Here is a 57,034-nt window from a genome sequence, read left to right as displayed (position 1 = left end):
CCACGGCCTGCACCAGGTGCCGGTGATTGCGGTGGAGACCGTCGGTGCCGACAGCTTCAGCCAAAGCCTGCAGGCCGGCCAGGCTGTCACCCTGCCGGCCATCACCTCGGTGGCCACCTCGCTGGGTGCGCGCCGTGTGGCCGATGAGGCCTTGCGCCTGGCCCAGGTTCACCCAACGATCAGCCTGACCGTCAGCGACGCCCAGGCCACCGCCGCCTGCGCCCGCTTTGCCGATGCCATGCGTGTGTTGGTCGAGCCCGCTTGCGGTGCCGCCCTGGCCGCGCTGAGCGCCCATCCCGAGGTGTTTGCGCGCTTCCAGCGGCCGCTGGTGGAGGTTTGTGGCGGTGTTGCGGTTTCGGTTGCGCAGCTGACGGCCTGGGGAGCTTGCGCATGAGTCTTGAGCAAGGTCTCGAGACGCCGCCCATCCCCTGCTTGCAAGGGACTCGCGTGCGCCTGCGCGGGCTGCAGCCCGACGATGCACCGGCCCTGCGCGAGCAGGCCGACAACCTGGCCGTCTGGCGCAATCTGCTGGAAGGCTTCCCTCATCCCTACACCCTGGCCGACGCAGAGGCCTGGTGCTCCGGTGCTTGGCGCCAGGGCGGCTGGGTCTGGGGCATTGAACATGAAGGCGCCGTCATCGGCTGCATCGGTTTGCGGCCTGAGAGCGGTTGGCTGCGCTGCAATGCCGAAGTCGGTTACTGGATCGGCCAGCCTTTTTGGCGGCGCGGCATCACGACCGAGGCCTTGCGCCTGGTCACCGCCTGGGCCTGGGCCGAGCGCGCTGAGCTGAGCCGGATCTACGCCCCCGTCTTTGCCTGGAACGAGGGTTCGCAGGCGGCGGCTCGCAGCGCCGGCTACGCACTCGAGGCCCGCTGGCCACAGAGCGCCTTCAAAGCGGGGCAGTTGATCGACCGTGTGGTCTGGGCGAGCTATCGCTCGCCTGCAAGCCCGACGTCATTCGATCCCCTGACAATCACGCCATGAGCACTGAACTTCAAGAACTGCTGGACAGCAACAAGCAATGGGCGGCTGACACGGAAACCCGTGAGCCGGGATTCTTCTCGCGGCTGCTGAAGCAGCAAACACCGCAATACCTGTGGATCGGCTGTGCCGACAGCCGGGTCCCGGCCAATGAGCTGGTCAATCTGCTGCCGGGCGAGCTGTTCGTGCACCGCAATGTCGCCAACGTCGTCGTGCACTCGGACCTGAACTGCCTCTCGGTCATGCAGTTCGCGGTGGATGCACTCAAGGTCAAGCACATCATCGTGGTTGGCCATTCCAACTGCGGCGGCGTGAAGGCCGCGCTGCTGGATGCGCGCACCGGCCTGGTCGACAACTGGCTGCGCCATGTGCAGGATGTGCGCAACCACCACAGCGAGTGGCTGGAGAGCATTGCCGTCGAGCAGCGCGTCAACGCTCTGTGCGAGCTCAATGTGCTGGAGCAGGCCCGCAATGCTTGCCAGACCACGGTGGTGCAAGACGCCTGGGCGCGCGGCCAGGAGATCGTCGTGCACGGCTGGGTCTACGGCCTGCACAACGGCTTGCTGGAGGATCTGCGCATCACGGCCGCCTCGGCCGATCAGGTGGCGCCCGCCTTCCAGCGCGCGCTGGCGGCCGTCAAGCAACGCTACGAGGCCGCGCGCCTCCAGCCGGCGGCCTGAGTCGCCGCGGCGGCTTGCTGCATCGCCTCGGTCTTTTTGATTCTCTCGTCCCAGCCCGGCGCGCCCGTCCATGTTTCCGCAGAAGCTGACCGACGCCCGGGCCTTCGAGATCGCGCAGACCTTGCTGGGCGGTTTTGACCGCCACTACCAACTTTTCGGCGCCACCAGCGCCGCCGCCAAGCAGCGCTTCGAGCGGGCCGACTGGCAGGGCCAGCAGCGCGCGCAGGCCCTGCGCATCGAGTTCTACGAGCAGCGGGTTGACGAAACCGTGGCTCTGCTGGAGGCGCGCTTCCAAGCCAGCCAGCTGGCCATGGACGTCTGGCAGCAGGTCAAGCTGCACTTCATCGGCCTGCTGATCGACCACCTGCAGCCCGAGCTGGCCGAGACCTTTTTCAATTCCGTCTGCACCCGCATCCTGCACCGCGGCTACTTCCACAACTCATTCCTCTTCGTGCGCCCGGCTGTGTCCACCGAGTACATCGAGAACGAGGAGCCGGCCGCCCGCGCGACCTACCGCGCCTACTACCCGACGCCGCAGAACCTGCACGACACCTGGTGCCGGGTGCTGACCAATTTCCAGCTCGAGGTCGAGTTCGAAGATCTGGGCCGCGATGTCGACCTGGTGCTGCAGGCGGTGCAGCGCCAGCTCGGTGATTTCCGCTGGCGGGCGAACTTCCAGATCCAGGTGCTCTCCAGCCTGTTCTACCGCAACAAGGGCGCCTACCTAGTGGGCAAGATCATCAACGGCTTCACCGAGACGCCGTTTGCCTTGCCCATCCTGCACGCCGAGCGATCGGGCCTGCTGCGCATCGACGCCGCCCTGTTCGGCGAAGACGATCTCCTGATGCTGTTCAGTTTCGCCCGCGCTTATTTCATGGTGGACATGGCCGTGCCCAGCGCCTGCGTGCAGTTCCTGCGTTCGCTGATGCCGCGCAAGCCGCGCGCCGAGCTCTACAGCGCCATCGGCCTGCAAAAGCATGGCAAGAACCTGTTCTACCGCGACCTGCTCGCCCATCTGCGCCATTCCAGCGACAAGTTCCGCATCGCCCCCGGCATCAAGGGCATGGTCATGCTGGTGTTCGATCTGCCCAGCTACCCCTTTGTCTTCAAGCTGATCAAGGATTTCTATCCGCCGCAGAAGGAAAACACCACCCGGGAGCTGATCCAGAGCAAGTACCTGCTGGTCAAGCAGCACGACCGTGTCGGCCGCATGGCCGACACGCTGGAGTTCTCTAACGTCGCATTGCCACGCCATCGCTTTGAAGAGGAGCTGCTGGCCGAGCTGCGCCATTTCTGTCCCAGCCTGCTGGAAGAAGAAGGGGACAAGCAAGGCGGCGAGCATCTGGTGCTGCGCCATGTCTACATCGAGCGCCGCATGGTGCCGCTCAACATCTACCTGCAAGAGGCCACACCCGCGCAGCTGGAGCATGCGGTGATCGAGTACGGCAATGCCATCAAGGACCTGCTGGCCGCCAACATCTTCCCCGGCGACATGCTGTGGAAGAACTTCGGCGTCACCCGCCACGGCAAGGTGGTGTTCTACGACTACGACGAGATCGAGTACATGACGGACTGCAAGTTCCGCCACGTGCCCGCGCCGCGCAACGAGGAAGAGGAGCTGTCCGGCGAGGTCTGGTACGCCGTCGGCCCGCGCGATGTCTTCCCCGAGACCTTCGGCCCCTTCCTGCTCGGCCACCCCGGCGTGCGTGAGGTCTTCATGCGCCACCACGCCGATCTGCTCGACCCCGCGTTCTGGCAGCGCCACCAGCAGCGCACGCTGGACGGCCATGTGCACGACGTCTTTCCCTACGACCCGCAGCGGCGTTTTCTGCAGCAGCCCCCGCCCACCCCGGCGGCGCTGCACTGAAGCGCTCGCGCCCGTTTTCTCTCGCTGTCCCCGTTCTTTTTTGTTTGTTGTTGTTGAACTCCCCAAGGAGCCTCTCATGTCCACTGAATCCATCGTTATCGTTTCCGCCGCCCGCACGCCCATCGGCGGCCTGCTCGGTGATTTCGCCGGCCTGCAAGCCTGGGAGCTTGCGGCCGTGGCCATCAAGGCCGCCGTCGAGCGCGCCGGTGTGCCGGGTGATGCCATCCAGGAAGCCTTCATCGGCAACTGCCTGATGGCCGGCCAAGGCCAAGCCCCCGCCCGCCAGGCCGTGCTCAAGGCCGGCCTGCCGCAATCGGTCGGCGCGGTCACGCTGAGCAAGATGTGCGGCGCCGGCATGCGCGCCACCATGTTTGCCCATGACACGCTGAAGGCCGAAAGCGCCGACATCCTGATCGCCGGCGGCATGGAATCCATGACCAACGCCCCGCACCTGATGTTCGCGCGCAAGGGCGTGAAGTACGGCGCCACCGCCATGTACGACCACATGGCCCTGGACGGCCTGGAAGACGCCTACCAGCGCGGCAAGGCCATGGGCGTGTTCGCCGAAACCTGCGTCAGCAAGTACGGCTTCACCCGCGAGGCGCAAGACGCCTTCGCCGTCGCCTCAACCGAGCGCGCCAAGCGCGCCAATGAAGACGGCAGCTTTGCTTGGGAAATGGCGCCGGTCACCATCTCCGGCCGTGCCGGCGACACCGTCATCAGCCGCGACGAGCAGCCCTTCAAGGCCAAGCTGGACAAGATCGCCGGCCTCAAGCCCGCGTTCGTGAAAGACGGCACCATCACCGCCGCCACCTCCAGCTCCATCTCCGATGGCGCCGCCGCCCTGGTGCTGATGCGTGAAAGCACGGCCGCCAAGCTGGGCCTGGCCCCCATCGCCCGCATCGTCGGCACTGCCGTGCATGCCAACGCCCCCGAGTGGTTCACCACCGCCCCGGTCGGCGCCATCCAGAAGCTGCTGGACAAGAACGGCTGGGATGCCAAGAGCGTCGACCTCTGGGAAGTCAACGAAGCCTTTGCCGCCGTCACCATGGCGGCCATGGCCGAGTTCAAGCTGCCGCACGAGATCGTCAACGTCAACGGCGGCGCTGTCGCCCTGGGCCACCCGATCGGCGCCTCGGGCGCCCGCATCCTGGTCACCCTGATCGGCGCGCTCAAGCACCGTGGTCTGAAGCGCGGCGTGGCCGCGCTGTGCATCGGTGGTGGCGAGGCAACAGCCGTCGGGGTCGAGATCCTGTGAATCTCGACCTAGGCCGTTGAGCTGTGGGCGTGGAACTGCCGTGAACCTCGGGACGGGCGGCTGAGCCTGCCTTCTTGAGCTGATCTGCGGTAACCCAGAAAATCAGCGGTAAACAAAAGCCAGTGGCCGGGAGGCCGCTGGCTTTTTTCTTTGCTGTGCGCGCTGGTGTGCGCGGCCCCTCCATCGCATCGATTGGAGCGCCTCAGCTCGCGCGTAGCCCTTTGCCTCGCAGCCTGACGCGCAAGCTCATCGGCAAATACCACAGGGCTTTCGCCGCTGACATCTGGGGTTAACCAGATATGAATATTGCGCGCATATCGCCAATATATCTATTCCAGCGGGTGCACAAGCGCGGTGCTTTGAACCGTTGGTAGGCCTTGCGGAGCCGGCGCCGCAGCGCTGCGGGCCCAAGCGAGAAGCCAGTTGCGGCACCAGCGTGACACGGCCTCTCGGCCCTTGGGCATATCCCCACAACAACGGAGACAACCAGCAATGAAAACCCACCATCTGGCCGGCGTCAGCCTGGCCTTGGCGAGTTGCCTGAGCCTCTCGGCCCCGGCCCAGGCCGCCCCGCAAGGAGCGGCGCTGCCCGCGTCCCATCTGGCCCCCCAGCCCAGCCTGGATGCGGAGCGAACCCCCGCCCGCAAGCCGCTCAGCGCCAAGGACCGCGCGCCCACGCCCAGCTCCCTCGACCATCTGCGTGACCACCACAGCCGCGATGCGCTGCGCAAACCCGCCGCCAAGACCGGCGCGGCCACGCTGGCAGCCTGCGACACCAGCATCTTCACCCGCAACTCCGGCTGGGCCCTGGTCGATGCGATCCGCGGCAGCACGATGGAGTGCGTCAACGAGACCTTCGGCTTCACCGGCAGCAATGCCCGCAGCGCCTTCAGCGAGGCGCAGATGCGCAGCGTGGCCGATGGCCTGCGCAGCTATGCCGCCAGCTACCCGGGTAACAACAGCCAGGGCGCGGCCAATCTGGTGCTCTACCTGCGCGCGGGCTACTACGTCCAGTACTACAACGCCGGTGATGTGGGCAGCTACGGCCCGGGCCTGAAGACCTCGCTGCAAGGCGCGCTGGACACCTTGTTCAACAACGCCAACATCTTTCAGAACAGCGATGCCAACGGCGAGACCCTGTCTGAGGCGGTCATCCTGATCGACTCCTCGGTGCAGAACGCCCGCTACCTCTGGGTGGTGCGCCGTTTGCTGAACGACTACAGCGCCAGCTGGAACAGCTCCTGGAATATGCGCAACGCCGCCAACAACTCCTTCACGGTGCTGTTCCGCGGCCATCAGGAGACCGACTTCCAGCAAGCCGTGCAGAGCGACAGCTCCACCGTCTACGCGCTCAGCGATTTCGCCAGCCGCAACTGGAATCTGCTCGGCACCGGCAACGCCTTCCTGACCAAGAACGCCTCGCGTGAGCTCTCGCGCTTTCTGCAGTACGCCAGCCTCAAGCCCACGGTGCGGCCGCTGGTGCAGGGTCTGACCACACGCAGCAGCCTGAACACGCCCTCGGGCGGCATCTGGGTTGGTTTGGCCGACATGACCGACTACTACGATGCCGGCAACTGCAACTACTACGGCAACTGCAACTGGAAGGCCCGCACCGAAGCGGCCATCCTGCCCCTGCGCAAGACCTGCAGCCCCAGCCTGACCCTGCGCGCCCAGTCCATGACGGCGGCCGAGCAGACCAGCACCTGCAGCTCGGTGGTGAACCAGGAAAGCTACTTCCACGACAAGCTGCAAACCAATCGCCAGCCCGTGGCCAATGACTTCAACAGCAGCCTGGAGCTGGTGGTCTTCGACAGCCCCAGCGACTACGAGGACTACGGTGGCGCCCTGTTCGGCATGGACACCAACAACGGCGGCATGTACCTCGAGGGCGACCCGGCCGCGGCCGGCAACCAGGCCCGCTTCGTGGCCTACGAGGCCGACTGGCTGCGCCCCAGCTTCCAGGTCTGGAATCTGAACCACGAGTACACCCACTACCTCGATGGCCGCTTCGACATGTACGGCGACTTCAGCGCCAATATGACGACGCCGACCGTCTGGTGGAGCGAGGGTCTGGCCGAGCATGTGGCGTACTGCTACCTCAACCAGCGTTACGACGCGGCGCTGAGCATGGCCGGCAGCTACACCTACACGCTGAACCAGCTCTTCGACACCGACTACGGCAACCAGGACCGCGTCTACCGCTGGGGCTATCTGGCCGTGAGCTTCATGATGGAGCGCCACCGCGCCGACGTGAGCACCTTGCTGAGCTTCTACCGCAAGGGCGACTGGACGGGCGCGCGCAGCTTCCTCAAGAGCACCATCGGCAGCCGCTATGACGCCGAGTTCCGCAGCTGGCTGGGCACGGTCAACACCAACGGGGTGAACTGCGCCAACGGCACGCCGCCCGCTAATGTGGCGCCGACTGCCGGCTTCACCTTCAGCACCTCGGGCCTGACGGCCAACTTCACCGACACCTCGACCGACCCCGATGGCAGCGTCGCCAGCTGGGCCTGGAGCTTTGGTGACGGCAGCAGCTCCACCGTCAAGAACCCGAGCAAGACCTACGCCCAAGCCGGCACCTACACGGTCACGCTCACGGTCAAGGACAACAAGGGTGCCGCCAGCAACCCGCCCAAGACCCAGCAGGTCACGGTGAGGGTCGCCAGCAACCAGGCGCCAGTCGCCAACTTCAGCTGCACCGCCACGGGCCTGACCCTGAACTGCACCGACAGCTCCAGCGATGCCGACGGCAGCGTGGTGAGCTGGGCCTGGACCTTTGGCGACGGCAGCAGCTCCACGGCGCGCAACCCGAGCAAGACCTTTGCCGCTGCCGGCACCTACACCGTCACCCTGACGGTCAAGGACAACGCCGGTGCCAGCAGCAACCCGCCCAAGAGCCAGAGCTTCACCGTGTCCACCAGCACGCCGAATCTCTGCCCCGGCCGCAGCGATCAGATGAGCAATGGCTGCGTGCGCGCGGGCCTGGCCGGTGCCGCGGGGGATCTGCGTTACTACTACATCTACGTGGACAAACCCAATGTGCAGCTGAGCATCCAGACCAGCGGCGGCAGCGGCAACGCCGACCTCTACGTCAACACCCAGGGTTGGGCCAGCCCGAGCTCGCATAACTACCGCTCCACCAACAGCGGCAACGCTGAAACCGTGGTGGTACCGGTCTACACGCCGGGCTATATCTACCTGACAGTGAGCGGCAAGACCGCCTTCAGCGGGTTGAGCTTGAGCACCCGCTACTGAGCCTCAGCTCCTGCGCGGCGCCTCGACGGCACCGCGTGAGAGGGCAGTTATGAAAAGCCAGCGTGCCGAAAAGGCCGCTGGCTTTTCTCTGTGATCAGGGGCTGCCCTGCCTTGGCTCAGGCCGAGCGCGGTGCGGGCCGGGTCGGCGCGTGCATCAGGCGCCACTGCGGTTTGCCCACCAGATCGGCCAGGTTGACGGCGTCCAGTTCGGCGAAGAAGGCCTTGAGGGCGCTTTTCAGCGCGCCCTTGAGCCGGCAGTTGGCGCCCAGCACGCATTGGTTGTCTTCGCCAAAGCATTCCACCAGCACGGGCTCGCCTTCCATCTGTCGCACCACATCGCCCACGCCGATCTCGGCCGGGGCGCGGGCCAGGCGCAGGCCGCCGCCTTTGCCACGCAGGCCTTCGACAAAGCCGCTGCGGATCAGGCCGTTCACCACCTTGGTCAGGTGGTTGCGCGAGATGTCGAATCGCTCGGCGATTTCCTGCACGGTGGCCAATCGTTCCTCGTTGCTGGCGAGGTAGATCAGCACCCGCAGGGCGTAGTCCGTGTGCTGGGTGATTTGCATGCGCCCATGGTAGACCAGGGCCGAATGGCCTATCTCGGGGCGATCAGCAATAGCCCTGTTGGATTCAGGCTTCAAAGATGCATGCAAAATGCATCTTATAAATTCAAACCCAAGCCAAGAAAGACCACCATGTCATCGCTCGCACTCTCGTATGCCCCCAGCTCTGCCCTGATCTCGGTCGCACCGGCCCGCCGCCTTTCACGCGTGTCCGCGCTCGTGGCTGCCGCTCCAGCCCCCGCTGCGGCCGCTGCGCCCGCTGCGGTCGCTGGGCCCAAGGCCGCCAACGCGCCGGCCTGGGAGGCCCGCCGTGTGCTCGCCTGGTCGCGCCAGGCCATGGGCTATTCGGCCCTGGTGGTGGCGGCGGCCGTGGTGCTGGCCTACCCCCTGGCGCACAAGCTCTCGCTGCCGGCGCAAATCGTGGCCCACCTGGCCATTCCGGTGGCGGCCGGCGTGTTCAAGCTCGGCTATGTCGCCCGCCTCGCTGCGCAAGAAGCCCTGGCGCGCGTGGCCTGAGCCCGGCGCCGCCTGCAGCACCTTCAAGCCTCCGTTTCCTCTCACAAGCTCGACACTCTCATGCTCTCCACCACCGCACGCCCCTGGATCGAAGCCACCTTGCCCGTGGTCCTGGAACATGGCGAAGCCATCACCCGGCACTTCTACCAACGCATGCTCGGCCAGCACCCCGAGCTGAAGAATCTGTTCAATCTCAGCAACCAGTCACAGGGCGAGCAGGCGCAAGCCCTGGCCCGTGCGGTCTACGCCTACGCCGCGCACATGGACCAACCGCAGCTGATCGCCCCCGTGCTGGAGCGCATCGCCCACAAGCATGTCAGCCTGGGCATCACGCCGGCGCAGTACACCATCGTCGGCCGTCACCTGCTGGCCAGCATCGGCGAGGTGCTGGGCGCGGCCATCACGGTCGACATCGCCAGCGCCTGGGACGAGGTCTACTGGTTGATGGCCTCCGAGCTGATCGCCCGCGAAGCGCGGCTCTACCAGGAACGCCACTGGGCCGTCGGCGGCGCCTGGCCCGAGCTGGAGGTCTGCGATCTGCACGCCAGCAGCGAAGACACGCTCAGCCTGACCCTGCGCGCGCCAGACGGCAGGCCGCTGCCCGATTTCATCCCCGGCCAGTACCTCAGCGTGGCGCTGCCCCTGCCCGAACTGGGCCTGAGCCAGATCCGCCAGTACAGCCTGTCCAACCGGCCTGGCGAGGGCGTCTGGCGCATCACCGTCAAGCGCGTGAGAGGCGAGGCGTCGAAGGAGGGCGAGCCGGCGGGCCGCCCCGACGGCCTGGTCTCTACCCGCTTGCATGAGCAGATCCGCGTGGGCGACTGCTTGCGCGTGGGCCTCACGGCGGGTGACTTCCAGCTCCGCCCGGGCTTGCAGCCCGTGGTGATGATCAGCGCCGGCGTGGGCATCACGCCCATGGTGTCCATGCTGCAGCACATCGCCCACAGCCAGCCCGAGCGGCCACTGTGTTTTGCCTATGCCGCCACCAGCCCCGCTCACTATCCGCTGCGCGAAGAGGTGGAGTCCACCCTGGCCCGCCTGCCCCACATGCGCTACCAACTCTGGCTGGAGCAGGGCAGCCAGCGCTGCCCCGGCGCCGTGCCCGGGCGCATGGCTCTGGACGGCCCGCACGACCTGGGCCCCTGGCCCGCCGATGCCGACTTCTACCTCTGCGGCCCCCTGGCCTTCATGCAGGCGCAGCGCCGCACCCTGCTGTCCCAGGGCATCGAGCGCAGCCGCATTCACTACGAGGTCTTCGGGCCTGATCTCTTCGGCGATCTGCCTTGAGCTCAGGCGGTCTCATGCAAGCGCCATGACCCCGATGGGCCGCGCGCCCCGCGGGGCATCGGCAGGGATCAGCCGACGCTCGTGCGTCGCCCCGCCCGCAGCAGCATGAGGCCCACACCGGTGAACCAGACAATCTGGGTGATGCCGAAAACGGCGCCAAGATCGCGAAGCGGCGGCAGCAGGGTCAAGACACCGCAGCTGCCGCACAGCAGGCCCAGCCAGGCCAGTGCGGATGCGCGTGATTCCCGCAGCCCGGCGATCGCCAGCAGCAAGACCCAGGCCCCGCCCACCACTTCAACCCCGCCCCCCAAGCCGCGCTGGAAGATGGTCAGCATCTGCCAGACAGTCATGGCTAAGGCGGGATCCTTGGCGTGCAGGGTGGCCACGGCTGTCAGGCCCACGCTGGAGAGCATGCCGCTGGCGATCACCAGGCCTGCCCAGATGTAGCCAAACGGCGAGGCCACACGCATCAGCGCTTCATTGCCCGATGCGCGAAAGCGTTCGTGCAGCGCGGAGCTGAGCAGCACCAGCGCCAGGCCGAAGGCGACATACACCAGCAGGTTCACGGCCTGAAATGCAGCCTGCCGCTCCAGCACAAAAGCCAGCCTGCGAGCCGCATCCCAGCCCTCGGCCTGCTCGGGTTTGAGCCAGGTCGTGATGGCCGCAAAGCCAACGATATAGCTCAGCGCCTCGAACAAGGCCGCCCCGCCGCCCCAGATCCACAGCCGCTTGTGCCTTGCGTGTGCCTCGGTGTTCATGTGCGCCCCTCTCGCGCCCGACTTGGATCCCGGGCTGCGTCCTGTCCTGATGGTTGAAGGAACCGATGGGCGCGCACGATCACATGGCGCCCCAGTTCAGCGGCCGCATCTTGGCCGCCGGCCAGGCGCCGCGCGACGGTGCCGCGACGAACCGTCGAATCGCTGGGATGGGTTGCATCCGCCACGCTGCGCCGCACGGTGCGCACGTTATGAAGAGAAAGCCGACATCCGCTTTGGTACTCGTGGCTGCTGGCTCCGTAACTAATCACGCCGAGGCCGGCTCCCGAGATCGGGGCTGCGTGGCTCAATACATGGCCGGCAGCAATGCAAGAAAACGCATGTGCAACGCTCGGCATCCCCAGGTGGCGTTCGAGCCGCTACAGGCTTGACCCCGTCGCCTCCTTCCCCGCATCAACAACAGATGGAGAAGCAGATGATGAAAGCGTTCAAATCCTTGCTGTGGTCGGCTGCCTGCAGCCTTTTGCTGGCTGGCCCGGCCCATGCCGCGCCCAACACCCCGTTCGCTGACAACAACGGCACCGTGGTGCCGCCGAATCAGTACAGCGGTCCCTTCTTCAAACTGAGTCATGACTACCCGGCCACGGCCCCGGTGCCCGCCATGCCCTGGCGCAAGGCCATCAACAACGGCCGCATCAGCACCCGCAATGCCAGCGCTTACGCCGAGGCCCTGAAGCAGGCCGTGGGGCCGGATATGCGAGTCTTGATTGAAGACTACGCCAACTGGAATGCGGCCCAACGCGGTTGGTACAACGAGCCCTGGATCGGCAATCTGCGCGAACCCATCCACGGCATGTATGTCGGCAGCCAGGAGCTGGACGCGTCCTTGTTCGCCAAGAGCGGGTTGACCAAGCCCATCACCACCTACGTCCTGACCTATTACGACCGCACGGCAGCCCCCACGCTCTACAACATCTGGGGCAAGACCGCCATGCAGCCCAATATCAACGCCCGCAGCACGCAGTTTGCAGAAGGTTCGGTGGTGGTCAAAGCGTCGTTCATCACGGCCGAAGGCAAGGTCTGGCCGGCCATGGAGGGGGCCCTGAGCTGGCCGCTCTACATCAGCGTCGATGCCAGCACCAATCCACCGCCGGACTACACCGCCAGCCCGCCGGTGCTGATCAAAGCCTCGTTCATGCAGTTCGACATCATCGTCAAGGACAGCGTCTCTGCGCCTGCGACGGGCTGGGTGTTCACCACCCTGGTCTACGACAAGCGGCTGAAGCGCGGCCCCAACGGCATCTGGGATCAGATGGTCGTGCTCGGTGCGCAATGGGGCAATGACCCGCAGGCCAAGGACCCCAGCAACCCACGGCCCAAGCTGCTCGAAAACTGGAACAACCCGGCCGCACCCTTGTACGGCGGAGAAACCTTTGGCTGGGGCGAGCGCCTGTCCGGCCCCAACGATGGCGCCATGAACGACTTTGCCTACAGCAGCGGCACCAACCCCGGTACGCGCGACACGGCCGCAAGCCGTGTCAAGGCCGATCAACTCAAGGTCGGGGCACCGGTCTATGTCACCAATGGCAAGAACTCCTCATGCATGAGCTGCCACAGCACGGCGCAATGGAACCCGAAGAACCCATCCTTGGGCATGGATTCTTTCCTCTTGCCCTTGCTGACGCCGCGGCCGCAGCTGCCACCGGGATGCAGCAACGCAAAAGACCCCTGCGCTAACTTCCTCAACTCGCCCCCTCCGGGCTCTCCTTTGTGGATGAAGTGGTTCCAGAACCGCAAGGGCGATGTGCCGATGGACAAGGGCAGCATCGCTGCCGACTTCGACATGGTGCTGACCTTCAAATCCCTGCCCGCCTGGTATCAAGCCACGCAAGGCAAGCCCCACCAGTTGCTGTCGACGGACCGCAATGGCCGGGCTTATCCAAGCACCATTCGTTGAGGTGATGCCATGAGCCACAACTACCAGCGTTTCTTCGCCCGCCAAGCCGGCAGCGCCCCCGCGCCCTCAGCCCCGGCCGGCATCTCCCTGGGCTACCCGGTGCCCGGCCCGCAGAACACGGATGTCAACGAGATGGCTGCGAAGGCCTTCTTTGCCAGCTCCGCGCAGTGGGCCCAGATCCAGCAGCAGGCCTTCGACTTCATCGTCATCGGCACCGGCCCCACCGGTGTGGCGTTCATCGAGCAGGCGCTGCGCAACAAGCCGCAGGCCAGGATCCTGGTGCTCGAGCGGGGCGGCTTCGTCCTGCCTGTGCATTACCAGATGCTGCCCGTGGCCTTCCAGGCTTTCACCGGCTCGCCGCCCACCACCTACCCGTGGACCCGCAGCACGCGCATGAGCAGCACCGGCCCGGCCTTCTTCCAGGCCGGCTACATCCCCATCCTGGGTGGGCGTTCGACCTACTGGAGCGCCTGGTCGCCGTCTCCCACGCCGGATCTGATGCGCGATTGGCCGCAGGAGCTGGTTCAAGTCACGCTCAAGCCGGGCTTCTGGGAGCGCGCCCGCGGCTTTCTCCAGGTCACCTCGATGGACCGCATCGACGATGGCGTCTACGGCAATCTGCAAGCCCAGCTGGGCTGCCGGCTGAAGGACAACTTCAAGCGCTTCGTGCCGTCGGCGCAGAACGCCTACCCCGCGCCCATTGCCGTGGCCAACCCGGATTGGCAGACCGTCAAGTTCTACAAATACTCCACCGTGGGCACCTTGCTGGCTTTGCAAGCCAGGCAGAGCAGCTTGGCCGCGCAGGGGCAGGGCGCCGCGCTGCCGATCGTGGACCACTGCATCGTGGAGCGCCTCCTCCACGACGAGCAAGGCACGGTGACGGCGCTGCTCACCAGTCGTGGGCCCTTGGCTGTGGCCTCTGCCAAGGTCATCCTGGCCATGGGCACCATCCCGCCTGCCACGCTGCTGATGAACTCCTTCGGCCCGCGCTTGCCCAAGGCCGGCCAGCGCTACACAGGGCATTTCATGTCGCATGTTACGGCGAGGGTCCGGCGTTCGGCCTTCAAGAACGTGGCGCCGCTGGAGCTGGGCGCTTTGTATCTGGATGGCAAGGACGCGCAGGGGCAGCAGTACCACGTGCAGGTCAGCGCTTTCGCTTCCACCGATGCTGCGCGCGACCTGAGCACCATTGCCCACGAAGCCCCAGACGCGGCCGCCGTGGCCACGCCGCAGCAGCTGCAAAGCTCCGAAGACCACATCGTGTTCGTCTGCGCCACGCTGGGCGAGGTCAGCGAGAAGAACGCTGACAACTGGATCCGCCTCGACGACGGGCCGGACCCGACCAGCAACATCACCCTGCAGCTGGGTCTCAGTGAAGCCGATCAGCGCCTCTGGGACACCCTCGATGAGGCCACCTACCAGACGCTGGATGCCCTGGTGTCCAGCGACGGTGTGACCCCGACCGTCGAGTACTGGATCGAAGACGGCGCCAGTGCGGGCAGCTGGAGTGCACTGCGCCCTCCGCAGTCGCAGATCCGGCTCAACATCATCGTGCACGAGGCCTCGCCCTTGTGGATGGGCGCGGACCCGGCCGACTCGGTGGTGGGCCTGGACTATCGGCCGCATGGCGTGAGCAATGTCTACCTGACCGGCGGCGCCATCTTGCCCACCTCCGGCTCCTGGAACCCCACGCTCACCCTGTGCGGCTTGGCCCAAGACCTGGCCGACCGTTTGAGCTGAGGCCCGGCTTCAGGCCCGGTCACGTCTCGTCCCGCGCAAAGCGGTCATCGGCGTCCGGCGATCGGCTGTGCATGCGGCGGCGCCGCCGGCACAGCTTCACCCGCCGCAACTCGCCATGCTCAGCTCCATGGCAGCCGCTGGGTCGGCGGTCTGTTCAAAGAAGCGCATGCCGGACCTTGCGGGCTTGCTGCGGTGGGTCGACAAGTCTTGTGGAGAGGATCAGAATGGATTTGCAACCCGACCGAAGGAAGCTGCCATGCCCCGAGTCGACCGCTGGCTGCGCGCCAGTTTGTGTGCGGTGCTACTCGCCTGTTCGGGTCAGGCGGTTCATGCCAGTGATCTTTTGGGCGTGACCGAAGACGTCCCGCCTTTCTCGTACCTGGAGGACGGCCGCTACCTCGGCCTGGCCAACGAGGTTTTGGATCGCATCGTCAAGCGCAGCGGCTTGCGAATTCAGCGCGCCATTCAGCCCTGGGCTCGCGCGCAGATCACCGTTCAGGGGGTTCCCAACAGCATGCTCTATGTCACCGTTCGCGCCCCTGCACGAGAGAAGCTCTATCGTTGGGTGGGCCCGATTGATGACTGCGAGATCGCCGTGCTTGCTTTGGCCAGCAGCGGACGCAGCTTCACGCCGTCCACTCCGGACGGGCAGGTTCTTCGTATCGGTGCGGTGCGCGGTTCGCCGGCCGGCAAATTGCTCAGGGAAGCGGGTGTGACAGAGCGCAGCATCTACAACACCCCGGGCAGTGAGACCTCGGCCAAGATGCTCTACGTCGGCCACCTGGACATGATTGCCGGCCTGACGCTGCCCTACGCATTTCAGGCCGCGAGGGCCGGCTACGATCCCAGTCAGCTGGTGCAGGTGCATGTGTTGCACAAGGGCCTTGGCTGCTATTTCGCGTTCAACCTCAAGGTGGACGACGGTCTGTTCAGTCGTTTCGAAGAGGCCTTTGTCGCGATGCAAGCCAGCGGTGAGCTCAAGACCTTGCGGGAGCAGTACCTGCAGACGCCAACGCGACGGGCCGCGCGCTGAGCCGGTCCGCAAGACCGAGCGGCGCGACAAGCCAGGGCCAAGAGCCGGCAACCATTGGCGCGCCTTGTCTCGCTCGGGTGCTGAAGTTGGCGATCGCCTCTGTCGGGGAGCTTGGGCAAGACCGGCGATTCAATACCCGAGGGACTTCATCGATGCATCCGCGAGGCCGGAATGGCTGCCGAACTCACACCGAGTTCGGCGAGTCTGCGGAGGATGATGGAGTTGCATCCCTTCCGCCGAGCGGTCTCAGCGCGACCAGGGTGCCGCTGCGGCTTCCGCCAGGCGCTGCTCGCCCATGGCGCGCAGGCTCCATTTGAGCAAGCGGTCTTGCGCGTCGAACAGCAGCACCAGCTCCAGCTCCGGCGTGGGGCTGGTGCTGGCATCGGCTGCGGGCCAGCGACCCTGCGTGTAGAGCACCACCCGCAGGCCGCTGTCATAACGCATCATCCCCTGGTCCTTGCCCAGCCGGGCCTTGATCTCGTCCCACAGGCTCAGCTCGCCAGCCTGCAGGCTGCGGGCCACTTCGGGCAAGGGGCCGGGAGCTTGCAGCAGGGCCGGGTCGAGGGGCGCGGTGGCGGCGTCCTTGTCGATGCTTTCAAACTCCACCTGGGTGTCGTCGGGCCAGGCACTGTCGCCCAGGGGCAGGCGGTAGAGCTGGTGTCGCAAGCTGTAGCTCCAGTCGAACACGGGCAGGCTCAGGCCTTCCAGATGGCCCATGCCGCCCAGCGCCATTTGGCTGAGCTGCTGCACCCGCTGGCCGTGCTTGAGCCGGATGCCGAACACCGGCGCATCGGCAAAGCTGCTCCAGCCAAAGCGGCTGCTGTCGCAACCATTGAGCAGTGGCTTGAGCAGGTGGATGAACAAGCCGCCCGGCCCGGCCGTGCGGGCCATGCCGCTGAAGAAGCTGGCTCGGCATTGCAAGCGCAAATCGCCCAGGCGGCGCAACTGCGGCGTGCTACCTGGCGTCCGAACATCGGCCCGCCAGGTGACCTTGCCATCACGCAGGCGGCTGTGCAGCTCGGTGCCCGGCTCCAGCGTCCGCCAGGCCTCGTCCAGCGCAAAGCGGCCGTCGGCCTCCAGCGCAATCGGCAGCGCGCCCTGCGGCGCCAGCAGCACCAGATCCACCAGCCGCGAGGCCTCCGCCTCCTTGCGCCCGAACACCTTGAAACGCAGCACACCCTCGGGCGCCAGGGCCCGCTCGGCCAGAAAGATCTGCTCGGCCTTGAGCAGATGGCTCAGGGTCTTGGCATCCCGCGCCGCTGTGCTCTGGCCCTGCACGGCGACGGGGGCCATGGTGGGCAGGGGCTGCGGTGGCGCTGGCGGGGTGAACTCAGACGCTGAGGCGGAGGATGCCGCGGGCTCGGCCGATGCCGATGCCGATGCCGATGTCGATGTCGATGCAGGAGGGGCGGCAGGCTCCGCGCTTGTTGAGGCCAGGGCCGCCCCCGTCAGAGCGGCCATGCAGATGGCTGCGCCTGTGGCCCGCCAGGCCCAGTGCATGGGGCGCCATGTGGCGGGCTTGTTGTACGTGGCAGAAACGGCGGTGCTGCAAGGGCGGAAGCTCGATCGCATGGGGCTTGGCAGAAAGGCAAAGGGAATGAGAAGGGGAGAGAAACGCGGCGCCCGAGGGCTCGACCAGCTTCAGCGCCTGGCTCCATCAAAGCCAGCGCGCGGCGGCATGCTAGCGATTCGGGTGGCCCGTTGGCGCCCAGCTGCGGCAAATGGCTGAATGGGCGCGGCGAGCGGCGGCTCGGCTTGCACGGGCGGGCAGGGCGGGCAGGGCGCCACGGTGGCGGGCGCCGCTTCTGGCCGAAACAAGGCGCTCGGCCTCGCCCCTCTTAAAATCGAGCATTCCCCGCCTCGCATGCTCGCTTGCCCGCTGCAAAGCCGAGCCCCGTCTCTTTTCCTTCCATCCTCTCCTGCAGTACCCCCTCATGCCCAAAACTACCCACAAACCTTTCGTCATCGGTGTCGCAGGCGGCAGCGGCAGCGGCAAATCGACGGTGACTCGCCAGGTGGTGGCTGCCATCGGGCCGGAGAACGTGGCGGTGGTGATGCAGGACGATTACTACCGCGACCAATCGCACATGCCGCCGGAAGACCGGCGCAAGCAGAACTACGACCACCCGGATGCCTTCGACTGGCCGCTGATGACCCAGCACCTGGCCGCCCTGCGCAAGGGCGAGGCCATCGCCATGCCGGTGTATGACTTCGCGGCCGACAACCGCTCCAGCGACACCATCACCGTGGCGCCTGCGCCGGTGATCGTGGTCGAGGGCCTGTTTGCCCTGTACGACACCAAGCTGCGCAACATGATGTCGCTGAAGATCTACGTCGACACCGCCTCGGACGTGCGCTTCATCCGCCGGCTGCAGCGCGATATCTCGGAGCGGGGCCGCAGCACCGAGTCGGTGGTGACCCAGTACATGGACACCGTGCGCCCCATGCACAAGCAGTTCATCGAGCCCACCAAGCGCAACGCCGACGTCATCCTGCCCCACGGCGCCAACGGCCCGGCGGTGGACATCATCACCACCAAGGTGAGGAGCTTGTTGCAGGAGATGGGGCGGGGGTGAATGAACTGAGGCCTTGGGGACTTCAGATTCAAGACCTGACCCTCAGGCTTCAGGGAGCTGCCACGGTCTCAGCGGCTGCAAAGTTTGGACTGTGCCGGCGGGTTCATTGAGGCATACATCGCTTCAAAGCGAGTCTGCTGGCCTTGCACCCACTCGATCTGGGTCGGCTGTTTCATGAAGGCCGTCACTTTTGGCAACACACCCAGGTGCTGGGAGCGCTTGGACATCTGCATGAACAGCGGGCCGCCAACCACCTTGCCAGGCAGCAATCGCAGTTGAGCTTCGCAGCCTGTGGCGCGAATCTGTTGCTGGCCCGCGTGCCTTGCGGTGACCACGGCGTCGAGCCTTCCCAGCAAGAGCTTCTGCAGGTTGTGCGCTTCGCTGAGCGCAAGATCGAACTGAGTATGCCGAGCCAGATAGGCGTCGAACTCTTCCCCGAAACTGACCCCGCGCCCCATGCCGATGCGCAGCCCGTTCAGGTCAGCCCGGGATCTGTAGACCAAGCTGCTGTCGCGGCGCACGATGAGCACCGCATCGTTGTGGCCGACCGGAGGCTCCATCATCACCGCGTGCTCCAGCCGCTTGTCGTTCACGAATCCGCACAGATTGACGTCAACCTCACCGGTTTCGACCATCCGCAGGCAACGCGCCCAAGGCATGGGTGGCTCCACCTGGAGCGTCAGCCCCACCGCAGCGAAGGCCCGCCGCGCTGCGGCCACGCAAACGCCGGTCAGCTGGCCGTCCTGATCCCAGCTCATGGGTGGCGCGGCCGGGTGCCCACAGGCGCGCAGCACCGGTTCCTTCGCGCTGCTGTGCTGCGCCCAAGCGACCAGGCACATCAGCAGCAGCAGAACTGAGCGGAGCGGCATCATCGAAGCATGATACCCAGCGAGCACGGCGCGGGCTCACAAGCTCGTCGGGGTCAAAGATGGGCTGACGCCGGTCGCCGCGTGCAGTGACTTGATACCCGGCGCAGGGGAATTCGATGCGCAAGGGTCAGGTCTTGCGGGGAGCTCGCTCAGGCAAGGATCTTGGCGGCTTCAAACTGAATGAAAGCTTGACCCTCAAACCCCACGCTCGCGGCTACGGCGCGCGGTGATGAAGTAGAGCAAAGGCCCGAAGGAGCCCACCACCAGCGAGAAGATCGCCCAGGGCCAGAACGGCCGCCCCTGGGCCTGCGCGTCGCGGCGCATGAAGACCAAGAGCAAGGCCATGACGATGATCAGATCGGCCATCACCTGCCAACCCTCGGGGATGCGCAGCAGCACCTGCACCAACTCCAGGACCCCGCCGGCATGCTGCACGGCGTAGGCGCTCAAGGCGCTGAAGAGCAGCAGCACGACGATCAACACGGGCTTGTTCATGGCTTGTTTTCTTCCTTTCTTGCTTGCTTGCTTGCAGTCAGAAGTTGAATGAGTAAGAAGAACAAGGCCAGTGTCCGAGCCGCGCACCAGCGCCGCAATTACCTCGCAGGTCATTGATAAGAGAAGAGAGCAGAAGAAAAGAGGCGGCCGCGCTGTGGTGGAATCCGCTCATGCTCGCCGCCAGCCCCTCACTTCGCGAAACCCTGCAAAGCGCACGCAAGGCGCGCCGCATCAGTCAACTGGAGCTGGCCTTGCGCCTGGGGGTGAGCCAGCGCCATGTGAGCTTTGTCGAGAGCGGGCGGGCCCAGGCCAGCCGTGAGCTGCTGCTGGCCTGGTTGCAGGAGCTGCAAGCGCCGCTGGCCCTGCGCAACACCGCCTTGCAACAAGCCGGCTTTGCCGCCGCCTACAGCGGCAATGAGTTGGGCGCGGCGGTGCTGGCGCCGGTGCGCGAGGCCCTGACGCTGATGCTGGCGGCCCATGACCCGCTGCCCGCCATGGTGATGGACGCCGGCTGGAACATCTTGCAAATGAACCAAGGCGCCCGCTGGATGGCGCTGACGCTGATGCCCTGGCTGGCCGAGCAGCCACCGGGCCAGAGCCTCAATATGCTGGACCTGCTGCTGCACCCCGAAGGCATGAGCCGCCACATCAGCAATCTGGACGAAGTGGCCCCCGCCATGCTGGCCCATCTGCGCGACGACGCCTCGGTCGTGCCCGAGTTGCAAGCCCGTGTGGAGCAGTTGGCGGCGCAGTTTCAAGCGCGCCTGGGCGGCCAAACGCTGGCGCCCTGGACGCGCCAACTGGCCCCGGTCTTGACCACCCGCTTCGCCACCGTCCACGGCGAGCTCGCCTTCTTCAGCATGTTCTCCACCTTCGGCACGCCGCAAGACATCACGCTGGCCTCGCTGCGGGTGGAGCATGTCTTCCCGGCCGACGCCAAAACCCGTGCGGTGCTGGAGGCCGCGGCTTGATGAGTAGTTTTAGGGCCTGACCATCAGGCCTTGCTCATGCGCGCTTGACCCTCATGTGCGCTCTCAGTTTAAGACCTGACCCTGGTGCCGAAAGGTATCGGCTCGAATGAACGGTTAGCCGTCCTTGCGCACCGCACGTAGTTGCACCATTGTCTGCGTCCCCTTATTGGTCAACGACCAGAACAATGCCATGCCACCCTTGACTGTGCTGGTGTATCTCAGATCGATGAGCCCCAACGCTTGTAGCTGGATCTTGAAGGTCTGAAACGCCTGATCTTCAATCTTGGTGTCGTAAGGCTTTTTGCCTTGGAGACCAAGAATTGACTTTGCCAACTCAATTCGCACAAGTCTATCGCTCGGATGCTCTATGAGGTGCGGGCCGATGAGAGCGAACATCTGACCGAAAGTCAGTTTTGATGACCAATCGAAGTACTGGCCGTCGTACCGCATTTGGTACGTCCCCGATAGACCGAAAATGACGTCAAGACCCGCAATGTTCTGGATGGTTTGCGATGGTTGCATTGCGACTGAACTGAGTGCAGCCTGTAAGTCGGCGTTCTTCTTGCGGAGTTCGTTGATCTCTTCTAGCACTTCAGTGGAAGCTGCTGCGTTACCGCGAACCCAACCTGCGGATGGGTAAGTCTTTATGGTCTTCGACAAGCTGAGAGAGACGATGCCAGGTAGCTCTTCGGCTGTTCGCCAGTACTTGACGAGCCGGCCCTGTTGAACCTTTTCGCGGAACTCCTCAAGTCGTTTGCTCAGCTCTGCGTCCTTGTCAGTCTTGCCGACGGGAATGCTGTCAGGCTCTTGATGCAAAAGAGCAATGACCTTCAAGCCCTTGGTGATCGCGTACTCGTACTCCTTCTCCGTGTAGCTAACACCTTCAGCAGTCGTCGAGCCATATCGACCGCCGATGATCAAGAGGTAGTAGTCGCAATCGTCGATTACCTTCTTGATGAACTCGAACTGATCTTCGTCGGCGGCTGGAAACAACTCCATTCCAGAAGGAATGCAGTCCATCTCCATCAAAGTTTGGATAACGCGACTGCGTTCCTCACGAAGATCAGCATAGGTAGAGCTGACAAACACTTGAAAGCGTTTATTCATACAGGCAGGCAATTGAGGCTGGGTTTGAGGCAGGGAATGTGAAGGTAAGACAACGCGGGGTCATAGGCAACGCGGGGTTAGGTCTTAAATCGTTAACAGCAGAAGGGTTGGACCAACGATTAAAGACTTGACCCCAGGGTAACTTGCAGGCTTTTCGCTAGGCCGCAGGCTTCTGGCTAGGTTCCTAGATTGGCTATGGGGACTTGATGTGAATTCGCGAGAAGCATTTTGATGAAACTCGACTCGTTCTTGATTTCATCTGCTGACAAAAATATCGCATGCAGTGGGATAGTGAACTCGAGGGCGAAGAGGGCCTCTACTTCACGTCTCCACGTTGCTGCGCCAGCCGCCCAGCCGCTGCGGTAACAGACGAGAACGTCGACATCATTTGCTGTTGGCACGCCCTGGGCATATGAACCGTACACCCAAGCGTCAGTGATTTGCGGAGCCTGAAGGGCGCTGGCAAGCCACGCAATCACGCGGTCAATGTCCAGTGCCAAGCTCATCGATTCGATGGCCAAAGGAACCAAAGCTATGAACTTCAATTCCGAGGCGGTTCGCCTCGCGCCTTGCCGCTTCGCCAACTTTGTCCCAGTTGTTGTAGAGCAAGAATTTTGCAGCAGGGGTGTCGGCGGCCTCCCTGACTTCGGCCTCTCCGACGATGTAGTCGGTTGACATGTATACCAAGGCCGTCCCGCCAGCAGCGGTTCGGATAGTTGCCTTCTTGTCGTCATGCATGTCGAAGGAGCGAAGTCGACCTTCAGTCTTGAAACGCATGAGTGCATTGAATAACGCCATACAACTTCTACTTTCTCTGAGAATAGACTCGCGTTAGGCTCGACTTAAGCTCGGCGCGGGATTGCTTCACTACGTCGTATACGGACTTCGGAAAGGGGAAGAGTCTGTATGCTTCATAGGCCTCTTGCTTGAATACCTTGTACGCGTGGGCGTGGGTCAAAAACTCAAGGTAAATCGATTCGTCGTCGCTGGGTGTCAGATAGTGCAGCTGTCCCTGGATGATCTCGCAGATTCGCAGGTTGTTTGGAACAACTACCTCCTCAGACAGCTTACGCCAAACTTCAGCAGTCTCTTCGTCGTTGAACAGACCGTTGATTCGAGCGGCCGACGTCGGGCCGATCCTCTCAAAAATGGCTTTATTGGCGGAGAGCAAGGTATAGACGGGGTCGTAGAAAGAGGTGAGTTGCTTTAGCTTGTACTCCCTCGCTTCCTTGCTGATATTCGTGGAGTCAGTCAGCCGTGACGCAAGCCGTGCTTGAGCGCGCGAGGAGAGCACTGAAACGATCAGACTCAAGATCGATATTGCGGCCGCTAAAGCAGCGGCAATCAATGTTGCCCAGCCTTTATCTAGCGACGAAAGAACAGCGGAGACTAAGGGAGGCATTGTGTGGCGCCTAACGTGTCTTCATAACGGGCATTGCGCACTTGGGGGCAAGTGTTTGAATGCGTGGAATTTTTCTAATGAATTGATGTTTCTTGCTGCATTTACTCCCCTGGCAATAGCGGGCCCAGTTACAAACTGCATCAGGGTGAATAGCTGAAAGATTCAGCACTCAATGTTGCCAGCATTGATAGGGGCGACGTTCAGAGTTGGGCGATATCTAACTTGGTATTTACCCGGTGAGTTGCCAGGCGACACGAAGCAGGATCAGCCCAAGCCCAAGCCCAAGCCCAAGCCCAAGCCCAAGCCCAAGCCCAAGCCCAAGCCCAAGCCCAAGCCCAAGCCCAAGCCCAAGCGCGAGCGCGAGCGACTGGTACGCATTCAAGGAAAAGAGACTGGTCTTGTAAGTCCAGCCGCTTCGACAATTGCCAAAGAATGTTCAGACTCGGCCGGCCGCCGACAAGGTGGTGAGACGGTTTGACAGCGGCTTCAGTGACTTTATGAGCCCGCCATCAATGATCAAAATGCAATTTCAACACCGCCTGCCCCGCACCCAGGCTTGCGCTGCTGAGCTTGTCGGCCAGGTGGCGGATCAGGACGCCGGAGACGCGGGCCATGGCGGCGTCGAGCTGGCGTTCCATTTCAGCGGCATCGTCGGCGTCGGTGCTGTCGATGTCCATCAGCGCATCCAGATCCAACGGCGCTTCCGTCGTTACAGCTGCGCCCGCTGAGCCATCGCCCACCGCAGCAGCCGATCCCCCCACCCGCAGCGGCTCACCCTCGTGCAGCAGTTCCAGGTCGAAGTTGAATTCATCAAAGCTGCCGCGTATCACCAGCAGGCGGCCGCCGCCGGCGGCCTGAATTGCTTCGCTGGCTTCCAGCGCGGCCAGGGCGGCGCGGCGGACGATGTCCATGCGGGCACCCCAGGCGGCGCCTTGGCGTTCGACGAAGGCGGTGAGTTGGTGGTTGATCGAGCCCTGACCAGTGCCTTGGCCCGGATCCAGCTCGCAGCTGGCGCGCAAGCGGGTGCCGAGGCGGAACAAGAGGTTCAGGCTCATCACGCAGACGCCGGTGACCACAAAGCCATCGCCGGCCAGCATGGCCACGCCCTCGGGCAGGCCTTGGCTGAGCCCGGGCATCAGCATGGTGGCCAGGCCGGCGCAGAGTGACAAACCGACCATGAAGATGCCGCGGCTGTCGAGCGCGCGGGTGGCGATCATTTCGATGCCGGAGACGATCAGGTAGGCGGCGGCATAGAGCGAGATGGCGCCCAGCACGGCCTGCGGGATGAGTGTGAGCGCCATGGTCAGCAGCGGGCTCAGGGCCACCAGCAGCAGCAGTGCTGCGCAGGCCAGGCCGATGTAGCGGCTGCTGGAGCCGGTGGCGTGCACCAGGGCGATATTGGCGGAGCTGGGCGCGGTGGGGAAGCTCCCGAACAGGCCGCTCAAGAAATCACTGGCCCCATTGGCGCGGATGCCGCGGCCCACCATCTGCATGTCGGCGCGGCGCCAGTCGGCGTTGTCGGTCTTGTCCATCACGATCAGGCAGCCGATGTTGTCCAGCTGGTTGAGCGTGGCGATCAGCACGATGGCAAAAATGATCTCGGGGCCGAGATTGAAGCTGGGTGCAATCGGCTGCGGCAGGGCCAGCCAGGGCGCGCTGTGCAGCCACTCCAGGCCCAGCAGTCGGTCGCTGAGCGCGGCGATCAGCAGGCCCATCAACAAGCCCGCCAACACACCCAGCAGCTTGAAGCGCCGCCCGCCCCAGACCGAGAGCACGACGATGCTGGCCAGGGTGGCGCCCGAGATGAGGGCGCTGATACCGTCGATCTGCAGGGTTTGCAAGCTGCCGGCGACCTGGGCCGATTCATGCACGCCCAGCGCATTGCGCATGGCTGGCTCCACCAGCCCCAAGCCGCCCATGCAGACCACCGTGCCCACCACGGTGGGCGGGAAGAGGGCGCGCAGATGGCGCATCAGCGGGCCCACGCAGAGCGTGACGCCGGCGGCGATCAGGCTCACCTGCACCAGAGAGCCCAGGCCGTAGCTGGCGATGGCCGCGCCGGCCACGGTGATCATCATCGGGTCGGGCTGGAAGACCAGCAGGGTGCCGCTGCCCCAGCGCCCGCCCCAGGCCTGCAGGGCCGTGCCCATGGCCATGCCCAGCAGGGTCATGGCGACGATGGAGTGGGTTTGCGGCAGGCTCAGGCCCGCGATCTTGCCAGCGGCCAGCACATGGGCGATCAGGGCCAGCACCGTGGCCGCATGTTGCAAGGCCAGCAGACCCAGGGCGCCGCGCGGCGGGCATTCATCGGCCGCGTAGATCAGCTCGAAGGGCCGGCGCACCGGCTTGGACGGGGGCAGCCAGCGGCTCAGAGCATGGTGGATCAAGGTGTGGGACTCTCAGGTCTTGGTGGAGGGCTCGGTGGCCATGGCCGTGATGGGGCTGTCCAGCAGCAGCACATAGCGCCGCGCCAGCCAGACACAGCGTTCGAACACGGTGGTGGCGCTGAACACGGCCTGGCGCAGGCCGGCTTCCAGATCGCTGCCTTGCAGGCGGCGGCGGATGCCGTCCATCAGCTCCGAGCGGTCGTGGGTGAGGCTGCGCAGCAGCTCCAGGTCTTCGGCGTCGGGCTGGGCGCGGGCGGCGGTTTCGGCCAGGGCCTCCAGCATCAGGTGCAGGCTTTGCACCAGCTGGTCCAGCAGCTGGGCCACGGTGGCGCGGCCAGCTTCATCATCCCCGCCGCTGGCCACCTGGGCGGCCTGGTGCAGCTCCACCAGCGATTCCTGCAGCGAGGCGAGCAGGCGGTTGCGGTCGCGCAGCACCATGCTGCGCTCCAGCACATCGCGGCTGCGCTGGCGGTCGGCCAGCTCCACCAGGAACTGCTCGCAGAGCTGTAGCACCTGGCTCTCGGCGGCCTGGCGCTGGTCCGCCGAGGTCAGGGCAGCGGGTGCGTCCTGACGCAAGGCGTCGAGGTAGGCGGGCAGGCAGGCGAGCAGGCGCTGCTGCTCCTTGTCTGCCAGCAGCAGGGCGGTCTCGGCTTCGTCCAGGGCCTCGTCGTGCACGAAATGCGGTTTGCTCAGGTTCTCTTGCAGCGAGGGCGCGGCCCAGGCTTCCAGCCAGCGCAGCGAGGGCGCCTCCAGCGCGCGGCTGGCCAGATCGCTGAGCAGCTGCACCACCATGTAGAAAGCCGCCAGTCGCGCCGGCAGGCCCATCTGGAACTGGTCCAGCAGGCGGCCGAAGGGGTCGTCCAGCAGCCAGCGGTTGCAGGCGTAAAACGCGAGCGTCAGCAGCAGGCCCTGCAGGCGCAGCAGCACCTGGAACAGCACCAGCTGGCGGGCGCTGCCCTGCAGGCGGCCGGCCAGGCTCCAGGCCGAGGCGGCCGAGCCCAGGCCGGCGCCCATCACCAGCATGGCGCCGCCGTTCCAGCCGATCAGGCCGCCTGCCGCCAGGCTCATGGTGATGACGACCACGGTGGTGGACGACTGCGCGGCCCAGGCCACGGCCGCGCCGATGGCAAAGCTGGGCAGCAGCCAGACGCCCAGCTCGCTGATGTGCAGGCGCAGCCAGGGCTCGGTGCGCAGCAGGGCGGCGCCGCTCTTGATGAAATCGGTGCCCAGAAACAGCAGGCCCAGGCCCAGCAGGGCGCCCACGGCATGGCGCCAGCGGGTCGATTGGTCGATCTGCCGGTAGTAGGCGATGCCGGTCAGCCCGACCAGGCACAGGGCCAGGGCGTGCAGGTCGATGGCGGCCACCAGGGCCAGCATCGAGGTGCCGAGGTTGGTCCAGCGGATGATGGGAAACGCGCGCTTGCGGTCCATGGCCCCAGCGGTGACCAGGGCCACCAGCACATGGATGACGGCGTTGACGCTTTGCATCACCGCGCCGGCCAGCAGGCCGAACAGGGCCAGCGAGCCCGGGCCGGTGACGGCGCGCGCGATCAGCTGGCGCAGGCGGCGGCCGATCACCTGGCGCAGATTGCTGCTGATCAGGCGAACGCCGATGAAGAACAGGCCCAGCCCGGCGAACAGGCTGATGAAGATGCTCATGGAGGAACCGTGTGAATCCGCAGTCAGGCGTTCAGCTGGCGCAGACCCTCGGCGCGATCACTCACGCTATCGATGATTTTGAGGAAGCCGCTGATCTCGAACACCTCGCGCACATGCTGGGGCAGGCCGCAGAGCAGCAGGCGGCCCTGCGCCTGCTTGGCGCGCTTGGCCGCCATCAGCACCACGCGCAGGCCGGCGCTGGAGATGTAGTCCACGGTGGCGAAGTCCAGCAGGGCACGGGCGCCGGGCGTGGCGAACAGGTCTTGCACGGCCAGCTCGAATGCGCCGGCGGTGGCGCTGTCGATGCGGCCCTTGAGTTGAACCAGGCGGGCGCCTTGTTCATCGCTGCTGTGGTGTTCGAAGCTCATGGGGGTGTCTTTCTTTCGGTCGAATTTGGGGTGGCGCTGAGAGGCAGCGTTAGCGCTTGAGAGTCTTTAAGAGCACGATCAGGTTGCCGCTGCCGTCGTAGAAGGCGCGTACCTCGTCCATCATGGTTTTGACCATGTGCACGCCCAGGCCGCCCACTTCGCGCGCTTCGACGCTGGCGTCGAGGCTGGGGGCGGGGGCTTCGACAAAGGGGTCGAAGGGCGGGGCGTCGTCCTTGAGGATGATTTCCAGCCATTCGTCCGAGCGAGAAAGCCGCACATGGATGGGGCGGTCGGGGGCGCCGTGCAGGCCGTGCTGGATGGTGTTGGTGATCAGCTCTTCCAGGCAGAGGTTGACGGCAAAGGCCAGGTCGGGGCGCTCGGCCAGGGCCTCGTCCACGGCCTCGGCCAGGGCGGCGATCTCCTCGACGCGGCTGTCCAGGCGGTACTCCAGCAGCAGGGTCTTGTTCTTCAATTCCAGGGGGGCATGGCTCACGGTCAGAGCTCCTCGGGCTTGTGGGCTGGCGGGCGTGTCGGTGGTGGAGGGAACGAGCAGGGCGGTGGCGGCTTCGCCCTGCGGCTTGCGGCAGAGCAGCAGGGCGGTCAGGTCATCGCTGGGCTCGGCGCCGCCGACGAAGGCGGCCACATCGCGCACCAGGCTGGCCAGCTTGGCGGCGGCCTGCGGCTCGCGGCTGCTGCGCAGCCAGGCGATCAGGCGGTCGTCGCCGTAGGCCTGCTCGGCGGCGTTGAAGGCTTCGGTGATGCCGTCGGTGTAGAGCAAGAGGGTGTCGCCGCAGGCCAGGCGGGCATGCTGGCGGCTGTAGCTCATGCCGGGCAGCACGCCGAGGGCGATGTCGCGCGGGCAGTCCAGGGCCAGCACCTCGCCCTGCGCGGTGCGCAGCAAGGGGGCGGGGTGGCCGGCGCTGGCGTAGGCCAGGCTGCCGTCACGCGGGTCGTAGATGCAGTAGCAGGCGGTGACGAACAGCTCCATCGGGTTGCGCCCGCTGAGCATGTCGTTGGCGCGGGCCAGCACCTCCTCGGGGCTCAGCTCGTCTTGTGCCAGGTCTTGCAGCACCGTGCGCGACACCGCCATGAAGAAGGCCGCGCCCACGCCCTTGCCCGCCACATCGGCGACCAGAAAGCCCCAGCGGCCTTCGGACAGGGCGAAGCAGTCATAAAAATCACCGCCCAGCTCGCGCGCCGGGTGCATGCAGGCCTGCATGGAGAAGTCGGCCGTGTCGGGGAAATGCTGGGGCAGGATGGCCTGCTGCATGTCGCGGGCCGACTCCAGCTCTTCCTGCACACGCAGGGCGGCCAGGTGCAGCTGGTCGTTCTTGTCGGCCAGCTCCAGGGTGCGCTGCTGCACCAGGCGCTCCAGTTCGCGCTGGCGCGATTCGTTCTGCTCGCGGATCACATCGAGCAGGCGCCCGACCTCGGAGGCCACGGTGTTGAAATTGCCCGCCACCAGAACCAGCTCGTCCTGCGTGTCGATGCGGATGCGGGTGTCCAGGCGGCCGGCGCAGAAGTCTTGCGTGCCCTGCGAGAGCTGGCGCAGCGAGCGCAGGGTCGAGACATAAATGCCGGCGAAGAGGTAAGCGATCGCCGCCATGGCCCCCACCAGCAGCGCACCCACCTGCCACTGGCTGCGGCGCAGCTGGGTCAGGCGCTCCTGCAGCAAGGCATCGGCCTGCACGGTGCTGGCCACCAGCAGGGCCTGGGCCTGGGCGAGGTTGGCGCTGGCGATGGGGCGCAGCTCGGCCAGAGCTTGCGGCGTGTCCAGCACCTTGTCGACGGCGTCCTGCTGGCGCTCGATGCGGGCCAGCAGCTCATCGAGCTGGGCCTGCAGGCCGGCGCGGTCGCCCGGCGCCAGCAGCTGTTGCATGCCGGCGCGCAGGGCCGGCGTGGCCTCGCTGAGCACGACCTGGGCGGCCACGGCATAGCTGGCCATGCTGTCGCTGGACAGGGCCAGCGCGTCCTGCTGCTTGGCCAGGGTTTCCATCAGCAGGGGCAGGCGATGGCTGAGCATCTCAAAGGCCGCGTCCAGCGTCGGGTCGACATTGAGGCGGTGGGCGCGGGCGCTCTCGCGCATCAGGGCCAGCAAGGCATTGATGGTGCCGGTGTGGGCGGCAAAGCGGCGCTGGGCGTCGTCGTCCTGCGCGGCCAGGTCTTGCAGCTGCTGCCATTGCTGCTGCAGGCGCTGGGCCAGGGCGGGCAGGGTGCTGGGCAGGGCGCTGTTCGGCAAGGGCGGCGCGGCCGCCCAGTCCAACAGGGCTTTCAGTTCGGCGGGGGTGGCCTGGCTGTCGCTGCGTTCCGCCTTGAGCTCGCCGCGCTGGCGCACCAGGGTGTTGAGCACGGCCGCCTGTTGCGCCAGGGCGGCCAGGCCGCGGCGTTCCAGCTCGGCGCTCTGCGCGTCTTGCCCGGCCTTGCGCAGCAGGGGCCAGCTCAGCAAGGCCAGGGCCAGCAGCATGACCGCGCCGACCAGCAGGAACTTGCGCGAGAAACTCAGCCGCCCCGACAACCAGCTGGCCGGCGCCAGCAGGCGCAGCCAGGAGGCCTGCTCCAGGCCGGGGTCGGTGGCGGCGGCTTTCATGGCCGGGTCAGTCCAGATTGGCGGTCAGCAGGACTTTCACGCCGGCGCCACTGGGCTTGCGCGAGACGTAGCCGATGGCGCCGGGCGTGCTTTGCACGAGGCGGGTCACGTCCTCATCGCTGTCCACCTGGCGCGGCGGCAGGCCCATGCCGGTGAAGCTCTGGCGCGCCCAGTAGGCGCGCAGCTGGCCGGGGCTGCGGCCGGTCACCTGGTCGTAGAAGCTGCGGCGCAGGCTGGTGCCTTCGCGCAGATCGATGGGCTGGATGGGCTGGCCGTCGGGCCAGTTCTGCTGCTGGCGCAGAAAGATCTGGGTGACGCGCTCGGGGCTGATCTTGTCCAGGGCCACATCCTTGTGGGCGATGACGATCAGCTCGGTGGCCGCCAGGGCCGGCTGGGGCGCGGTGACCCAGAACAGGGCCAGCAGGGCCGTCATGGGCAGGGCGACGCGTGGCAGCAGGGAGGAGAGCAGATTCAATTTCATGGCGGGGCCCTCCTCAGAACACCAGGTCCAGCGTGACGCTGAACAGCTGGAGCTTGTGGTTGAAGGGCAGGGCGGGCACGGCCAGGGGGCCGGGCGTGCCGGGGCTGGGCGTGCGCATCAGGTCGAGCTGGGTCTTGAGCGCCAGGTTCTCGCGCCAGTCCCAGCGCAGGCCCAGGCTGAGCGAGCGGCTGCTGATGTTGGCGAACTGCTGGGCGGTGTTGAAGCCTTGCTGCAACTGTTGCAAGCCTCCGTCGAGCTGCGGGCTGAGGCCGGTGGCCGCCAGGGCGCTGGTGTCGAGCACGGCGCTGGAGCGCTTCATCTGGGCCACGGCGAGGTAGGGCGTGAAGTCACCGAAGCTGCGCGCCAAGGTCAGGCTGTAGCCGCGGCCGCGACCGACCAGGTCGTTGTGCGGGTTCATCCAGGTCAGCTCGGCCAGCACTCGCCAGTGCTGCCAATTGCCGTCCAGGCCGATGCTGGTGTAGTCGGGCCGGTTGTCGAAGGGGTTGCGCAGGGCCGCCAGGCCGCGTGACTTGGCCTGCAGCGCAGCCAGCATGGGCGCCGGCAGCAGGGGGTTCTGGGCCAGTTGCTGCAGCGCGCCGTTGACTTGATCCAGGCCGTTGTTGAGTTGATCGACCTGGGCGGAGCGCAGCACATAGCGGTCGATCCGGGTGTGCGAGACGCGCAGGGTCAGGTCTTGCAGATTGGCGCTGAGGCTGAAGCCCAGCAGGCCGCGCAGGCTGGCATCGGCCGAGATGGCGGGCGCGAAGTTGTTGAAGCGGTGGGTGTAGTCGTAGCGGCCGCCAAACACCTGCGCCAGCAGGCTGGCATCACCGAGGTTGAGGCGCCAGTGCAGATCGGCGCCGTCCAGGCTGGCCACGCTGTTGGTCAGGGCGTAGATGGCTGGCGCCGGGCGCACGGTCAGGTTGGCATAGCCGATCTCGGCGATGCTGGAGTCAAAGAACAGCGGGCTGCGCAGGCGGCCCAGGTTCAGGCTCAGGCCCTGGCCCAGCTGCTGGCGCAGGGCGGCGATGCGCAGGCGCGGCTTCATGTCCTCGCCGGCCCGGGCCACGCCTTGCACTTGCAGCGTGGTGCCCTGGGCGGGCTGCCATTCCAGCTGCAGGCCCAGGGCCGTGTCCATATTCGCCGACCAGCCTTTTTGCACCGGCCGCAGCTGCGAGAAGGAGGTGGTGACGCCGGCGGTGGCGTTGTCGTTGTGGGCCAGGCCCAGGGTGGCAAAGCCGGAGAAGCGCAGGGCGCTGCCCTGGCCGCCGCCCGCTGCAGCCGCTGTACCCGGTTCACCGGATTCGCCCGCTGCTTGCGCGTGGGCGTTGGCGCCGGCCAGCAGGCCGGTCAGGCCGGCCGCGGCGGCCAGCAGCCAGGCGGCCCGGCGCTGGCGGGCTGCGTGTTTTTTTCCTTGTGTCCGCATCAAAGCTTCCCCTCGCTGTGACCCGCGTCATGGCTGGCGGGTCTGAAACTGAGCGGGAGCTTGGCGAGTCAGCGTTGAATTTGCGTTGAATCGATCTCAGGCAAGGCCTGGCGCTGAGCGGCCGTGCGCTGCAGGAGCAGGCCCGCCCCCATGGCCTGGCCGGCTTGCTGGGCCTGCTCGAGCGCCTGCTCGACCTCGGCGCGTGGGTCGCCCAAGGCCTCCAGCGCCTGGGCGCGCATGCGCCAGAGCTCGGGCAGCAGGTAGAACTCCTGGCGCTCGCGCGCCTTGGGCAGGCAGGCGTCGATCTGCGCAAGGGCTTCCTCGGCCCGGCCCAGGTTCAGCAGAGCTTCGATCAAAAAGGACAGAAACGTGGCCTCGGTGCTGGGCATGGCCACGGCCGAGGCGCTGGCCGCCTGGCGGATGGGCAGCAGGCCGGCCGGGTCGCCGCCGGCCGCCTGGCTCCAACCCAGCACCAGGGCGCCCACGGCCTGCCACAGGGCCAGGCCGTGGCGCTGGGCCAGGGCCAGCAGCTCCAGGCTCAGCGGCAGGGCGGCCTCGGGCCGGCGCAGATGGCGCAGCAGCACCGCGTTCATGGCCAGGGCAAAGCCCAGAGTGTGGGCATGGCCGAGCTCGCGCGCCTGCTGCAGGCCCAGATGGGTTTGTGCCAGGGCTTCGTCCACCCGGCCTTGCAAGGCCAGGGGCCAGCCCAGCATGGCGCGCGCGGCAATGCCGCCGTGCTCGCCGAAGCGCTGGGTCAGTTGCTTGAGCTGGCGGGCGGGCAGGCGATCACCGGCGGCCGCGGCCTCGGCCAGGGCCTCGCAAGAGGCCTGCAGCTGGCCCAGGAAGAACAGATTGTTGCCCAGGGCATAACGCGCTTGCACAGCGGCGGCGGCATCGCCGGTGTCGGCAGCCACGGCCAGCAGCTCCTGCGCCAGGGCCAGCACCGGGCGCTCGTCCGGGCCGCTGCGGCTGCCCAGCCACAGGCCCCAGAGCGCCTGGAAGCGCTGGCCCGGGCCGCTGCTGGCGCCGGGCTCGTCGCAGGCCTCCAGCGCCTGGCGGTAACACTGGCGCGCGGCCGGCGAGCCATAGCCCTCCAGGGCCAGCAGGCCATGGCCCAGGCCCATCAGCAGGGGCAGGCGCAGGCGCTGCACCAGGGCGGGCGTGGCCTCGGGCAGCTGCAGGGCGGCCAGGCCTTGCTCGAAGCCGTGGCGCGCTTCCTGGTGCGCCGATTGGGCGGCGGCGCGCTCGGCCGCTTGCAGCCAGTAGTGCGCGGCCACCGGGTCGCCGGCGGCGTGCAGATGCTGGGCCAGGGCCTCGGGCGCATCGGCGGCCAGGCTGGCAAACGGGCCCATCAAGGCCTGGGCGGCGCGGCGGTGGAGGGCGCGGCGCTCGGCAGCGCTGAGGGTCTCCAGCGCCGCATCGCGGATCAGGGCATGGCGGAACTGCCAGTGCTGCGGGCCGGTGGCCTGCAGCAGATCGAGCCGCGCCAGCTGGGCCAGCTGTTGCTGCAGCGGGCCGGCGGGCAGCTGCAGCAGCTCTTGCAGCAAGGCGGGCGAGCAGCTGCTGCCCAGCAAGGCCGCGCCCTGGGCCAGGCGCTTGGCCTCGGACGGCAGGCGGTCCAGGCTGGCGGCCAGCAGGTCCCAGAGCGTGGCGGGCACTTTGTCCTCGGGGCGCAGGCGCAGCGAGCGGGCCAGCTCTTCGGCAAACAGGGGCACGCCACCGGCGCGTTGCAGCACCTGCAGGCGCTGCGCCGGCGGCGGCGGGCTGCCGTCGAGCTGGTCGATCAGGCGGCCCATGTCTTCGGCCGGCAGGGGCTGCAGATTCAGGCAGAGCTCGAGGCTGGCGCGCAGCTCCTCGGGCGGCGCTTCGCGCGAGCTGAGCAGCAGCAGGCCCGGGGCACGGCTTGCGGCGGGGCGCTGCAGATGCAGCTGCAAGAGCTCCAGCGTCGAGGGGTCAGCCCAGTGCAGGTCTTCCAGCAGCAGCAGTTGCGGCCGGCCCTGGGCCAGGCCTTCGAACAGCTCGCAGAGCAGGGTTTGCAATTCGCGCTTGTGCAGGGGTTCGCTACCAGGCACGGGGCTCTGGGCCTGCTGCAGCAGCAAGGGGCGCAGCAGGCTGCGCGCGGCGGCCTGCGCCGCCGGGGCGATGCCGGCCTGTTGCAGCAGGGCGCCGAGGGCGTGTTCGGCCTGCGCTTCGTCGCCCTCCAGGGCCGCACCCAGGCGCCGGCGCAGGGTGGCGCGCACCGGCTGCAGCGGGGTGTGGCGGTATTCGGGGCGGCAGTGCAGCTGCGAGATCGGCGGGGCGGGCTGACCGTGGCCGCTGCTCAGCTGCTGGCGCAGGGCCAGCAGCAGCCGGGTCTTGCCCAGGCCGGGCTCGCCTTGCACCCAGACCGTGCGGGCGGCCTGCTGGGCGCGCGCCCATTCCTGTTGCAGCTGGGCCAGCTCGGCGCTGCGGCCGACCATGGGCTTGAGCGTGTCCAGGCGGCTGGCGGCCTGCAGGGGGCGGGCGCCCAGCAGCTCGGCGCTGCCGCCTGCGGAGCTGGGGGCGGTGAAGCGGTGGTGGCGCTCGCTTTGCTGCTGCAGCTCAGCGCTGACGTGGATGCGCCCGGCCTCGGCCTGCAGGGCCAGCTTGCGCGCCTGGCGCGAGAGTGCGCCCACGCTGTCGGGCGAGGCCTGCTCGGGGTCGGCATGGACCCAGCCCACATGCAGGCCCTGGCGCAGGGCCCAGGTTTCGTGTTCGCAGTTGTCCGCTGCCGCCAGCTCCAGCGCGGCATCCAGAGCCAGGCGCGGTGCCTGCTCCTGCGCACGCGGGTGGCCGAAAAAGGCCAGCAGCTCGCCGCCCTCGGCCCGCTGCACATGGGCGCCGCGCGCCTGCAGCAATTGCCGGGCGGCGTGCATCCGCGCCTGCAGGGCGGCGGCCAGGGCCTCGGCCTCGCGGTCGGCCTGCTCGGCCGGGGCCTCCCATTCGCAGGCCAGGGCGACGACGCGGCGGCGCTCGGCGCGGGCGGCGGGGCCGGGCGGCGTGTGCGCGCCGCTGTGGCGCAGGCGCTCGGCCAGCTCCAGGGTGGCGGCTTGCGGCTGCAGCTGCAGCTCGGCCTGCAGCTGGGCGCGGAACTGCTCAAACAAGGCCAGGGCCTCGCCCGCCGCCGAGGGCGCCAGCATGCGCAGGCAGCGGCGCAGGGCGGGCTCGCACCAGGGGTCTTGGGCCAAGGCGCGGCGGGCGCAGGCCAGGGCGGCCTCGGTCTCGCCGGCGTCTTCGTGCAGTTGGCCCAGGGCCTCCAGCAGCTGCTGGGCCTGGCGCAGCAAGGCCTCGCGGCGCGGCTGCAGCCAGGCTTCGAAACCGGGCGCCTCGGGCAGCTGCAGGCCGTCCAGCAAGGGGCCGCGGTAGAGGCTCAGGGCTTGCTGCAAGGCCTGGCGGCGGGCCTCGGGTTGGGGCGTGGCGGCGTCCAGCTGGGCCAGGGCGAAGTCACGGCAATCCAGCTGCCAGCCCAGGTCCTCACGCAGCTGCAGCTGTTTTTTGTTGTCGCTGATCAGGGGCTCCAGCGCGGGCTGATCGGGCCAGAGCTGGGCCAGCACCCGGCGCAGGTCAAACAGGGCGCGGCGCAGATTGGCGCGCGCTTGATCCAGGGTGGAATCGGGCCAGAGCGTTTCGGCCAGCAGCTCGCGCGCCAGCGGCCCGGTCTGCAGCACCAGCATGGCCAGCAGCGCGCGCACCTTGTCGTAGGGCAGGGGCAAGACCTGGCCCTCGGGGCCGCGCAAGTCGAAGCCGCCCAGCAGGCGCAGCTGGGGGCGCGGGGCGTCAGGGGCGGTCCGCGCGGGGGCTGTGGGGCGCGGAGAGACAGGAAAGTCAGGGGACTGGGGCGGCATGTTGCAAAGAAATCAGGCGGGAGTATGCCCGCCTGTTGTGACAGCCGCCCGGGGCCGGGCGCGGGCCGCTCAATCGGGGAGGGTCTCTCCGCGCCGCAGGATGCGGCCCGCCACCCGGGCCCGCCACAGCAGCCCAACGCTCAGGCCCAGGCAGAGCAGCACGCTGGGCACGGCGCCCTCGGCCCCGAAGGCGCCACCGCTGAGCCAGGTCGGGCCGTCGATTTCGGCCTGAAACCAGGCCTTGGCTTCGAAGCCGGACATGGGCACATCGAAGACCCCCGCCTGCGCAAAGTTCCAGCCGAAATGCAGGCCGGTGCAGAGCCAGAGCCGGCGCGTCAGCATGTAGGCGGCGGCGAACATCACGCCCAACTCCAGGCCCAGGGCCAGCGAGGTGTAGAGGCTGGCATTGGGGTTGAACTGGTGCAGCAGACCGAAGATCAGCGAGGAGGCCGCCAGCGCAGCCCAGGAGCCCCAGGCCTGCTCCAGCAGGCGGAACAGCAGGCCGCGCAGCAGCAGCTCTTCGGCGAGCGCCACCACCAGCATGGCCGGCAGCACCGAGCTCAGCGCCACCCAGCCCTGGGCGGCGTCAAGGCCTTGCAAACGGTAATGGCCGGTCACGGCCAGCAGGCCGACATACACCGCAATCAGCAAGGTGGCCAGGCCGGCACCGGCGGCGAACTCCCGGCCGGCGCCGCGCAGGCCCAGCTCCAGCGCCGGGCGGCGCTCGACCCAGCGCACATAGCCGGCATAGACGCACAGCATCCAGCCGCCGCGCAGCAGATTGCCGACGACGCGCCAGTCGGGGTCGGCGGGCAGGACGAGCTGGATCAGCTTGGCGCCAAGGGCGAAAGGGGCGCCGATCAGGACGAGGGCGAGCAGCAGGCGGAGCAGGGGATGGCGAGGCAGGGACATGGGGGCCGGTGAACCAGTGAACAGGTGAACGAGTGAACGAGTGAACGGGTGAACGAGTGAGGCGCGAGACTGAAGGCGGGAGGCTAGGGCTTGGGGCTACCATGCGCAATTCACATGGATGCATAGCTGGCGATGCAAAAACGTATGGATTCGAGCGAGCCGGCTCCGGCGGCGCGGCTGGACGCCCAGCAGTTCGACTGGGCGTTGTTGCGCGGCTTTCTGGCGATCTACCGGGCCGGCAGCGTGGCCGCTGCGGCGCGCAGCCAGCAGCTGCAGCAGCCGACGCTGAGCCGGCAGCTGATCGAGCTGGAGGCGCAGCTGGGCACGCGCTTGTTCGAGCGCAGCCGGCGCGGCCTGCACCCCACCGCCGCGGCCGAGCAGATCCTGGAGCACGCCCTGCAGATGGAAGAGGCGGCCAGCCGCCTGAGCCTGCGCCTGAGCGCGCGGCGCGAGCAGCTCAGCGGCACGGTGCGCCTGCACACCACCCAGTTGCTGGCCGGCCTGCTGGTGCCTGAGGTCTTGCCGGGCCTGCTGGCGGCGCGGCCGGGCCTGCAGATTGAGCTGATCTGCGGCGATGCGCCGCCCGATCTGCTGGCGCGTGAGGCCGACATCGGCCTCTGGGTGGCCGAGCCGCCGCGGCCACTGGACCTGGTCTGCCGCCGCCTCGGCGAGTTTCAGATCCAGGCCTGCGCCAGCCCGGCCTATCTGGCGCGGCATGGCGAGCCCAAGGACCTGGCCGAGCTGCTGGCGCAGCAGCACCGCCTGGTCGGCCCGGACAAGCTGCCCGAGATGCGGCGCTGGTTCGAGCAGGTGGCGCCCGAGCTGAACCGTGCCCATTTCGTGCTGCGCACCGATGACAAGGCGGCCCTGCTGCAGGCGCTGAAAGCGGGCTTGGGCATCGGCTTTGCGGCCAGCTACCTGGTCGGGCCGGGCACGGGGCTGCAGCGCATCCTGCCGGCCCTGCCGCTGCCGCAGCTGCCGCTCTGGCTGGTGACGCACCGCGAGATCGTCAGCAACCCGCTGATCCGCAGCTGTTTCGACGGCCTGGCCGAGGACCTGGTGCGGCGCTTGTGAGCAGGAAGGCGGCGCGCAGGCTCGCCGGGGAGGCTGGGGCAGAATCGCCGCTCCCCTGTCCCCTTGGAACTCTTGAACATGGCCTCAGTCTTGATCGTCGGCGCCTCGCGCGGCATTGGTTTGGAATGGGTGCGCCAGGCGCGTGCGGCGGGTGACCGGGTGGTGGCCACGGCGCGCGATGACGAGGGGCTGCAGCGCCTGCGCGATCTGGGTGCGGTGGCGCTGAAGTTGGACGTCATGAACACGGCCAGCGCCTCCGGCCTGGCCTGGCAGATCGACGGCTATGCCTTCGACCAGATCGCCCTTGTGGCCGGGGTCTTCGGCAGCCGAACCACGGGCATGCAAACGCCCAGCGAGGTGGAATTCAACACCGTCATGCAGACCAATGTGCTGGGCCCCATGCGGGTGTTGCCGCAGCTGCAGGATGCGCTGGCGCCGGGCGCGCGCATCGCCATCATCTCCTCGCGCATGGGCTCGATCAGCCTGCGCAGCGGCAGCCACGGCTGGCTGTACCGGGCGTCCAAGGCGGCGGTCAATTCGGTGCTCAAGGATGCCTCCCTGCTGATGCAGGGCAAGGCCTGCTGCATCAGCTTTCACCCCGGCTGGGTGCGCACCGATATGGGCGGCGCCGATGGCGACATCGATGTGCAGACCAGCGTGGCCGGCATGCGCACGGTAATGGCGGGTTTGAGCGCGACCGACAACGGCAGCTTCATCAACTACGACGGCGAACGCCTGAGCTGGTGAGGGCGGCTCGCATGGCCATGACGACGAAGACCAAGACGGTGCTGCGGCGCCTGGCCTGGGGTGTGGGTGGGCTGTGCCTGGGCCTGATCCTGCTGGCCTTGGCCTGGCTGGCCAGCAACAACCGGTGGGTGGACGCCGAGGCGCAGCCGCGCCCGGCCGCGCTGCAGCCGCGGTCGAGCGAGCGGGCGCCCGAGGCCAATGTTTTCTTTGACCTGAGCGGCTTGTTCGCCGGTCCGCAGGCCCAGCCCTCGCGCGTGGGCCAGGCCTTGTGGGCCACGCCCACACCGGAGCAGGCCACCGTGGCCGATGCCCATCTCCTGCCTCAGCCACGCGATGCCGCCTGGAGCTGCAGCTGGGATCTGAACGACTGCCTGGGCCTGTGGCTGCAAGACAAGGAGGGCTTGCGCCTGCGCTTGGCCGAGCAGGCCCTGCTGCTGGAGCGCTGCACGGCCCTGGCCGATGGTCTGTTGGACGGGCGCCTGGGATTCGATGAACTGCTGCAGCAGCCGCGTGCGGAGCTGCGCCGCGCCAGCGACCAGTATCTGGGCCTGCCGGTGGCGCCGCATCTGCAGGGCGCGCGCGTCTGTGCTCGCGGCTTCCAGCTGCAGGCTGCCTGGGCGCAGTCCCAGGGCCAGGCCGAGGCGCTGCTGCAGGCGCTGGGCCGGGCCCAGGCTTTGTCTCATGCCCTGCTGCAGGGCAGCCAGAGCCTGCTCGCCAACACCCTGGCATGGAACCAGGAGCGCCAGCGCCTGCGCCTGTTGGCCGGCCTGATGGCCCTGGAGCCCGCGCTGGCTCCGCGCCTGCAGGCCCAGCTGGGGCCCATGCCCGAGCGCGCCCGCGATGCCGGTGCCTGGATGGCGGCCGAGTCCTTCTTCGGCGCCCAAGCCATGCAGGAGATGGCCCAGGTCTGCGGTCGCAGGGATGGCGGCCAGCTGCTGGAGCAGGCCGGCCTGATCGACCGCTGGCTTTGCCACTTCGGTTTCATGCCGCAGCGCACCCAGCAGGCCAACGACGCCTGGTGGTTGCAGCAGCATGAGGCCGCCAAGGCCGGGCCCGAGGCCTTGCTGAAGCATTTGCAGGCGCAGCAGGCGCGCGAGTTCTCGATGTGGGCTCTGCCTTGGCGCAACACCATCGGCGCCATGCTGCTCGCGGTGGCCCAGCCGGCTTTTGCCGACTACCCGGCCAAGCAGGCCGATCTGCTGCTGGACCATCGCGTCGCCCAGCTGGCGCTGGCCCTCGCCACACAAAACGTCCCCGTGGCTGAGCGTGCGGTCTGGCTAGCCAGGCAAGACCTGACCCCCAGCCAGCGCGAGCGCATCACGCTCAGCGAGGACGGGCTGAGCCTGCGTGTGCTGCCCTGGGCCAAGCCGGTGACGCCCAGCCCCGGCGGCCTCAGCCGCAGCTGGCCGCTGCCACCGCTCTGACGAAGCGAGGCATCGCGGCGCGCGATACCGCCCGGGCCGCCCCCTGAGTCAGGGGGGATTCGACGTTTGGCGTCGCTGGAGGTGCAGCCGGCCGGAGAAGCCCGATGGCATCGGGTCTGTGCGGCCTCGGGCCGGCAGACCGGGGCTCAAGTGCCAACTTTTTACACCCGTGCCTGCGGGGGTGAGGGCGGGCCGCTGCTCTTGAATAATCCGCTCCGCCCAGCGATCTGCGGTCGCGGTTTGGCAGGGGGGATCTGGACCGGAGTTGAGGGACAGATCGACGAGGTGGTTCATGGATTGAGAGAACGATGGATTCATTCATGCATGCATCCATTCATTCATTGCTCGGACGGACAAGACAAATGACGCAAACCAACAATCTGATTTCCAAAGTGAGCTTCGGCGCAGTGGCCCTGGCTCTGGCAGCAAGCGCCCAGGCCGGTGTGGTCGTGGGTTGGAACTTTGACAACGCGGCGCCTGGCCAGGCCGGCGGCATCGCCGCATCGACGGCCGCAGCGGGCGTGAGCAACGCCAACTTCAGCACGGCCAACGCGGGCGTGTGGAACTGGGGTGCCCCCTATGGAAATGTCGTGGGGACGCAGTTTTTCGGCAGCAACAGCAACACGCTCTCGCTGAGCTTCACGCTGGCGAACTCGCTGAATGACCTGACCCTGTCCTTCACCCACTACCACAACCACAACTTCGGCAACACCAGGCCCAGCTACAAGTACGCGGTGCAGATCAACAGCGGCAGCGGCTGGACCGATCTGGCTGCCGACTTGACGGCCTCCTCCGCCACCACCAGCGCGACCGAGCACATCACGCTGAGCAGCGGCCTGGCCGCAGGCAGCTACTCCATGCGCTGGATCGGCTATGGCTTTGGCGCCGGCGGCCGCGACACCAACTCCGACTTCTTTGCCCTGAACGATGTGGGCTTGAGCCAGCGCAATCAGGTGCCCGAGCCGGCCTCGCTGGCCCTGGTGGGCCTGGCCCTGGCCGGCATGACCCTGGCCCGCCGCCGCAAGCAGGCCTGAGCGGAGCGGGTGCCCGCTCGATGGCGGGCGGGGGCAGACTGGCACAATCGCGGCGACGAAACTCGCCGTAACCGACCCATGCTGCTCAGTGAAGATCACCGCGCCATCCAGGACGCGATCCGTTCCTACGTCCAAGACCAGATCGCGCCCAAGGCGGCCGAGTGGGACAAGAGCCACCACTTTCCCGCCGCCGAGCTGAAGGGCCTGGCCGAGCTGGGCTGCTACGGCGTGGCCGTGCCGACCGAGTACGACGGTGCCGGCCTGGACTATCTGGCTTTGGCCATCATCCTGGAAGAGATCGGCGCCGGTGATGGCGCCACCTCCACCGTGGTCAGCGTCAACAACTGCCCGGTCTGCTCCATCCTGATGGCCTTCGGCAACGAGGACCAGAAGCAGCGCTTCCTCAAGCCCCTGGCGCGCGGCGACATGCTGGGCGCCTTCTGCCTGACCGAGCCGCATGTGGGCTCGGAGGCCGGCGGCCTGCGCACCACCGCCGTGCGCGATGGCGATGAGTACGTGCTCAACGGCGTCAAGCAGTTCATCACCAGCGGCAAGAACGGCGATGTCGCCATCGTCATGGCCGTCACCGACAAGGCCGCAGGCAAGAAGGGCATCAGCGCCTTCCTGGTGCCCACCAGCACGCCCGGCTACCAGGTGGCCCGCATCGAAGACAAGATGGGCCAGCACGCCAGCGACACGGCGCAGATCAATTTCGAGAACTGCCGTGTGCCGGCGGCCAACCGCCTGGGCGACGAAGGCCAGGGCCTGAAGATCGCGCTCTCGGGTCTGGAGGGCGGCCGCATCGGCATCGCCAGCCAGAGCGTGGGCATGGCGCGCGCAGCCTTCGAGGCGGCGCTCAAGTACAGCAAGGAGCGCGAGAGCTTCGGCCAGCCCATCTTCCAGCACCAGGCGGTGCAGTTCAAGCTGGCCGAGATGGCCACCCAGATCGAGGCGGCGCGCCAGCTGATCTGGCATGCCGCCAGCCTGAAGGACGCCGGCCAGCCCTGCCTGAAGGAAGCGGCCATGGCCAAGCTCTTTGCCAGCGAGATGGCTGAGCGCGTCTGCTCCGCGGCCATCCAGGTCCATGGTGGATACGGTTATGTCAGTGATTTCCCGGTGGAGCGCATCTACCGCGATGTGCGGGTGTGCCAGATCTACGAAGGCACCTCCGAAGTGCAGAAGATCCTGATCGGCCGCGCCCTGGCCTGAAGATCGATGCCGCCGGGCGCGTGAAGCGATGCTTCTCGCCCGGCTTGCGCTCCGCGGGCATTGCTGGTTAGCATGACTTGCCCCGCCTTGCCTCGGGCCGCCCGACCGCCTTGCTGTCCCCCGTGTGCTGTTCTTTTTCTCGCTCTCCGGTCGGTGCCTGCAAGGCCGGAGGATGCGAAAGGAGCATCAGCCCCCGATGAACACGACTGCAACTCTCTCTGCGCCCGACTCTGAAGCCGAGGGCGATCGGCCTCAAACGGCCCTCAGTTTCAAGATCGCCGATCAGGCCTGGGAGTTCGAGGCCATCCACCGCCTCAACTACCGCACCTTCGTCGAAGAGATCCCGCAACATGCGCCCAATGCGGCGCGGCGCCTGGTGGACCGCTTTCACGACGAGAACACCTACGCCATCGCCCTGCACGAGGGCGAGCTGGTCGGCATGATCGCCGGCCGTAGCGCCCGGCCCTTCTCGCTGGACGGCAAGTTGCCCGATCTCGACCGCCATCTGCCGCCGCACCAGCGGGCGATGGAGGTGCGCCTGCTGGCGGTGGCGCCGGCCTTCCGCAACTTCCACAAGCACGGTGTCTTCGCGCGCCTGTCGGGCGTGCTGGCTCGGCACTTCCGTGCCCAGGGCTGCGATCTGGCCCTGATCTCGGGCACGCTGCGCCAGACGCGGCTCTACCGCCATCTGGGCTTTCAGCCCTTCGGCCCGCTGGTGGGCAGCGCCGAGGCGCCTTACCAGCCCATGCTGATGCGCCTGCCCGATTACGCTGCGCATTGCGCGCATCTGGAGTTCCTGTCGGATGGCCGCCATGCCAGCTTTCTGCCCGGCCCGGTGGCCATGTCCGAGGCGGTGGTGCAGGCCCTGGCCGAACCGGCGCATTCGCACCGCGGGTCGCAGCATCTGCTGCGCCTGGCCCGGGTGCGTGAGCGCCTGTGCGCGCTCAGCGGCAGCGAGGATGCGCTGATCTTTCCGGGCACGGGCACCCTGGCCAACGACGCGATCGCCGGCCAGCTCTCGCTGCTGGACGGCGCTGGCCTGGTGATCAGCAACGGCGAGTTTGGTGAACGCCTGCTCGACCACGCCCGGCGCTGGCGCTTGCCGCACCAGGCCCTGCGCCTGGATTGGGGCCAGCCGCTCTCGGCCGAGGCGCTGGAGCAGGCCTTGCAAACGCAGCGCCCGGCCTGGCTCTGGGCCGTGCTCAGCGAGACCTCCACCGGCATGCGCAACGACCTGGGCCTCTTGCGTGCGGCTTGCCGCCGGCACGGCGTGCGCTTGTGCGTCGATGCGGTCAGCGCGCTCGGCCAACAGGCCTTGGATCTGCGTGGAGTCTGGCTGGCCAGCGCCGTCAGCGGCAAGGCCCTGGGTGCGTTCCCCGGCCTGGCCATCGTGCTGCACGAGGGCGCACTGCAGCCTGAGGGGCAGTTGCCGCGTGCCATCGATCTGGCGGCCTTCGCGCCTGCGGACGGCGTGCCCTACACCCAGAGCTCCAATCTGCTGGCCGCGCTGGAGGCAGCACTCGGCATCGACTGGACCGCGCGCTGGCGCGCCGTGCGCAGCGCCGATGCCCAACTGCGCCGCGTCCTGGGTTGCAGCCTCTCGCCGTCGTCGACTCAGCCCTGGCGTGTGCTGGTGTCGTCCGAGCACGCCATGCCTGGCATCCTGACCCTGGCCCTGGCGCCGCATCTGCAGGCCGCTCGCATCGGCGCGCAGCTGGAGCGGGCCGGCTTCAAGCTGGCCTGGCAGAGCGCCTATCTGCAGCAGCGCAACTGGCTGCAGATCTGCCTGATGGGCGCCTGGGACGCAGCCGCGCTGGCCGTGCTGCCGGCGCGCCTGGCGCAGGCGGCGGGGGTGAGCTTGCCGGAGGCCTGAGGGCCTGGGCCTTGCTGCCGATGAGCCTCAGTCTGGGCTTGAGCGCCTGCGGCAGTGGCGACGGTGGCGACGGTGGCATTGACCGCCCAGGCCGTGGGGGACACCGGCAGCAGCGACAAGCGCGTAGAACACAAATTCCAGACCTATGCCGCCGATCTGGTTCTCGTGGGCCAGGGGCCGACCGAGCGCATGCCTTCGGGCGGCAGCTTTGCCTATGTGCTTGATCTGAGCAATGCCGGGCCCGATCCCGCGCGCAAGGTGCGCCTGGAATCGCTGCTGCTGGCCGCGGCCGACCGCATGCCGGTGCTGGGCGCCAAGACCTGTGTGGCCAGCGGCGGGGCCGTCTGCCCGGCCGATCTGCAGAGCAGTGCCCTGACCGATCTGCAACTGCCCAGCGGTGGCCGCCTGGTGATCACCTTGCCCTACCAGTTCGCCCCCGGCGTGAACTCCGGCCTGAACTTCAACGCCACCGCCCTGGCCAAGGGCGACCCGAGCGCGCTCAACAACGCTTACACGTCGATCGCACGCTGAAGTTCGCCCGCTCCTGCCACCCACCATCACTTCTGGCGCTGGCGGCCCAGGGGGCGCTGCGTTGAGAATCCGGACCTTTGTGGTGGACCGATGGTGGTCCTGGAGAGTCCGATGAGGCCAAGCGTTCGCCCTCTGTGTTCCGTGCTGGTTTCGTTGCTGCTTGTGGCGGGCGGCAGCAGCCCCTTGCTCAGCCAGGCGGCGCCGCGGCCGCCGGCCAAGCAGCGCCTGGATCAGGCCGAGCTGCTGCAAAAGGCCGGTCGCGTCGATGAAGCGCTGGCCCTGGTGCAGGCCGATGTCAGCGATGAGGGTTTGCTGCTGCGCAATGCCTGGCCGCTCCTGCAGCTGCAGGCCGCGGCCGGCCAGCTGGACGCCGCCTGGCAGACCCTGGCCCGCATGGCCGACGAGCGCCAGATGGTGCCGGCGAAGTGGCTGGAAACCGCCCAGGAGTTGGCGCCCATGCGCGCCGACCCGCGCTGGCCGGATGCAGTGGCCCGGGCGCGGGCGGCGGATGCCTTGCGCGAGCGCCTCTACGGCGCTGCCGCGATTGAGACGCCGTTTCGTGAAACCTTGCCGCTCAACGAGCGCCTGGCCGGGCTGTCGCGCCTCTGGGCCGAGGTCAAGACCCATTTCGTCAATTTCGAGCTGGTGCCTGGGCTGGACTGGGACGCGCTCTATCTGCAGACGCTGGAGCGGGTCAGCCGGACCCCGCGCAGCGAGGACTACTACCGCGAGCTGATGCGCATGATGGCGCAGCTGCACGATGGCCACAGCGGGCTGGTCTTGCCCGAGCCTCTGCGGGACCGCATGCAGGCCCGGCCGGCGCTGCGCACGCGCTGGATCGAGGGTCGGGTGCTGATCACGCAGTTGCTGGACCCCGAGCTGTCTCGCCGCGGTCTGGCCGTGGGCCAGGAGATCACGGCCATCGACGGCCAGCCGGTGGCGGGCTATGTGCAGCGCCATGTCCAGCCCTTCACCTCGGCATCCACGCCGCAGGACCTGGCGCAGCGGCTCTACGACTACAACCTGCTGCGCGGCGATGCCCGGCGTGCGCTGCGGCTGACGCTGAAGGATGCGCAGACCGGCGCAAGCCGGGTGCTGCGGGTGCCACGGCTGGATGGCAAGGCGCGCGCGGCCCTCTTGGCCAAGGCGGACGACGCGAGCTTTCGCTGGCGCATGCTGCCGGGTGAAGTGGCCGTGGTCGAGCTGCGCAGCTTTGGCGACAACAGCGCGGCCCAGGCCTATCTCGCGGCCTTCGAGCAGATCGCCAAGGCGCGCGCCATCGTCTTTGATCTGCGTGAGAACGGCGGCGGCAACAGCAGCGTGGGCCATCGCATCCTCGCGACCCTGAGCCCGCAGGCCTTCGAGACTTCGCAATGGTGGACGCGCTCGCAGGTCTCGGCCTGGCGGGCCTGGGGCCTGCCCTTGACCATCGAGGGTGGCAGCCCGGAATCGGTGCAGCCCGATGCGCAGCGTCAGTTCACCGGCCCGGTTGCCGTGCTCACCAGTGGGGGCACCTACTCGGCGGCGGAAGACTTTGTGGCTGCGTTCAAACGCATGGCGCGCGGACCCGTGGTGGGCGAAGCCACCGGTGGCAGCACCGGCCAGCCCTTGTTCTTCAAGCTGCCCGGCGGCGGCAGCGCGCGGGTCTGCAGCAAGCGTGATCTTTTGCCCGATGGCACCGAGTTTGTCGGCAAGGGTTTGCAGCCCGACCTGCTGGCTCGGCCGACGCTGGCCGGCTGGCGGGCCGGCCGCGACGAGGTGCTGGAGGCCGCGCTGGCGCGCTTGCCCTCCAGCCCGCCGAGCGCCGGGCGCTGAGCGCCAGGGTTCGGCGCAAGGCGGGCTGTACACAACGTACACAGACAGCCTGACCTAGGGTTTCTACACTTGCGTTTCCAAATCTGAGTGGCGCCAAGCAGGTCGATGACCTGGCCTGAAAACCACTCAGCCCGCATCGCAAAAATCAGGAAAACCCATGTCTTCGCTGTCCACCCGTCTCGCTTCTGCTCCTCGTCTTCGTCCGGTCTGGGCGGCTCTGGCCTTGTCGTCTCTGGTGGCGCTCACCGCCTGTGGCGGTGGTGGCGGCGGCGGTGGTGAAGTCACGCCCCCGCCCCCGCCGCCGCCGACCCCTGCGCCCGATCTGATGGTCACCATGAGCCTGCCGGACGCCCAGGTTCCCTCGGGCTACACCCAGACCATGGCCACCATCAAGCTGCGCAATGTCGGCAAGGGCGTGGCGACCACCACCGATGTCAACATCGTCGCCGACGCGCTGCTCGAGGGCATGAAGGTCGTCAACTGCCAATCCGACAACGCCGGCACCGCCTGCCCCGCCACCGGGTCGCGCATGACGGTCAGCAACTTGCAACCGGGCGCCACGCTCACCTTTGATGTCACCGGCACCGTCAAGCTCGGCACCAGCGGTACGGTCAATCTGGAAGCCTCGGCCACCACCGGCACGGGCACCCAGCTGTCCAGCAGCAAGATGGGCGTGGGCTTCAAGGCCTACAGCGCCGATGTCGCCGTGCAGGCCACCGGCCCCAGCAGCGCCGTTCCGGCCGGCGGCAGCTTTGAGTATGTGGTGACCGTCAGCAACAAGGGCCCCGACGCGGCCAAGGATGTGCTGATCGCCAACCAGCTGGTCAGCTCGCCGAGCGAGAACGCCGCCATCCTGGGCATCATGAGCTGCAGCGCCAGCGGCGGCGCCGTCTGCCCCAGCGATCTCAAGCCTGTGGGCATGACCGTGGCGAGCCTGCCGAAGGACGGCAGCCTGGTCTTCCGCCTGCCCTACAGCTTCGCCCCGGGCCAGCGTGCCGGCCTGGTCTTTGAAGCCGCCGTGCGTGCCCGTGGTGACAGCGACAGCAGCAATGACCGCGCGCTCCTGATGACGCCTTGAACCCGCCTTCTTCATCCGCACCCTTTGAACAGGGCCGCCTGCTGCGGCCCTGTTTGCGTTTTCAGGGCGCGGCCTGCACCTTGACTTCGAACTGCCGCCGCCCCACCCGCTGCAGGGAATCGGCGATCTCGACGGCGAGCTTGTGCTCGCCGCTGGGCAGGGCCGCCTTGCGGATGCGCAAGCCCTCGGCCGTCACTTCGGCCTGGGCCAGCACGCGCTGGGTGATGTCCAGCCCCATCCAGCCGTAGCGGATGCGCAGGGTCTGCGGCTCGATGCGGGCCTCGCCCTCGGCATTCCAGCGCAGCTGGATGTCAAAAGGGCTGGCCAGGGTATCCGGCCCGGGCTTGGGCTGCAGCAGCTCCAGCCGTGGTGCGCCCGGCGCAGGGCTGAACTTGGTGCTGGGCGGCGGCGGTGTGGCGCGTTCCTGCTTCCACTCCGTTTCGCTGATCAGAAAGCGTCCTGCGGCCGGGGCTGGAGCCCGGGGTGCGCTGTGGGCCGTGTTCATACTGATCACCCACAGCAGCGACCACAAGACAGTGCCGCTCGGCGCGGCCTTTCGGTACGGGGCGTTCAAGGCGTTCATCGTGAAGATCCTGGCAGGTCGGCGAGTGTCGAAGCCGGCGATCAGAGCTTGATCTGGTTGCCCAGGCCGGCGTAGGCAAACACCGGGGTCTGCTGCGGCATGGGGCAGTCACGTCGGCGCCGGCAGATGTCTCGCGATTGCTCGATCACCTTGGGTCGGATCTCCTTGACCACCAATTGCTCGATGGAGCTGCGCCCTTGGGCTGCGCGCAGGGCTGCCAGCATGTGCACCGTGAAGATGCCGCCTTTTGCGGGGGTGTCCCAAGACACCTCTTCGCTGCTGGCGGCGGTTACCACGGCAAAGGCCTTGCCGTCGCCGGCACCGAAGCCCTGGGCCACGCGATTGGCATCAGGGCCGCCGATGCCCTGGGCGGCTTGCACGCCCTGGGCCGAAATCTCGACAGTCACCAGATCACGGGCCGCATTGCCCGAAAAGCAGGTGTCGATCACCCACAGCACCTGCTGGCAGGGCAGCGATTTGCACAGGCTTTGCAGCTCCCAGAAGTCCAGGGCCGAAGCGTTGTCGCCGCTGCGCTTGAAATCGGACAGGATGGGCGCGCCATAGCCCGAGATTGAGATGTCCTTGGAGCCGCCATGGGCGGACAGAGCGAACACCACCATATCGTCCGGCGCCACCTGGCGAGCCAGTTGCTTGAGCGCGCGTCGGATGGCCTCGCTGGTGGCGTCGGCATTGCGCAGCACGGCCAGGTTCTTGCGTGGCATGCCCATGTCCAGCATGGCCTGGGCGAAGTTCTCCGTGTCCTTGGCCACGCCTTGCAGATCGCTGATTTCGATGCCCTCGCGCTGGCGCACGCTGGAGTAGTCGGAAATGCCCACGACCAGGGCCCAGCGCTTGCTGGGCGGCGGCAGGCTGAGGCTCGGGTTGGCTGCTGCGGGCGGCATGGGAGTGGGCGCCGGCGTTGGCGCAGCTGGGGGCGCAGCTGTGGGTGCCTGCGAGGGCGCCGGCGAAGGTACAGCTGGGGGCGCTGCGGGTGGCGGAGGAGGAGGAGGGGGTGGAGGCGCGGCTGGCGGCAGCTGTGTTTCCGGCGTGCTGATGGTCTGGCTGCTGGCCACCAGATCGGCGTTGCCGCCGGGCTTGACGGGCGCCATGCTGTGCTGGCGCAGGCGCTGGCCGGTGCGCTCGGCCAGATCGCGGGCGGCCTGGCGGGCGGCCAGCTCCAGGGCACGGCGCTCGCCAAACTCCTGCTGGCCATCCTCCAGCCGCGTGAACATCTGACCCCGACCTTCATCGGACACCAGGATCTGGCGGCCGACGAAGACGCGGGCCTGCAGCCGCACCTCGGCGATGCCGGCTTCCTGCCCGGGCACCGGGCGCAGATTGCGGTAGGCGCTGAAGACCATGGAGTAACCGGCATCTTCAGCGAAGGTGACGACCACGCCGGGGCCACCATCCATCAGCTGGTAGACCTGGGCGCTGGGCTGCAACACGCGCAGGCCTTGCTGCTGGAAGGCTTCTTCCAGGGACAGGGTGGCGGTCTGCACGACCGGGTCCAGCCGGGCCGAGGCACCGGCCGCCTCGCGGCGGTAGAGCACGGTCACGGGCAGGGCCTGGGGCGAGGGCGCCGAGCCGGCCGGCCGGGGCGCGGCCAGCAAGCCCAGGCCGGCCGAGGCCGAGCCCAGCGTGGCCAGGCTGGGACTCAGGCCCAGGGCCGTGCCGCGCTGGATCAGCGTGCGCCGGCTCAGCTGCGGCAGGGGTGGTGGGGTGAGGCGGCGCTCCATCATTCCATCCTCGCGCCGTTGTCCTTGGAGTACTCGCTGAGCACGGCATAGTCGCCCGGCTGCACCTGGTGCTGCGGGTGCTTGCGGATGATGTCGCACTGGCTGGTGTTGCTGCCCACCCCGTCGCAGCGAACCGCCGCCACGGGGATGGTGCTGCTGATCTCCTCTTTGCCATTGGGCAGGCGCAGGGTGCGCACGCGGAAGACCACCAGCTCATCCTTGCCCTGGAAGCCCTGGCGGATGCCGCCGAACAGGCCCATGGTGTCGCCGTCCAACGAGACCACCTTGCCCAGGGGGCGGAACACCTCCTGGATGCGCAGCGTGGCCTCCTTGAAGGCGCGGTGCATGGCCTTTTTGTAGTCATTGGCCAGGGCCTGTTGCACCTGGGGCTGGTTGGGCTTGTCCTGCGGTCCCAGCACGGTGCGGTCGCCGCTGCTCTGGCCGCTCTGGCCTTCCACCGAGATGGCGCGGTCCTGCAGCAGCTCGCCGGTGTAGAGGTCCTTGATCTGCAAGGACAGCAGCACGCGCGTCACCGCCACGCGACGACCGCCTTCCATGGGCTCCAGGCTTTGCCAGGCATCTTTGACCATGGCCGCCACCTGGAAGCTGGAGGCCTCGGCCGTGACGCTGTTGCCCATCTCCAGCACGTCGAAGCGGCGCGAGGCCAGGATGGTGTCCATGAGATTGCGGTTCATCTGCCGCTTGCTCAGGCCCACGGCCTGGGCCATCTCGGGCGGGAACAACAGCTTGGGGTTGCTGGGGTCGCCGATGCTTTCCATGCTCACGTAGAGCTTGGTGCGGGCGGCCTGGTCGATGGTTTGCAGGCCGCCGAGGTAGACGCCCGAGGGCATGCGGATGGCACCCTGGCTGAGCTCGATCTTGTCCTTCTCGTGCGGGCTGGGCGGGTTGCTCTTGCAGCCGGCCAGGGCCAGCAGCAGGCAGGTCAGGGCGGCCGAGGCGGCTTGGGTGGGGGAACAGAGGCGAGGCATGGCGAAAGCTCCGTCGGTGAGTGGTGGGGATGGGGGGAGGGGCGTTCAACGGCCTGTGAGTTGGGACTTGGCCGGCGTGCTGGCTGCGGGCTTGCCGCCGGCCGCCGTCTTGCCGCCGCTGGCCTTGTCCTTGTCCTGGCGGCTTTGCTCGACTTTGTCGCGCGGCTTGGGCGCGGGCGGCGCGGACTTGCCTTGGTCCTCACCGGCGACGGGCGTGACCAGGCTGCGGCAGCCATCGACCTGGGCCTCGTAGGCATAGACGGCCTGCATCGATGGGACTGCGCGCACGCTGACGCGGCCCAGGTCCAGGCTGGCGCGCATGGCCGAGCCCTCACGGTTGGCAAAGATCAGGCGCAGCAGCTGGTCATTGCTCAGCTCGCGGCTGCGTTCGCTCACGCTGCGCTGGATCTGCGAGAGCGCACCGCCGCTGTCGTCGCTCAGCCGCCGGTGGTCGCGGCGCAGCAGCTTGTCGCCGAGCTCCAGCTCGCGTGCGTTGTCGGGCCGGCCGGAGAAGCTGGCCGCGAAGCTGAAGCCCTGAAGGTCCGCCTGTTTGAAGTAGGCCCGGGCCGCCAGGTCGCGCTGATCGGCGGGCATGGTGCGGTCCAGCATGCGGCCGGCTTCGGCCCGGTCGCAGAGGTAGACACGGTAGATCAGGCCCAGCGCGTGGTCGCGGAACAAGGCCTCGCGCAGCAGGCCGCCGGCCTCGCTCTTGTCCAGCTCGGCCAGCACTTCGGCGGCGCTGCCCAGCTCCAGGATCTGCTCGCCTTGGCTCAGGCGGAAGCGGGCCGGTCGCACGGCCTTGCCCAGGTCGGGGAAGATGCCCTGGGTGGTGACATCCCAGCTCAAGCCCAGGCCCCGCTTGACCTCGACGCCATAGCCCAGCACCAGGGGCAGGGCGGCCAGCATCTCCTCGTTCTTCTTGTCCTTGTAGACGCGCAGCAACTGCCGCCCGAAGCCCGAGACCAGGCTGCCGAAAGCCGCGCCGCCCACCATGGAGCGCACATAGGCTTGGGTGCGTTTGCTGCTGCGGTCCACGCCACTGCGGTAGTCGGCGTAGAGCGCCGGGTCGCGCTGACGCAGCAGGCGCAGGGCCAGGTTCTGCACGCCCATATCGTTGGAGAATTCCTTGAGGCTCAGGCTGTTGCGGCGCTGAGCCAGAAACTCCTGGTCCGCCGGGCTGAAGCCCGCGGCCTGGCTGGCCTTGCTGGCGCCACCTTGCTGCAGCAGCTCGTAGAGCAGACCTGCCGCCTGCTCGCGGCGCTCGATCAGTTTGAGGAAGTCGTCCTCGATGCCGGCAAAGTCCTTGCGTGCCTGGTCGAGCTGCTTGTTGCTCAGGCGCATGGCCACCAACATGGCTGCCATGCTGACCAGGCGGCGCTTCTGCTGGGCATTCAGGCCGGCGCCCGAGGGCAGCTCGATCTTTTCGTCGGCCAAGGCCTGCTTGGCCTCCAGCAATGCGCCGAGGTATTGATCCAGCTCCTGGGCAGATCCATTGCTCTTGAGCATCTTGTCGAGCTGGCTTTCCAGCCCGCTCAGGGCGGCACCGATCGCCACACTCTGGAGTTCCGCTGCCACTGAGCTTTTGTCGACGCCGCTGCCGGGCCGGGCCGCCAGGTCCTGCGCTCCCACCAAATCCATCCAACCGGCGCCGCTCTTGAGCTTGCTCGCGGTCTGGCGAATGGCGATCAGCTCAAACAACAGCTCTTCACCGCTGACCTGCTTTTTCTGGAAGAACTGGTCGATGAAAGCGTCGCTGATCACGGCCTTGCCACCTGCACCCACGGGTGGTGGCGCGATCGCTGGCAATCCGCTGTGGGTGCGCGAGGGGGGCGTGACGAAGGGCAGATCCGGCATGCTGTCCTTGATCTTCTGAATCGGATTGCTGGCGCAGCCGGCCAGCGTCATCAGGGCCAGCAGCAGCGGCAGACTCGGCAGGCGCAGCGCCCGGTGGGGCGCAATCGTTGGATGGCAAGGGTTCACGGGCTTCCTCCAGGGCGGGCTTTGGCGCCGCAATGCAGCGGCATGGAGGCAGGGACGGAGCGCCGGGCGATTCGTCAGGGGCAAATGACCTGGGGTTTTCACCGGGGTGTTTGTGATCCATCTGGCCCTGACGTTGGCTTCATCGCTACGTCTCTGGCTTGTGCTGGCGGCTTTCTGGCCCGGTAAGCGGCCTCAGCGCTGACAAGCTGTCGCAATTGCTCGTTAGACTCACTTTGTTACAAAAACCGGTGGGAGCAATCGGCGATATGGAACGAGAGGTGTTCAAGCGGGCCTGTGCGCAAGGAGGCGAAGACATGCGGCTCGCGTTTCGTCAGCTCTACGAGGACTATGGCCGCGCCCTGCTGCGCGAATGCAGCATGTGCCTGCGGGACCCGGAGGCGGCGCGCGATGCCTTGCAGAACGCGCTCTTGCGCATCTGGAAGTCCTGTGCCAGCTACCGTGGGGATTCCGAGTTGTTTCCCTGGCTCAAGCGGGTGGCCCGCTCGGTGGCCATCGACGAGTTGCGTGCCAGCGCGGTGCGCCCGCCCAGCAGCCACAGCCTGGCGGCGGCGCAGGAGCCCGATCCCGCCTTGCCCGACGAGTTGCCCGGGCCTGAGGCCTTGACCGCCTCACGCCTGGCCCTGGCGCGTTACCGCGAGTGCGAGGCCCGCTTTCGCGAGGCCGAACCTGAGGCCGCCGCCGTCATCCGCTGGATTGCCGAGGATGAGCTGAGCATCGAGGACGTGGCCCGACTGCTCAATCGCACGCCTCAGGCCACGCGGCAGTATCTTTACCAATGCCGTCGCAAGGCGCGGCACTATCTGGCGCCCTGGTATGCCGAGGTGGCCGGAGGAGAACGATGATGGCCGATCAACAAGACCCTCTGAGCCGCGCGCAAGAGGCCGAGCTGGACGCCTGGCTGTGCGGTTTGCGTGGCCAGCCAACGCCGGCGCCCGGTGCCGGCCCGCAAGCCCATGCCGAAGGTCAATGCCTGCAGCGCGCCGTGTCGGCCACGCCCACCGAGCTTCCCTTGTTGACCCCGCGCGAGTTGGAGGCGGTGCTGGCGCGCGCCGAGCGCGAGGGCCTGTTCCGTGCGGCGGGCTGCCAGCGCTGCCGGGTCTGGCGAGAGGACTTGCGAGAGGCCTTGCGAGAGGCCTTGCGAGGGGTCTGGCAGGCGCCCGCCTGGCGCTGGGGCGGAGCCTTCTCGGGCGCCCTGGCGCTGAGCTTGATGGTGTGGTTGGGCTTGCCGCACGATGCAAACTGGCCCAGCGATGAAGCGGCACAGCCCGCGGCCAGCGCGTCCGGCGAGAGTGAGGTGACCCGGGGCAGCGACGGCGTGCTGCAGCTGCGGGTGCCCGAGCCGCAGGCATGGCGCGAAGCATTGGCCCAGGATCTGCAAGCCCAGGGTCTGGAAGTCAGGCGTTATGAGCGCTTGGGCCGACTGGGTCTGGATGTGGAGTTGAGCGGCCTGAGCGCCGAACGTTTGCCCGTGGTGCAGGCGATTCTGAAACGCCGCAGCATTCCCTGGCCGAGCGACGGTGTCTTGATATTGGAACTGAGCGCCGGCCCGGCGCCCGCCCGACCATGATGTGGCGCGGGGGTGTGGCGGCCTGGCTGCTGGCCATGGGCCTGCTGACCGTGCCTGCGTGGGCCGCAGCACCGGACAATCGAACCGACAGCCGCGCCGTTCCTGAGACGAGCCGTCAGGCCTTGCTGACCCTGTGCGAGGGGGCGCCCGCAGCCGGCGAAGCCCGCTGGCCCATGCTGGAGCAGCTGTTGCGTGAACCCGCTGCTGCGCTGGCCCGGGTCTGCGCCCAGCCCCCCAAGGAAGCGGTCGCCCTGGCCGTGGCCCTGCAGCAGGCCCGCATGGCCTGGCAGTTGCTGGAGCGACCCTTCAGCACCGCGCTGAAAGACATGCTGGCCCGGCTGGAACCGGCGGCTGAGGCCCCTGGTTTCGAGGAGGCACGGGTCTGGCACCTGATGCAGGCTGCGCGCGCCCTCCTGGACCGTGCCGCCCGTGACGAGGCCGTGCCCTTGGTGGCCGAGGCCCTGGCCCTGCAGTCCCGGCTTCCGGCTGCAAGCGCCGAGGGAGACGCCATGCGGGCTCAGCTGCGGCTGCTGGAGGTGGCCGCCAGCTGGCGCCGCCAAGCGCCGGGTTGGGTGGAGCGCAGCGAGGCCAGCCTGAGCGAAGCCGAGGCCTTGCTGCAGGGTCAAGGCCTGGCCGTCAGCGCGCTGATGGGTGAGATCCTGAATCTGCGCACCGTCGTCAGCCATGCCCAGGATCAGCTGGCCCTGGCCGCCGGCTATGCCGAGCGGGAGGCCGAGCTGTTGCGCCAGATGGGGCGCGGTGATGCGCCCGATATGCTGGATGCACTGGCCTCGATGGCGGCCATCTACGGGCAGATGGAGCGCATGGACCGCTCGCAGCAGGCCCTGGAGGACGCGCTGCGCATCATCGAGCACCACCCCGACGCCAACCCCTCGGCTCAGCTGGGCGTGTTCCACAACCTTTCGTCCAATTACCTGCACTACGCCCGTCTTGACGAAGCGCTGGCGTTGGCGCTGCGCGCCGTGGCGCTGGCCGAAGCAACGTTCGGGGCCAAGAGCCCGCGCGTGCTGCCCTATCGCATGACGCTGCTGAATCTGCGCATGAGCCAGGGTCAGCTGGGCGAAGCCTTGACGGCCAGCGAGGCCCTCGATGCTTTGCTGAGCCCGGACATGCTTGGCACGGTGGGTTTGGCCCGACTCATCCGTGCCCGCCATCTGCAGTCGGTGCTGTGGCTGCGGCTGGGTCAACCCCGGCGCGCCGCCGAGCTGTTGACGCCGCTCCTGTCCGAGAGCGAAGGGCGCAAAGACCTGGGCTACTGGCGATCGCGCTTGCTGCTCAGCCATGCGGCGGTGCAAATGCAGCTGGGCCAGCCGGCCCTGGCCGCCCGTGATTACGAACAAGCCCTGCAGGCCTTGCGCCAGATCGTCGGTGACACGCCCTCGCTGCTGCTGGAGGCGTACAACGGCCGCTGTCGTGCCGCGGTGGCCCAGCGTGGCACGGGCTTGCCTTGCGAGGAACTGCAGCAGTTCCTGGCGCAGCATCCCGATTACGACGGCCTGCCGCCGGCCGATCGGGCGCGCTCCCACAAGACCTTGGCGCAATGGCAGGACGGTCTCGCGGATTGGCCGGCCGCCTTGGAGCACCATCTGCGCGGTCTGGCCGCTGCGGGCAGCTATGCGGCGCCCGCCCCGCTGTGGGACAACCTCCATGGCCTGGCACGCCACTGGGCCTTGCGTGGCCGCGAGGACCTGGCCATGCAGCTGGGTCGCCAGAGCCTGGATCAGATCGAGCTGATGCGTCAGGACCTGCGCGGCAAGCGGCCGGGCCAGGAGCGCGGCTTTGTTCAGGAGCTGTCCTTTGTGTACCGCGACCAGGCCGCCTGGCTGGCGCGTTCGGGGCGCATCGCCGAGGCGCAGGATGTGCTGCGCGACTGGTCGGCGCTGGAGCTCGACGAGTTCAGCGATGGGCAGCTGCACGTGCGGCGCTCGGCCCGCTTGCGGGCGCCCGAGGCACTGCTGGGCTTCAGCCCCAGCGCCGCCGGCCTCGAACGTGGCGGGGCCGATGCGCCGCCCGCAGCCTCGCCAGGCAGCGAGGTCTTGAGCCCGCGCCGCCTGGCGCAGTCTCAGCAGCAGTGGCGTGCCCAACGGGAAGGCGAAGCAATGAGGCTGCAGCAATGGCAGCAGTGGATGCAGCAGATGATGCAGACCCAACCCGCACAGCCCCTGGCGGCCAGGCCCGGGCTGCCGGCCGGTACCAGGCGGCAGCGGCCTGCGGCCGGCGTGCTGGAGGTCTGGAGCATTTCGGGTCAGGAGCGGCTCAATCTGCTGATGGTTCATGCCGGCGGCCAGTCGCAGATCGAGCTGGCCTGGCCGGCGCGTCAGCTGGGCCAGGATGTGGCCGAGCTGCTGCGCAAGATCGAGGCGCGCGAGCCGGTTGATGCCGAGCTGCGCCAC

General features: G+C 67.5%; 47 protein-coding genes (2 of these 47 only partly in view). 25 read left to right on the top strand and 22 right to left on the bottom strand.

The annotated features are described in order from the left end of the window. From C1O66_RS12275 to C1O66_RS12250, 6 genes are all read left to right on the top strand, one after another. On the top strand, positions 1 to 394 hold the final stretch of the coding sequence (locus tag C1O66_RS12275) for a pyridoxal-phosphate dependent enzyme (protein ID WP_102768140.1). Its footprint begins 533 nt before the window's first position; 394 of the gene's 927 nt are visible here — the last part of the coding sequence; the start codon falls outside the window, past its left edge; it ends in the stop codon at positions 392 to 394. Further along, entirely contained in the window at positions 391 to 984 is a 594-nt protein-coding gene (locus C1O66_RS12270) for a GNAT family N-acetyltransferase (RefSeq protein WP_102768139.1), read from the top strand. Before C1O66_RS12275 ends, C1O66_RS12270 begins: the two co-directional genes overlap by 4 nt. Continuing rightward, entirely contained in the window at positions 981 to 1,661 is a 681-nt protein-coding gene (gene can / locus C1O66_RS12265; protein WP_102768138.1) for a carbonate dehydratase, read from the top strand. The genes C1O66_RS12270 and can overlap by 4 nt, the downstream gene beginning before the upstream one ends. Before the next feature lie 70 nt (positions 1,662 to 1,731). Continuing rightward, entirely contained in the window at positions 1,732 to 3,528 is a 1,797-nt protein-coding gene (aceK, locus tag C1O66_RS12260; protein ID WP_102768137.1) for a bifunctional isocitrate dehydrogenase kinase/phosphatase, read from the top strand. A gap of 76 nt (positions 3,529 to 3,604) precedes the next feature. Then, positions 3,605 to 4,786, top strand: coding sequence for an acetyl-CoA C-acyltransferase (locus C1O66_RS12255; RefSeq protein WP_102768136.1), 1,182 nt, complete (start codon positions 3,605 to 3,607; stop codon positions 4,784 to 4,786). Positions 4,787 to 5,278: 492 nt separating this feature from the next. Then, entirely contained in the window at positions 5,279 to 8,041 is a 2,763-nt protein-coding gene (locus C1O66_RS12250; protein ID WP_102768135.1) for a collagenase, read from the top strand. Between the two features lie 116 nt (positions 8,042 to 8,157). On the opposite strand, the gene C1O66_RS12245 is transcribed toward C1O66_RS12250, so the two are convergent. After that, a complete protein-coding gene (locus tag C1O66_RS12245; RefSeq protein ID WP_102768134.1) occupies positions 8,158 to 8,607 on the bottom strand; it encodes an RrF2 family transcriptional regulator in 450 nt (149 codons plus the stop codon). Positions 8,608 to 8,736: 129 nt separating this feature from the next. On the opposite strand from C1O66_RS12245, the gene C1O66_RS24090 reads away from it, so the two are divergent. Then, the gene (locus tag C1O66_RS24090) at positions 8,737 to 9,120 is read left to right on the top strand and encodes a hypothetical protein (RefSeq protein ID WP_207795944.1); all 384 of its coding nucleotides are present in this window, start codon (positions 8,737 to 8,739) and stop codon (positions 9,118 to 9,120) included. Between the two features lie 60 nt (positions 9,121 to 9,180). After that, entirely contained in the window at positions 9,181 to 10,407 is a 1,227-nt protein-coding gene (locus tag C1O66_RS12235; RefSeq protein WP_102768133.1) for a globin domain-containing protein, read from the top strand. A gap of 68 nt (positions 10,408 to 10,475) precedes the next feature. On the opposite strand, the gene C1O66_RS12230 is transcribed toward C1O66_RS12235, so the two are convergent. Next, positions 10,476 to 11,165 (bottom strand): hypothetical protein, encoded by a 690-nt coding sequence (locus C1O66_RS12230; RefSeq protein ID WP_102768132.1) that lies wholly within the window; start codon positions 11,163 to 11,165, stop codon positions 10,476 to 10,478. A gap of 433 nt (positions 11,166 to 11,598) precedes the next feature. On the opposite strand from C1O66_RS12230, the gene C1O66_RS12225 reads away from it, so the two are divergent. The 3 genes from C1O66_RS12225 to C1O66_RS12215 all read left to right on the top strand — a co-directional run bounded on the left by C1O66_RS12225 (position 11,599) and on the right by C1O66_RS12215 (position 15,853). Continuing rightward, positions 11,599 to 13,080 carry a hypothetical protein gene (locus C1O66_RS12225; protein WP_133155193.1) on the top strand — a complete coding sequence of 494 codons (1,482 nt, stop codon included), beginning with the start codon at positions 11,599 to 11,601 and terminating at the stop codon, positions 13,078 to 13,080. Positions 13,081 to 13,089: 9 nt separating this feature from the next. Continuing rightward, on the top strand, positions 13,090 to 14,820 hold the full coding sequence (locus C1O66_RS12220) for a GMC oxidoreductase (protein ID WP_102768130.1): 1,731 nt from the start codon (positions 13,090 to 13,092) through the stop codon (positions 14,818 to 14,820). Between the two features lie 256 nt (positions 14,821 to 15,076). Continuing rightward, entirely contained in the window at positions 15,077 to 15,853 is a 777-nt protein-coding gene (locus C1O66_RS12215) for a substrate-binding periplasmic protein (protein WP_165794582.1), read from the top strand. 246 nt (positions 15,854 to 16,099) lie between these two features. Here C1O66_RS12215 and C1O66_RS12210 read toward each other — a convergent pair whose 3' ends face one another. Both C1O66_RS12210 and C1O66_RS12205 read right to left on the bottom strand, forming a co-directional pair. After that, positions 16,100 to 17,146: a hypothetical protein gene (locus C1O66_RS12210; RefSeq protein WP_102768128.1), complete on the bottom strand. Its 1,047-nt coding sequence runs from the start codon at positions 17,144 to 17,146 to the stop codon at positions 16,100 to 16,102. Between the two features lie 37 nt (positions 17,147 to 17,183). Next, entirely contained in the window at positions 17,184 to 17,363 is a 180-nt protein-coding gene (locus C1O66_RS12205) for a hypothetical protein (protein WP_102768127.1), read from the bottom strand. 424 nt (positions 17,364 to 17,787) lie between these two features. On the opposite strand from C1O66_RS12205, the gene udk reads away from it, so the two are divergent. Next, positions 17,788 to 18,429 carry a uridine kinase gene (gene udk / locus C1O66_RS12200; RefSeq protein WP_102768126.1) on the top strand — a complete coding sequence of 214 codons (642 nt, stop codon included), beginning with the start codon at positions 17,788 to 17,790 and terminating at the stop codon, positions 18,427 to 18,429. A 68-nt stretch (positions 18,430 to 18,497) separates the two neighbouring features. Here the strand turns inward: udk and C1O66_RS12195 are convergent, their stop codons facing one another. Both C1O66_RS12195 and C1O66_RS12190 read right to left on the bottom strand, forming a co-directional pair. Continuing rightward, entirely contained in the window at positions 18,498 to 19,301 is an 804-nt protein-coding gene (locus C1O66_RS12195) for a substrate-binding periplasmic protein (protein ID WP_102768125.1), read from the bottom strand. Between the two features lie 192 nt (positions 19,302 to 19,493). Continuing rightward, positions 19,494 to 19,793, bottom strand: a complete 300-nt coding sequence (locus C1O66_RS12190; RefSeq protein ID WP_102768124.1) for a hypothetical protein — start codon at positions 19,791 to 19,793, stop codon at positions 19,494 to 19,496. A 170-nt stretch (positions 19,794 to 19,963) separates the two neighbouring features. Here C1O66_RS12190 and C1O66_RS12185 point away from each other — a divergent pair, with 170 nt between their 5' ends. Next, on the top strand, positions 19,964 to 20,764 hold the full coding sequence (locus C1O66_RS12185; protein WP_102768123.1) for a helix-turn-helix domain-containing protein: 801 nt from the start codon (positions 19,964 to 19,966) through the stop codon (positions 20,762 to 20,764). Positions 20,765 to 20,878: 114 nt separating this feature from the next. On the opposite strand, the gene C1O66_RS12180 is transcribed toward C1O66_RS12185, so the two are convergent. The 12 genes from C1O66_RS12180 to C1O66_RS12130 form a co-directional block, all read right to left on the bottom strand. Continuing rightward, positions 20,879 to 21,871: a DUF4062 domain-containing protein gene (locus tag C1O66_RS12180; protein ID WP_102768122.1), complete on the bottom strand. Its 993-nt coding sequence runs from the start codon at positions 21,869 to 21,871 to the stop codon at positions 20,879 to 20,881. A gap of 176 nt (positions 21,872 to 22,047) precedes the next feature. Further along, positions 22,048 to 22,371 carry a nucleotidyltransferase domain-containing protein gene (locus C1O66_RS23690; RefSeq protein ID WP_133155192.1) on the bottom strand — a complete coding sequence of 108 codons (324 nt, stop codon included), beginning with the start codon at positions 22,369 to 22,371 and terminating at the stop codon, positions 22,048 to 22,050. Next, entirely contained in the window at positions 22,355 to 22,648 is a 294-nt protein-coding gene (locus tag C1O66_RS12175) for a hypothetical protein (protein ID WP_133155191.1), read from the bottom strand. Before C1O66_RS12175 ends, C1O66_RS23690 begins: the two co-directional genes overlap by 17 nt. Positions 22,649 to 22,676: 28 nt before the next feature. Beyond that, the gene (locus C1O66_RS12170) at positions 22,677 to 23,273 is read right to left on the bottom strand and encodes a hypothetical protein (RefSeq protein ID WP_133155190.1); all 597 of its coding nucleotides are present in this window, start codon (positions 23,271 to 23,273) and stop codon (positions 22,677 to 22,679) included. A 509-nt stretch (positions 23,274 to 23,782) separates the two neighbouring features. Continuing rightward, positions 23,783 to 25,660, bottom strand: a complete 1,878-nt coding sequence (locus C1O66_RS12165) for a uracil-xanthine permease family protein (protein WP_102768119.1) — start codon at positions 25,658 to 25,660, stop codon at positions 23,783 to 23,785. A 12-nt stretch (positions 25,661 to 25,672) separates the two neighbouring features. Continuing rightward, on the bottom strand, positions 25,673 to 27,319 hold the full coding sequence (locus C1O66_RS12160; RefSeq protein ID WP_102768118.1) for a Na/Pi symporter: 1,647 nt from the start codon (positions 27,317 to 27,319) through the stop codon (positions 25,673 to 25,675). Between the two features lie 23 nt (positions 27,320 to 27,342). Further along, positions 27,343 to 27,687 (bottom strand): STAS domain-containing protein, encoded by a 345-nt coding sequence (locus C1O66_RS12155; protein ID WP_102768117.1) that lies wholly within the window; start codon positions 27,685 to 27,687, stop codon positions 27,343 to 27,345. A 49-nt stretch (positions 27,688 to 27,736) separates the two neighbouring features. Further along, positions 27,737 to 30,274, bottom strand: coding sequence for an ATP-binding SpoIIE family protein phosphatase (locus C1O66_RS12150; RefSeq protein ID WP_102768116.1), 2,538 nt, complete (start codon positions 30,272 to 30,274; stop codon positions 27,737 to 27,739). 7 nt (positions 30,275 to 30,281) lie between these two features. Next, on the bottom strand, positions 30,282 to 30,755 hold the full coding sequence (locus C1O66_RS12145; protein ID WP_102768115.1) for a type 2 periplasmic-binding domain-containing protein: 474 nt from the start codon (positions 30,753 to 30,755) through the stop codon (positions 30,282 to 30,284). 13 nt (positions 30,756 to 30,768) lie between these two features. Next, on the bottom strand, positions 30,769 to 32,181 hold the full coding sequence (locus C1O66_RS12140; protein WP_102768114.1) for a hypothetical protein: 1,413 nt from the start codon (positions 32,179 to 32,181) through the stop codon (positions 30,769 to 30,771). Positions 32,182 to 32,249: 68 nt separating this feature from the next. Continuing rightward, positions 32,250 to 36,044 (bottom strand): AAA family ATPase, encoded by a 3,795-nt coding sequence (locus C1O66_RS24625; protein ID WP_102768113.1) that lies wholly within the window; start codon positions 36,042 to 36,044, stop codon positions 32,250 to 32,252. A gap of 69 nt (positions 36,045 to 36,113) precedes the next feature. Then, the gene (locus C1O66_RS12130; protein ID WP_102768112.1) at positions 36,114 to 36,956 is read right to left on the bottom strand and encodes a CPBP family intramembrane glutamic endopeptidase; all 843 of its coding nucleotides are present in this window, start codon (positions 36,954 to 36,956) and stop codon (positions 36,114 to 36,116) included. 144 nt (positions 36,957 to 37,100) lie between these two features. On the opposite strand from C1O66_RS12130, the gene C1O66_RS12125 reads away from it, so the two are divergent. From C1O66_RS12125 to C1O66_RS12085, 9 genes are all read left to right on the top strand, one after another. After that, positions 37,101 to 38,030, top strand: coding sequence for a LysR family transcriptional regulator (locus C1O66_RS12125; RefSeq protein WP_165794581.1), 930 nt, complete (start codon positions 37,101 to 37,103; stop codon positions 38,028 to 38,030). A 78-nt stretch (positions 38,031 to 38,108) separates the two neighbouring features. Continuing rightward, on the top strand, positions 38,109 to 38,777 hold the full coding sequence (locus C1O66_RS12120; RefSeq protein ID WP_102768110.1) for an SDR family oxidoreductase: 669 nt from the start codon (positions 38,109 to 38,111) through the stop codon (positions 38,775 to 38,777). Positions 38,778 to 38,788: 11 nt separating this feature from the next. After that, entirely contained in the window at positions 38,789 to 40,201 is a 1,413-nt protein-coding gene (locus tag C1O66_RS12115) for a hypothetical protein (protein ID WP_102768109.1), read from the top strand. A gap of 362 nt (positions 40,202 to 40,563) precedes the next feature. Then, positions 40,564 to 41,235 (top strand): PEP-CTERM sorting domain-containing protein, encoded by a 672-nt coding sequence (locus C1O66_RS12110; protein ID WP_165794580.1) that lies wholly within the window; start codon positions 40,564 to 40,566, stop codon positions 41,233 to 41,235. A gap of 78 nt (positions 41,236 to 41,313) precedes the next feature. Next, the gene (locus C1O66_RS12105; RefSeq protein ID WP_102768107.1) at positions 41,314 to 42,444 is read left to right on the top strand and encodes an acyl-CoA dehydrogenase family protein; all 1,131 of its coding nucleotides are present in this window, start codon (positions 41,314 to 41,316) and stop codon (positions 42,442 to 42,444) included. A 196-nt stretch (positions 42,445 to 42,640) separates the two neighbouring features. Further along, complete coding sequence (locus C1O66_RS12100; RefSeq protein ID WP_102768106.1) at positions 42,641 to 44,317, top strand: GNAT family N-acetyltransferase; 1,677 nt, start codon at positions 42,641 to 42,643, stop codon at positions 44,315 to 44,317. Positions 44,318 to 44,389: 72 nt separating this feature from the next. After that, positions 44,390 to 44,848, top strand: coding sequence for a hypothetical protein (locus C1O66_RS12095; RefSeq protein ID WP_133155189.1), 459 nt, complete (start codon positions 44,390 to 44,392; stop codon positions 44,846 to 44,848). Between the two features lie 141 nt (positions 44,849 to 44,989). Further along, the gene (locus C1O66_RS12090; RefSeq protein WP_165794579.1) at positions 44,990 to 46,663 is read left to right on the top strand and encodes a S41 family peptidase; all 1,674 of its coding nucleotides are present in this window, start codon (positions 44,990 to 44,992) and stop codon (positions 46,661 to 46,663) included. 157 nt (positions 46,664 to 46,820) lie between these two features. After that, complete coding sequence (locus C1O66_RS12085) at positions 46,821 to 47,741, top strand: COG1361 family protein (RefSeq protein WP_108724343.1); 921 nt, start codon at positions 46,821 to 46,823, stop codon at positions 47,739 to 47,741. A 61-nt stretch (positions 47,742 to 47,802) separates the two neighbouring features. Here the strand turns inward: C1O66_RS12085 and C1O66_RS12080 are convergent, their stop codons facing one another. The 4 genes from C1O66_RS12080 to C1O66_RS12065 are packed head-to-tail and all read right to left on the bottom strand — an operon-like array spanning position 47,803 to position 53,032. After that, positions 47,803 to 48,324 (bottom strand): hypothetical protein, encoded by a 522-nt coding sequence (locus C1O66_RS12080; protein WP_102768102.1) that lies wholly within the window; start codon positions 48,322 to 48,324, stop codon positions 47,803 to 47,805. Between the two features lie 41 nt (positions 48,325 to 48,365). Then, positions 48,366 to 50,066, bottom strand: a complete 1,701-nt coding sequence (locus C1O66_RS12075) for a caspase family protein (RefSeq protein ID WP_133155187.1) — start codon at positions 50,064 to 50,066, stop codon at positions 48,366 to 48,368. Next, entirely contained in the window at positions 50,063 to 51,052 is a 990-nt protein-coding gene (locus C1O66_RS12070) for a hypothetical protein (protein ID WP_102768100.1), read from the bottom strand. Before C1O66_RS12070 ends, C1O66_RS12075 begins: the two co-directional genes overlap by 4 nt. 45 nt (positions 51,053 to 51,097) lie before the next feature. Continuing rightward, positions 51,098 to 53,032: a hypothetical protein gene (locus C1O66_RS12065; protein ID WP_102768099.1), complete on the bottom strand. Its 1,935-nt coding sequence runs from the start codon at positions 53,030 to 53,032 to the stop codon at positions 51,098 to 51,100. A 314-nt stretch (positions 53,033 to 53,346) separates the two neighbouring features. Here C1O66_RS12065 and C1O66_RS12060 point away from each other — a divergent pair, with 314 nt between their 5' ends. The 3 genes in view from C1O66_RS12060 to C1O66_RS12050 are tightly spaced (each overlapping or abutting the next) and all read left to right on the top strand, a layout consistent with a single transcriptional unit that may run on beyond the window. Beyond that, positions 53,347 to 53,895 (top strand): RNA polymerase sigma factor, encoded by a 549-nt coding sequence (locus C1O66_RS12060; RefSeq protein ID WP_165794578.1) that lies wholly within the window; start codon positions 53,347 to 53,349, stop codon positions 53,893 to 53,895. Further along, on the top strand, positions 53,892 to 54,620 hold the full coding sequence (locus C1O66_RS12055; RefSeq protein ID WP_102768097.1) for a hypothetical protein: 729 nt from the start codon (positions 53,892 to 53,894) through the stop codon (positions 54,618 to 54,620). The genes C1O66_RS12060 and C1O66_RS12055 overlap by 4 nt, the downstream gene beginning before the upstream one ends. Next, positions 54,617 to 57,034: the 5' portion of a CHAT domain-containing protein gene (locus C1O66_RS12050; protein WP_102768096.1), read on the top strand. 882 nt of this gene lie beyond the right edge of the window; 2,418 of the gene's 3,300 nt are visible here — the first part of the coding sequence; its start codon is at positions 54,617 to 54,619; the stop codon falls past the right edge of the window. Before C1O66_RS12055 ends, C1O66_RS12050 begins: the two co-directional genes overlap by 4 nt.

The sequence above is a fragment of the Paucibacter aquatile genome, from assembly GCF_002885975.1.
Taxonomy (GTDB): Bacteria; Pseudomonadota; Gammaproteobacteria; order Burkholderiales; family Burkholderiaceae_C; genus Paucibacter_A; species Paucibacter_A aquatilis.
This window is presented reverse-complemented; position numbering and strand designations above follow the sequence as displayed.

Bases quoted from the DNA above. Each gene is read 5' to 3' on its own strand.
- C1O66_RS12270 (WP_102768139.1), top strand. From the start codon at position 391: ATGAGTCTTGAGCAAGGTCTCGAGACGCCGCCCATCCCCTGCTTGCAA.
- can (WP_102768138.1), top strand. From the start codon at position 981: ATGAGCACTGAACTTCAAGAACTGCTGGACAGCAACAAGCAATGGGCG.
- aceK (WP_102768137.1), top strand. From the start codon at position 1,732: ATGTTTCCGCAGAAGCTGACCGACGCCCGGGCCTTCGAGATCGCGCAG.
- C1O66_RS12255 (WP_102768136.1), top strand. From the start codon at position 3,605: ATGTCCACTGAATCCATCGTTATCGTTTCCGCCGCCCGCACGCCCATC.
- C1O66_RS12250 (WP_102768135.1), top strand. From the start codon at position 5,279: ATGAAAACCCACCATCTGGCCGGCGTCAGCCTGGCCTTGGCGAGTTGC.
- C1O66_RS12245 (WP_102768134.1), bottom strand. From the start codon at position 8,607: ATGCAAATCACCCAGCACACGGACTACGCCCTGCGGGTGCTGATCTAC.
- C1O66_RS24090 (WP_207795944.1), top strand. From the start codon at position 8,737: ATGTCATCGCTCGCACTCTCGTATGCCCCCAGCTCTGCCCTGATCTCG.
- C1O66_RS12235 (WP_102768133.1), top strand. From the start codon at position 9,181: ATGCTCTCCACCACCGCACGCCCCTGGATCGAAGCCACCTTGCCCGTG.
- C1O66_RS12230 (WP_102768132.1), bottom strand. From the start codon at position 11,165: ATGAACACCGAGGCACACGCAAGGCACAAGCGGCTGTGGATCTGGGGC.
- C1O66_RS12225 (WP_133155193.1), top strand. From the start codon at position 11,599: ATGATGAAAGCGTTCAAATCCTTGCTGTGGTCGGCTGCCTGCAGCCTT.
- C1O66_RS12220 (WP_102768130.1), top strand. From the start codon at position 13,090: ATGAGCCACAACTACCAGCGTTTCTTCGCCCGCCAAGCCGGCAGCGCC.
- C1O66_RS12215 (WP_165794582.1), top strand. From the start codon at position 15,077: ATGCCCCGAGTCGACCGCTGGCTGCGCGCCAGTTTGTGTGCGGTGCTA.
- C1O66_RS12210 (WP_102768128.1), bottom strand. From the start codon at position 17,146: ATGGCCCCCGTCGCCGTGCAGGGCCAGAGCACAGCGGCGCGGGATGCC.
- C1O66_RS12205 (WP_102768127.1), bottom strand. From the start codon at position 17,363: ATGGCGCCCCATGCACTGGGCCTGGCGGGCCACAGGCGCAGCCATCTG.
- udk (WP_102768126.1), top strand. From the start codon at position 17,788: ATGCCCAAAACTACCCACAAACCTTTCGTCATCGGTGTCGCAGGCGGC.
- C1O66_RS12195 (WP_102768125.1), bottom strand. From the start codon at position 19,301: ATGATGCCGCTCCGCTCAGTTCTGCTGCTGCTGATGTGCCTGGTCGCT.
- C1O66_RS12190 (WP_102768124.1), bottom strand. From the start codon at position 19,793: ATGAACAAGCCCGTGTTGATCGTCGTGCTGCTGCTCTTCAGCGCCTTG.
- C1O66_RS12185 (WP_102768123.1), top strand. From the start codon at position 19,964: ATGCTCGCCGCCAGCCCCTCACTTCGCGAAACCCTGCAAAGCGCACGC.
- C1O66_RS12180 (WP_102768122.1), bottom strand. From the start codon at position 21,871: ATGAATAAACGCTTTCAAGTGTTTGTCAGCTCTACCTATGCTGATCTT.
- C1O66_RS12175 (WP_133155191.1), bottom strand. From the start codon at position 22,648: ATGCGTTTCAAGACTGAAGGTCGACTTCGCTCCTTCGACATGCATGAC.
- C1O66_RS12170 (WP_133155190.1), bottom strand. From the start codon at position 23,273: ATGCCTCCCTTAGTCTCCGCTGTTCTTTCGTCGCTAGATAAAGGCTGG.
- C1O66_RS12160 (WP_102768118.1), bottom strand. From the start codon at position 27,319: ATGAGCATCTTCATCAGCCTGTTCGCCGGGCTGGGCCTGTTCTTCATC.
- C1O66_RS12155 (WP_102768117.1), bottom strand. From the start codon at position 27,687: ATGAGCTTCGAACACCACAGCAGCGATGAACAAGGCGCCCGCCTGGTT.
- C1O66_RS12150 (WP_102768116.1), bottom strand. From the start codon at position 30,274: ATGAAAGCCGCCGCCACCGACCCCGGCCTGGAGCAGGCCTCCTGGCTG.
- C1O66_RS12145 (WP_102768115.1), bottom strand. From the start codon at position 30,755: ATGAAATTGAATCTGCTCTCCTCCCTGCTGCCACGCGTCGCCCTGCCC.
- C1O66_RS12140 (WP_102768114.1), bottom strand. From the start codon at position 32,181: ATGCGGACACAAGGAAAAAAACACGCAGCCCGCCAGCGCCGGGCCGCC.
- C1O66_RS24625 (WP_102768113.1), bottom strand. From the start codon at position 36,044: ATGCCGCCCCAGTCCCCTGACTTTCCTGTCTCTCCGCGCCCCACAGCC.
- C1O66_RS12130 (WP_102768112.1), bottom strand. From the start codon at position 36,956: ATGTCCCTGCCTCGCCATCCCCTGCTCCGCCTGCTGCTCGCCCTCGTC.
- C1O66_RS12125 (WP_165794581.1), top strand. From the start codon at position 37,101: ATGGATTCGAGCGAGCCGGCTCCGGCGGCGCGGCTGGACGCCCAGCAG.
- C1O66_RS12120 (WP_102768110.1), top strand. From the start codon at position 38,109: ATGGCCTCAGTCTTGATCGTCGGCGCCTCGCGCGGCATTGGTTTGGAA.
- C1O66_RS12115 (WP_102768109.1), top strand. From the start codon at position 38,789: ATGGCCATGACGACGAAGACCAAGACGGTGCTGCGGCGCCTGGCCTGG.
- C1O66_RS12110 (WP_165794580.1), top strand. From the start codon at position 40,564: ATGACGCAAACCAACAATCTGATTTCCAAAGTGAGCTTCGGCGCAGTG.
- C1O66_RS12105 (WP_102768107.1), top strand. From the start codon at position 41,314: ATGCTGCTCAGTGAAGATCACCGCGCCATCCAGGACGCGATCCGTTCC.
- C1O66_RS12100 (WP_102768106.1), top strand. From the start codon at position 42,641: ATGAACACGACTGCAACTCTCTCTGCGCCCGACTCTGAAGCCGAGGGC.
- C1O66_RS12085 (WP_108724343.1), top strand. From the start codon at position 46,821: ATGTCTTCGCTGTCCACCCGTCTCGCTTCTGCTCCTCGTCTTCGTCCG.
- C1O66_RS12080 (WP_102768102.1), bottom strand. From the start codon at position 48,324: ATGAACGCCTTGAACGCCCCGTACCGAAAGGCCGCGCCGAGCGGCACT.
- C1O66_RS12075 (WP_133155187.1), bottom strand. From the start codon at position 50,066: ATGATGGAGCGCCGCCTCACCCCACCACCCCTGCCGCAGCTGAGCCGG.
- C1O66_RS12070 (WP_102768100.1), bottom strand. From the start codon at position 51,052: ATGCCTCGCCTCTGTTCCCCCACCCAAGCCGCCTCGGCCGCCCTGACC.
- C1O66_RS12060 (WP_165794578.1), top strand. From the start codon at position 53,347: ATGCGGCTCGCGTTTCGTCAGCTCTACGAGGACTATGGCCGCGCCCTG.
- C1O66_RS12055 (WP_102768097.1), top strand. From the start codon at position 53,892: ATGATGGCCGATCAACAAGACCCTCTGAGCCGCGCGCAAGAGGCCGAG.